Source organism: Candidatus Latescibacterota bacterium, assembly GCA_020633725.1.
In the GTDB taxonomy this organism is placed as follows: domain Bacteria; phylum Krumholzibacteriota; class Krumholzibacteriia; order JACNKJ01; family JACNKJ01; genus VGXI01.
The window spans coordinates 228,839-280,191 of sequence record JACKDC010000006.1 but is presented as its reverse complement, the minus strand read 5'-3'; the positions used below and the strand labels follow the sequence as shown (position 1 = coordinate 280,191).

The 51,353-nt window shown below is 71.9% G+C and carries 35 protein-coding genes (1 of these 35 cut by a window edge); 8 read left to right on the top strand and 27 right to left on the bottom strand.

Features of this window, described 5'->3' with window-relative positions:
* Nucleotides 1-884: hypothetical protein (locus tag H6693_13565; GenBank protein MCB9517213.1), on the top strand; the 884-nt coding region annotated here is incomplete at its 5' end.
* A 6-nt stretch (nt 885-890) separates the two neighbouring features.
* On the opposite strand, the gene H6693_13560 is transcribed toward H6693_13565, so the two are convergent.
* The 6 genes from H6693_13560 to H6693_13535 form a co-directional block, all read right to left on the bottom strand.
* Nucleotides 891-2,456: a protein kinase gene (locus tag H6693_13560; GenBank protein ID MCB9517212.1), complete on the bottom strand. Its 1,566-nt coding sequence runs from the start codon at nt 2,454-2,456 to the stop codon at nt 891-893.
* Nucleotides 2,457-2,598: 142 nt separating this feature from the next.
* Nucleotides 2,599-3,597 (bottom strand): outer membrane beta-barrel protein, encoded by a 999-nt coding sequence (locus H6693_13555; GenBank protein MCB9517211.1) that lies wholly within the window; start codon nt 3,595-3,597, stop codon nt 2,599-2,601.
* Between the two features lie 11 nt (nt 3,598-3,608).
* The gene (locus tag H6693_13550) at nt 3,609-4,811 is read right to left on the bottom strand and encodes an ammonium transporter (protein MCB9517210.1); all 1,203 of its coding nucleotides are present in this window, start codon (nt 4,809-4,811) and stop codon (nt 3,609-3,611) included.
* A 122-nt stretch (nt 4,812-4,933) separates the two neighbouring features.
* Nucleotides 4,934-5,584, bottom strand: a complete 651-nt coding sequence (locus tag H6693_13545) for a response regulator transcription factor (protein ID MCB9517209.1) — start codon at nt 5,582-5,584, stop codon at nt 4,934-4,936.
* Nucleotides 5,581-6,690: a hypothetical protein gene (locus H6693_13540; protein MCB9517208.1), complete on the bottom strand. Its 1,110-nt coding sequence runs from the start codon at nt 6,688-6,690 to the stop codon at nt 5,581-5,583. The genes H6693_13545 and H6693_13540 overlap by 4 nt, the downstream gene beginning before the upstream one ends.
* A gap of 66 nt (nt 6,691-6,756) precedes the next feature.
* Nucleotides 6,757-8,943 (bottom strand): T9SS type A sorting domain-containing protein, encoded by a 2,187-nt coding sequence (locus tag H6693_13535; protein ID MCB9517207.1) that lies wholly within the window; start codon nt 8,941-8,943, stop codon nt 6,757-6,759.
* Between the two features lie 440 nt (nt 8,944-9,383).
* On the opposite strand from H6693_13535, the gene H6693_13530 reads away from it, so the two are divergent.
* Nucleotides 9,384-9,950, top strand: a complete 567-nt coding sequence (locus H6693_13530; GenBank protein ID MCB9517206.1) for a hypothetical protein — start codon at nt 9,384-9,386, stop codon at nt 9,948-9,950.
* A 17-nt stretch (nt 9,951-9,967) separates the two neighbouring features.
* Here the strand turns inward: H6693_13530 and H6693_13525 are convergent, their stop codons facing one another.
* From H6693_13525 to H6693_13505, 5 genes are all read right to left on the bottom strand, one after another.
* Complete coding sequence (locus H6693_13525) at nt 9,968-10,417, bottom strand: biopolymer transporter ExbD (protein MCB9517205.1); 450 nt, start codon at nt 10,415-10,417, stop codon at nt 9,968-9,970.
* Nucleotides 10,414-11,028, bottom strand: a complete 615-nt coding sequence (locus H6693_13520) for a MotA/TolQ/ExbB proton channel family protein (GenBank protein ID MCB9517204.1) — start codon at nt 11,026-11,028, stop codon at nt 10,414-10,416. Before H6693_13520 ends, H6693_13525 begins: the two co-directional genes overlap by 4 nt.
* Before the next feature lie 21 nt (nt 11,029-11,049).
* Entirely contained in the window at nt 11,050-11,976 is a 927-nt protein-coding gene (locus H6693_13515) for a hypothetical protein (GenBank protein MCB9517203.1), read from the bottom strand.
* 121 nt (nt 11,977-12,097) lie between these two features.
* A complete protein-coding gene (locus H6693_13510) occupies nt 12,098-13,717 on the bottom strand; it encodes a hypothetical protein (GenBank protein ID MCB9517202.1) in 1,620 nt (539 codons plus the stop codon).
* Between the two features lie 22 nt (nt 13,718-13,739).
* Nucleotides 13,740-16,292: a hypothetical protein gene (locus H6693_13505; GenBank protein ID MCB9517201.1), complete on the bottom strand. Its 2,553-nt coding sequence runs from the start codon at nt 16,290-16,292 to the stop codon at nt 13,740-13,742.
* 229 nt (nt 16,293-16,521) lie between these two features.
* On the opposite strand from H6693_13505, the gene H6693_13500 reads away from it, so the two are divergent.
* A complete protein-coding gene (locus H6693_13500) occupies nt 16,522-18,657 on the top strand; it encodes a hypothetical protein (GenBank protein ID MCB9517200.1) in 2,136 nt (711 codons plus the stop codon).
* 211 nt (nt 18,658-18,868) lie between these two features.
* Here the strand turns inward: H6693_13500 and H6693_13495 are convergent, their stop codons facing one another.
* A complete protein-coding gene (locus H6693_13495; GenBank protein ID MCB9517199.1) occupies nt 18,869-21,226 on the bottom strand; it encodes a T9SS type A sorting domain-containing protein in 2,358 nt (785 codons plus the stop codon).
* Nucleotides 21,227-21,375: 149 nt separating this feature from the next.
* Between H6693_13495 and H6693_13490 the strand changes: the two genes are divergently transcribed.
* The 5 genes from H6693_13490 to H6693_13470 are packed head-to-tail and all read left to right on the top strand — an operon-like array spanning nt 21,376 to nt 26,686.
* Nucleotides 21,376-22,350, top strand: a complete 975-nt coding sequence (locus tag H6693_13490; protein MCB9517198.1) for an ornithine carbamoyltransferase — start codon at nt 21,376-21,378, stop codon at nt 22,348-22,350.
* A complete protein-coding gene (locus H6693_13485; protein ID MCB9517197.1) occupies nt 22,347-23,561 on the top strand; it encodes a threonine synthase in 1,215 nt (404 codons plus the stop codon). The genes H6693_13490 and H6693_13485 overlap by 4 nt, the downstream gene beginning before the upstream one ends.
* Entirely contained in the window at nt 23,558-24,058 is a 501-nt protein-coding gene (locus H6693_13480; protein ID MCB9517196.1) for a (2Fe-2S)-binding protein, read from the top strand. Before H6693_13485 ends, H6693_13480 begins: the two co-directional genes overlap by 4 nt.
* Entirely contained in the window at nt 24,055-25,845 is a 1,791-nt protein-coding gene (locus H6693_13475) for an Ig-like domain-containing protein (protein MCB9517195.1), read from the top strand. The genes H6693_13480 and H6693_13475 overlap by 4 nt, the downstream gene beginning before the upstream one ends.
* 1 nt (nt 25,846) lies before the next feature.
* Complete coding sequence (locus H6693_13470) at nt 25,847-26,686, top strand: FAD binding domain-containing protein (protein MCB9517194.1); 840 nt, start codon at nt 25,847-25,849, stop codon at nt 26,684-26,686.
* Here H6693_13470 and H6693_13465 read toward each other — a convergent pair.
* The 15 genes from H6693_13465 to H6693_13395 all read right to left on the bottom strand — a co-directional run.
* A complete protein-coding gene (locus tag H6693_13465) occupies nt 26,641-27,432 on the bottom strand; it encodes a GNAT family N-acetyltransferase (protein MCB9517193.1) in 792 nt (263 codons plus the stop codon). The two genes, H6693_13470 and H6693_13465, sit on opposite strands and share 46 nt — an antisense overlap.
* 30 nt (nt 27,433-27,462) lie before the next feature.
* Complete coding sequence (locus H6693_13460) at nt 27,463-30,024, bottom strand: response regulator (protein MCB9517192.1); 2,562 nt, start codon at nt 30,022-30,024, stop codon at nt 27,463-27,465.
* An 8-nt stretch (nt 30,025-30,032) separates the two neighbouring features.
* On the bottom strand, nt 30,033-32,228 hold the full coding sequence (locus H6693_13455) for a response regulator (GenBank protein ID MCB9517191.1): 2,196 nt from the start codon (nt 32,226-32,228) through the stop codon (nt 30,033-30,035).
* A 30-nt stretch (nt 32,229-32,258) separates the two neighbouring features.
* Nucleotides 32,259-35,849 carry a response regulator gene (locus H6693_13450; GenBank protein MCB9517190.1) on the bottom strand — a complete coding sequence of 1,197 codons (3,591 nt, stop codon included), beginning with the start codon at nt 35,847-35,849 and terminating at the stop codon, nt 32,259-32,261.
* Between the two features lie 291 nt (nt 35,850-36,140).
* Nucleotides 36,141-38,891: a molybdopterin-dependent oxidoreductase gene (locus H6693_13445; GenBank protein ID MCB9517189.1), complete on the bottom strand. Its 2,751-nt coding sequence runs from the start codon at nt 38,889-38,891 to the stop codon at nt 36,141-36,143.
* 104 nt (nt 38,892-38,995) lie between these two features.
* Nucleotides 38,996-39,817 (bottom strand): FAD binding domain-containing protein, encoded by an 822-nt coding sequence (locus H6693_13440; protein ID MCB9517188.1) that lies wholly within the window; start codon nt 39,815-39,817, stop codon nt 38,996-38,998.
* Between the two features lie 55 nt (nt 39,818-39,872).
* Nucleotides 39,873-40,259: a TIGR03987 family protein gene (locus H6693_13435; GenBank protein ID MCB9517187.1), complete on the bottom strand. Its 387-nt coding sequence runs from the start codon at nt 40,257-40,259 to the stop codon at nt 39,873-39,875.
* A 7-nt stretch (nt 40,260-40,266) separates the two neighbouring features.
* Complete coding sequence (locus tag H6693_13430; GenBank protein ID MCB9517186.1) at nt 40,267-40,971, bottom strand: hypothetical protein; 705 nt, start codon at nt 40,969-40,971, stop codon at nt 40,267-40,269.
* A complete protein-coding gene (locus H6693_13425) occupies nt 40,968-41,501 on the bottom strand; it encodes a hypothetical protein (protein MCB9517185.1) in 534 nt (177 codons plus the stop codon). Before H6693_13425 ends, H6693_13430 begins: the two co-directional genes overlap by 4 nt.
* Nucleotides 41,498-42,892, bottom strand: coding sequence for an 8-oxoguanine deaminase (locus H6693_13420; GenBank protein ID MCB9517184.1), 1,395 nt, complete (start codon nt 42,890-42,892; stop codon nt 41,498-41,500). The genes H6693_13425 and H6693_13420 overlap by 4 nt, the downstream gene beginning before the upstream one ends.
* Nucleotides 42,889-44,094, bottom strand: a complete 1,206-nt coding sequence (locus H6693_13415) for a 4Fe-4S dicluster domain-containing protein (GenBank protein MCB9517183.1) — start codon at nt 44,092-44,094, stop codon at nt 42,889-42,891. Before H6693_13415 ends, H6693_13420 begins: the two co-directional genes overlap by 4 nt.
* Before the next feature lie 83 nt (nt 44,095-44,177).
* Complete coding sequence (locus H6693_13410) at nt 44,178-47,303, bottom strand: PAS domain S-box protein (protein MCB9517182.1); 3,126 nt, start codon at nt 47,301-47,303, stop codon at nt 44,178-44,180.
* Nucleotides 47,304-47,360: 57 nt separating this feature from the next.
* Nucleotides 47,361-48,803 (bottom strand): hypothetical protein, encoded by a 1,443-nt coding sequence (locus H6693_13405; GenBank protein MCB9517181.1) that lies wholly within the window; start codon nt 48,801-48,803, stop codon nt 47,361-47,363.
* Between the two features lie 129 nt (nt 48,804-48,932).
* On the bottom strand, nt 48,933-50,231 hold the full coding sequence (locus tag H6693_13400) for a hypothetical protein (protein ID MCB9517180.1): 1,299 nt from the start codon (nt 50,229-50,231) through the stop codon (nt 48,933-48,935).
* Nucleotides 50,228-51,353 carry the 3' portion of a hypothetical protein gene (locus H6693_13395; protein ID MCB9517179.1) on the bottom strand. It continues 236 nt past the right edge of the window, so the window shows 1,126 of its 1,362 coding nt (coding positions 237-1,362); the start codon falls outside the window, past its right edge; it ends in the stop codon at nt 50,228-50,230. The genes H6693_13400 and H6693_13395 overlap by 4 nt, the downstream gene beginning before the upstream one ends.

Here is a 51,353-nt window from a genome sequence, read left to right as displayed (position 1 = left end):
CCTTCCACGACGACCTGCTGGAGGTCGCCGTCGACAACCGAGGACTGCAGGTATTCTCCATCGCGGACGACCCCACCACGCCGGTGAGCCGCGGCCACATCAACTTCGATCAGGCGTCCTACGCGATCGCCACGATGGACTCCCTCGCGCTCGTCCTGGTGGCGGGCGGCACCCTGAAGGTGGCAGACGTCTCGGATCCCGTGCACCCCGTCGAGATCGGACAGATCGGCGGGCTCCTCTTCGCCAGCAACATCGCCGTGAGGGGATCCATCGCCTTCGTGGACGGCGACGCCGCGATCCATGTGATCGACCTCAGCGACCCCACCGCTCCGGTGGAGCTCTCGCAGGTCAGCATCCCGGGCGGCGCCGAAGCGCTGGTGGCCTGGGAAAACTCGCTCTACGTGGCCACCTATACCTGGGGGATGCGGGTGCTCGACATCGAAGATCCCAGCCAGCCGTTCTATCTGGGCGAGGTCGTCACCGGAAGTTCGTGCGAGGGGGTGGCCGTCTACGATGACGTCGTGCTACTGGGCACGCGCGCTCGACTCGACGTGGCGCCGCTCGACTGCGGCCTGATCACCGCCGCGCCGGCGGGCGCGCCGCCCGCGCCGCTGCGCCTCGCCGCGCAGCCCAATCCCTTCAACCCGTCCACGCGCATCCACTTCTCGCTCGACGCCCCCGCGCCCGTGACCCTCAGCGTTCACGACCCCGCGGGCCGGCGCCTGCGCACCCTGCTCGCCGCCGCGCCCCGCGCGGCCGGTCCGCAGGCCCTCGACTGGGACGGCCGCGACGACGCCGGCCACCCCCTCGCCAGCGGCGTCTACCTGCTGCGTCTCGAGGCGGGGGAGGCGCGCGCCGCGGGGAAGGTCACGCTGCTGCGCTGAGGCCGGCTAGACGGGGTGGTGAGTGTCCCACCAGCGGCGGGCCTGCGCCGGCGTCCAGCGCTCTTCGCGCTCGCAGTCGGCGAGGGCGGCGTCCACCGCCCCCGCGGTCTGGGGACGCGCGGCGGGATCCTTCTCCAGGCAGGCCATCACCAGCGCTTCCAGCGCCGGCGGAATCGGCAGCTCCGTGCGCGTCGACGGCGCCGCCGGCGCGCTGCGCGCGTGCTGCACCAGCAGCTCCATGGCCGTCTCACCCGTGAAGACGGTCTGTCCCGTCAGCATCCAGTAGGCGAGACAGCCCACCGCGTAGAGGTCGGCGCGCGCGTCGTCGCCCTTGCCGAGCGCCTGCTCGGGCGCCATGAAGGCCGGCGTCCCCTGCACGCCGCCCTGCACGGTGAGGGGGTCGGTGTCGTCGAGAGGCGTCGCGGCCTGCTTGACCAGGCCGAAGTCCAGCACCTTGACGAAGTCGAGATCGAGCCCGTAGCGGCAGACGAAGACGTTCGCCGGCTTGATGTCCCGGTGCACGAGCCCCCCCTCGTGGGCTTCCGCCAGCGAGTGACAGACCTGCCGCAGCAGGAACACCGCGCGCGGCCAGGGCAGCGGGCCGTCGCCGGCCACGAGAGCCTGCGCGTCGACGCCCTCGAGCAGCTCCATGACGTAGTAGAACGTGCCGTCGCCGCTCACGCCGTAGTCGAAGAGCTCCACCGAGTGCGGCGAGCGCAGGGCGGCCGTGGCCTTGGCCTCGCGCTCGAAGCGCTGGCGCATCACCTGGCGCTCGCGCTCGCTCGCGCCGCCGAGGAACTCCGGCCGGATCAGCTTGATGGCCGCCGGCCGCGCCAGCAGGCGGTGCCGCGCCCGCCAGACCTCGCCCATGCCGCCGCGGCCGAGGAGCGTCTCCAGCTCGTAGCTGCCCATGCGGCGGGCGCGCGCCACGTCCATGCCCAGATCGTAGACGGCCCGCGCGCCGAAGGTGGCGAAGACCACGGCGATCATGGGGCTGAAGACGGCGGCGGCGTAGTCGTCGACCTTCACCGGCAGATGGCCCAGGGTCCCCAGCAGCCAGAGCCCCAGCGGCCGCGTGGCGGCGGCCAGGAGCGCGGTGACCAGCGTCCGGCGCGGCGGGCTCGGGGCGATGAGGGGAAAGAGGATGATGATGGGCGTCACCCAGGTCATGGTGGGCAGGCTGCCCACGGCCTCGTAGCGCGAGAGGGGATTGGTGACCGCGATGATGAGGCAGAGCAGCACTTCGAAACCCTGGCCGAGCGTCACCAGGCGTGGCGCGCCCACGCGCCGCGAACGCGTGAGCAGGATCACGCCCAGCGCGGCGAGGAAGCTGACCACGGTGCCGGTGAAGGGGATCGCGCTCGACGGCGGTTCGCCCACATCGTGACCGAGGAGCACCAGCGCGAAGGCCACGAACGTCTGCAGCAGGTCCGCCCCCGTGGCGACGAGGACGAGAATGCCGAGAATGCGCAGCCGTCGCCGCGACTTCTCGAGCAGCTCAACCGGCAGGCCGAGGCTGGAGCTCGCGCCGGAGGGCCGGGTGTCGGGCAGGAAGTAGCTGTGCGGGTCCAAGGGCCGCTCCAGATCGCGAGGGGGGACGATCACAGCCAAGTCCGGGCGGACGCCCGAACAGGCTAGCACGATTCCCCGACCCGTGGCCGCGAAAAACCGGCGGCGGGAGGCGCCCGCCGCCGGCCTCTGGAGTCCGGGCGCGTCAGAACCCGAAGGTCATCTCGAAGGCCACGGAGGTCGTCGATCCCTTGGCCTCGCCATCGGCGTTCGTGAACACGTCCTCGCTCGAACTGTCGACCCGCAGCTCCACCAGCGCGCCCATGCCCTCGCCGAGGGCGAAGGTGGGCGCCAGGGTGATCGCCTGCCGCGTCTCGCCGCCGGTCAGGCCGAAGACGGCGCCGTCCGGATCGTCGAACCAGTCGTAGCGGGCGGTGAGCCCGAGCCAGTCGTTCAGCGTGAGATGGGCCATGACGAGCAGGCCGTTCCAGTCCGCGGTGGCGCCGTCCATGTCCAGGTGGCCGTGGTTGAACTCGGCGCCGACGAGCAGCGTGGACGACGGCGTGAGCGTGAGGTCCACGTCCAGGACCTGGCGATCCGTGTTCACGCTGTCGGCCGTGACCCCCGCGATCCCGGAGACGCCCAGACCGCCGAGCTCGCCGAGGGCGATGCCCAGCCGCCCGCCCACGGTCTTGGGGCCGGGCGCGCCGAGGTCGTTGACGTCCCAGCCGTCCACCAGGTAGGCGCGCAGATCGGCGCGCTCGCCGAGGGCGGTGGCGACCATGGCGCCGGTCAGGTTGGACGGCAGGCCGTGGTCGAAGACCAGGGCGTGGCTGAACTGGTACATGTCCGGCGCGTCCAGCAGCTCGAAGCCGATGGGCGCGTTGAAGCGGCCCAGCGTGAAGCGCGTGTCCGTGCCCGCGGGCAGCAGCAGCTCGAGATAGCCCTGCTCCACCGCGACGGCCCAGTCGTCGCCGTCCTTGACCCACTCGAGGTCGGCGCGCAGGCCGCCCTTGCCCTCGAGGTCGCGGGTCAGGTCCAGCTCCACCTGGTCGAGGCCGAAGGCGTCGCTGTGCAGGTCCAGGTTGCCCGCGTAGCTCGCGTCGACGAAACCGCCGATCGCCACGGGCGCCTCGCCCGCGGCCGCCGTGCCCGCGCCCAGCAGCAGGGCGAGCGCCGCGGCGACGTTGCGCGTGATTCGCATGGTCGTCCTCCTCACTCGTAGGCCTGTTCGCCGTGCAGGGATTCGTCCAGCGTGCCCTCTTCCGTCTGGGTGGTCTTGACCGGCGTGACCTTGTCGATGATGAAGAGCATCACCCAGGTGAAGACGAAGGCGTAGATCGACGAGCCCACCACCGCCAGCACCTGGCCGACGAAGAAGCGCCCGCCGCCGTTGACGAGACCGTCCGCCCCGGCGGCGTTCACCGCCGTGGAGCCCAGCACGCCGAGCAGGATGATGCCCAGCGCGCCGCCCACGCCGTGGACGCCCCAGACGTCCAGCGCGTCGTCCCAGCGCAGCTTGTTCTTGAGCTCGACGGCGAGGTAGCAGACCACGCCCGCCGCGACGCCGATCAGCGCCGCCGAGGCCGTGGACACGTAGGCCGCCGCCGGGGTGATGGTGGCCAGGCCGGCCACGGCGCCCGTCAACAGGCCCACGAAGTGCGGCTTGCGCGAGCGCGACCACTCGATGATGAGCCAGACGATCGCGGCGAAGGACGCGGCGACGTCCGTGTTGAGGAAGGCGAGGGCGGTGATGCCGTCCACCTGCAGCTGGCTGCCGGCGTTGAAGCCGTACCAGCCGAACCAGAGCAGGCCCGTGCCCAGCGCCACCAGCGGAATGCTGTGGGGCTTGCTGTCCTCCACGCGACGCTTGCCGACGAAGAGCACCGACGCCAGCGCCGCCATGCCCGCGATGTTGTGCACCACGATGCCGCCGGCGAAGTCGAGGATCCCCCACTTGGCCAGCAGCCCGCCGCCCCAGACCATGTGGACGAAGGGGAAGTAGACGAGCAGCAGCCACAGCACCAGGAAGATCAGGTAGGCCGAGAAGCGCACGCGGTTGGAGAACGCGCCCGTGATCAGCGCCGGGGTGATGATCGCGAACATCATCTGATAGGCGATGAACACGTAGAGCGGGATCTGCCCCGCGCCGAAGGGCGTCATCGGATCGACGCCCCGCAGGAAAGCCATGTCCAGATTGCCGATGACCCCACCCTCGCCCCCGCTGAAGCAGAGGGAGTAGCCCACGGCGAACCAGAGGATCGTGGTGATGCCCATGGAGACGAAGCTCTGGATCATGATGGACAGCACGTTGCGCCGTCCCACCAGGCCGCCGTAGAAGAAGGCGAGGCCGGGCGTCATGAGCATGACCAGGCTGGTCGCCACGAGCATGAAACCGGTGTTGCCGGTGTCGAACATCTCGCGCCTCCTGGAAGAGTTGGCCCGCGCGGGATGCCGCGGGGCTTTGCCCCAGGATAGGCCGTGGATGCGATGGTCCGGAATCAGGGAAACCCGGAGGGGGCGCTTCGAAATCCCTGGTGTCAGTCCAGTGAGGTCAGCCCCTCGCGGATGGCGTACTTCGTCAGTTCGGCGACGCTGTGCAGGTCCAGCTTGTCCATGATCTGCTTGCGCTGGCTCTCGACCGTCTTGACGCTCACGCCGTGCGCCCCCGCGATCTCCTTGGTGCTGCGCCCCTCGGCGATGAGCTGCAGCACCTCGCGCTCCCGCGGGCTGAGCAGGCCGAAGGCCGAACCCTGCTCGCGCTGGGCCAGCGCGACGTACTCCTGCACCACCTGCTCGCCGATGCGCTCGGCCAGCACCACCTGCCCGGCCATGATGCGCGGGATCGCCCGGACCAGCGCCTCGAAGGGGTCGTCCTTGAGCAGGTAGGCGTTGGCGCCGGCCTTGAGCGCCTCGAGCACGAAGCGTCGATCGGCGTGCATCGACAGCATGGCGATGCGCACGTCGGGCTGCTGCTGACGGATCCGCCGCGCCGCCTCGATGCCGTTGAGGCCGGGCATGCTGACGTCCAGCACCACCAGATCGGGCCGCTGGGCCTCCACCAGGGCGAGGAGCTCGAGGCCGTCGGCGGTCTCGCCCACCACGCGGAGCTCCGGCTGCCGCTCGATGAGCGGGCGTAGGCCGTCACGGAACATCTTGTGGTCGTCGGCGAGGACGAGTCGAAGGCTCACGGTCCGACCTCCGCCAGTGGCGCGCGCAGCGTGATGCGACAGCCCTGGCCCGCCGCGGCGTCGATCGTCACCGCGCCGCCCAGGGTGCGGAAGCGCTCGCGGATGGAGAAGAGGCCGAAGGCGTCGCCGCGGGGATCGGCGGCGCGCGCGGGATCGAAGCCCCGGCCGCGGTCGGTCACGGTCACGGCCACCTCGCCCCGCGCCCAGGCCAGCTCGAGCGCCGCGCCCGGCGCACCGGAGTGCTTGAGGCTGTTGAGCAGCAGCTCGCGCGCCGAGGTGAAGAGCATCACCGCCAGGTCCTCGGCGAGCGGCTGCGCGCGGCCCGTGTGCGAGAACCGCACGGGAAAGCGACGCTTGTCGCCGAAGTGCTCGGCCAGCCAGTCCAGCGCGGGGGCCAGACCCAGCTCGTAGAGCACCGGCGGGCTGATCTCGGCGGTGAGGTCGCGCGTGTAGCGGATGGTCTGGTCCAGCAGGCGAAGCGTTTCGCCCAGGCTGTCCTCGAAGCCGCCGAAGATCGCGTTGCCCTGGAACTCGCGGATGCGCAGCTTGATGAAGGCCAGCGCCTGCCCCACGTGATCGTGCAGGTCCGCGGCGATGGCGCGCCGCTCGCGCTCCTCGGCCAGGGTGAGCCGCGAGGCCAGACGGCGCAGGTCCGCCGTGCGGGCGGCGACCTCCGCTTCCAGGACGTCGCGGGCGTCGCGCAGCGCGCGATCGGACTCCCGGTGCTCGAGGTGGGCGCGGAGCATCTCGGCCAGCGACCCGATCAGCTCGCGCTCCTCGGCGAGGAAAGGCCCCTCGGCGGCGGCGGGCCGCTCCTCGAGATAGGCCACCTCGATGCTCCCCGCCTCGCCACCCCGCGTGACGAACTCCGCCCGCTGCACCCATGGCGTTTCGCGCCAGCCCGGCGTCACATGCTCGGCCTCGCCGACCCGGATGCGCGCGACGCCGATCGCAGGGTACTGCCAGGCGCCGGGCAGCAGGGCGACGACCTCGGCCAGCACGTCGGCCACCGGCCGGTCGTGGGCCTGAAGCAGGCGCGCCGCGCGGTGGAGCGCGGTCAGCTCCTTCACGCGCTCTTGCAGCTTGTGCAGGATGGCGTCGGACACGAAAACCCCCCGACCCGCTGGGCCGGGGGGATCATACTCCAGGCGTGGCACGGGGGCCAGCGCGCCTCAGCGCAGCAGCACCAGCTTCCAGTTCGCCCGCGCGTCGCCCGCCGCGAGCCGCGCGAAGTAGACGCCCGAGGGCAGCGCCTGGCCCGACTCATCCCGACCCTCCCAGACCGCCCGGTTCTCGCCGGCCGCGAAGCTGCCCGCGGCGACCGTGGCGAGCCGGCGCCCGGCGACGTCGTAGATCTCCAGCGTACCGTGCGCGGGCGTCGCCAGGCTGAACTCCAGCGTGACCTGCGGATTGAAGGGGTTGGGCCAGGCCCTGAGCGCCACCGGCGCGGGGGCGGGATCGGGCGCGGCGGTCGGCGTGCAGGCCAGCGGGAAGATCTGGAGGCCCGCCGGCGCGGCGCCGGCGGCGAAGATCGCCTCGGCGCCCTGCGCCACCGTGTAGACGACGTACCCGCTCGCGCTGCCCAGCAGCTTGAGATCCAGGGGATCCGTCCGATCGAGGAACAGTAGCTCTCTGCCCCCGCGGAGCGTCATGCGATCCCCGGCGATGTCCAGGACACCCGACGCGCCGAAGTCCTGCACCGCGACCTGCACGGGAGCGAGCGGACTGCTGATGTCATAGATGAGCAGGCCCGAGTCCTGTGCGCTCACGTAGAGAACTTCGTCCGCGATGGCCAGTTCCGTCTGCTCGCCGACGACCTGGGTGAGCTGGGTCACCATGACAGGATTCAGCGGGTTGGAGTTGTCGACGACGATGATCCCGTTGATGAAATCGCCGAGGTAGACGGCATCCCCCGACACCGCCATGTTCACGTTGAGCACACCGAAGGTCGCGGTGTGCAGCAGGGACGGCGCGGAGGGGTTCGAGATGTCGATGGTATGGAAGCCCGACGGCTGGCGCGACGCGTACGCCCGATCGCCCTGGATGACCAGATCGGTCGGCAGATCGCTCAAGGGGAGAACGCCCAGCACCTGGGGCAGGTCGGGGTTCGAGACATCGATGATGCGCAGCTGCTGCCAGTCGAGCACGTAGGCGAGATCGCCCCGCACGACCAGGGTCGGATTGTCGCCGGGGATGTAGAGGGTGCCGCGGGGCAGGGGCTGCGTGAGATCGCTGACGTCGAGAACGCGGAAGTAGTCGTCCGTGCCGACGGCGTAGGCGAACGCTCCCTGGGAGGCCACTTCGAGGGTGGTCGTGGTCAGGGGCGTCGACAGCGGGCTCGCCGGCATTCCGTCGCCCACGTCCACCGTCAACAGGCCGTGGGTGCCGAGCGCGCTGCAGAGCAGATCGCCGCTCGTCGCGAGGCTCCGCCCGGCCCCGCCCTCGACGAACAGCAGCTGCGGGGACGTGGGGTCGGCGATGTCGAACACGCGCAGCCACGTGTCCGCGAGGTAGGCGCGATCGCCCGCGAAGGCCATCGCCTGCGGCTGTCCGGAGGCGATCGATCCCACGACCGCAGGAGCCGACGGATCGGCGAAGTCGATCACGGCGACGCCCGCGTCGCTCTCGACGAAGGCGTGGTGTCCCGTCGTCCAGAGCCCGCTGTAGAAGCCGATGCCGTCGCCGGGAATCGACCCCAGAGAGACGGGATTCGCGAAGTCCGAGATGTCCTGGATCCAGTAGCTGGTCTCGCCGAAGAGGTTGTGCGTCCCGTGGACGAGGTTCCCGGTCACCGCGCGAGCGCCGTAGTAGGCGCCGAAGGAGATTCGCCCCAGGAGCGCGGGATTCGCCGGATCGCTCAGATCGATGCCGACGAGTCCGTTGTCTCCCTCGGGCGGGGCGGGCAGACGATTCTCGAAGTAGGCCGTCTGCCCTGCGAGATCCACGAAGTCTCCGGTCCCGTCGAAGACCACGCCGCCGAGCTGAACCGGCGCGTGGGGATCGCTGAAGTCCACGGTCCAGAGGGCGCTCTGGTCGTAGGGCTCCGCGTTGACGAGGATCCCCAGTACGGCGTAGTCGTCGGTGATCTCGATGTCCACGATGACGCCGGGCGTCGGCAGCGTGCCCAGGAGCTGCGGGAGGGACGGGTGGGCCAGGTCCAGGATCCGCAGCTCCGGCCCCGTCCCGCCGACGAGGCAGAGGTTGCCCTGGAGAGCGACCGTCTCGGCGCCCTCGCCCGAGGGCGCGACGCTCGCCCAGTGGAAGCCCTGATCGTAGTCGTAACACTCCGCGCGCGCGATGCCCGCGGCCGCGCCGGCCATAAGAAGAAGCGCGGCGCCGATCCGTAGCGAACGCAGCATCTCAAGCCCCCCTTTTCGACCGCCCGACCAGGCTGGTTCGAGGGCCAGGTCGACCCTCACCTTCAATTATAGCACCTGAGCTGCCGCGACCCAAGCGCGCGGCTCGGGCGGAGCGGGGGCGCATCTTGCCAAGCCATACCCACTCCCGTATCCTTCGCCGCGAAGCGCTGACATGCGGCCGTTGCCTCTGGCGACACGGCTGGCCTTGCGCAGAGTGCCGAGCCTCGGAAGCGCGGACCCATGAAACACACATCGATGGCAATCGAGCTGCAGAGGGCAATCCAGGCCTCGTTGTCGGGGCCGGAGCGGCTGACGATTGCGCTCGAGATGAGCGAAGCGGCACGGGAACTCGCGCTGTGTCGGCTCAGGGAGATCCATCCCGGGTCCCCAGATGCGGAGTTGCTCTTCCTTCTGGCTCACTCGTCCGGACGATCGGCAAAATGAGCACGGCGGATGTCTTTCGGCGAATCGCAGATGCTCTGGAACGCGTCGGGATTCCCTACATGCTCACTGGCTCCTTCGCCAGTTCCTACCACGGCGCACCCCGGGCGACCCAGGACATCGACCTCGTCATCGCCCCGACGCGCGAACAGCTCGTCGAGCTCGTCGGGCTGCTCCCGCCCTCGGAGTACTACGTGGATCTGGGCGACGCCCAAGCAGCTCTCGCGCACGGCACGGCTTTCAGTGTCATTGATCGAGGGACGGGCTGGAAGATCGATCTGATCATCCGGAAGCTGCGGGCCTTCAGCCAGGAGGAGTTCGCTCGAAGGACGGCCGTCGAGGTCTTTGGCACCTGTTTGTACGTGGCAACCGCGGAGGATGTGGTGCTCGCCAAGCTGGAGTGGGCCAAGCTCAGGCAGTCCGAGCGTCAGATCCAGGACGTTGCCGAACTACTCGGCCTGCGTTGGGATTCGCTCGATCACGAGTACCTCTCGAAGTGGATCGATGCCCTGGGGATCAGGGATGAATGGGTCCGAGCCAGGCGCCGCGCGGGCTTCCCGGACTAGCATCATCCGCGCCTGCGCTAGCGCGCCACCTTCCCTTCCAGCTCACTCCGCCGCTGCGTGCCGATCCCCACGCCGGCGTAGCCCGCTTCGCGGACGATGTCCAGCAGGCGCACCACGTCGCCATGGGGCACGGCCGCCTCGGCCTTGATCAGCACGCGGCCTTCGGGGTTGTCAGCCCGCCGCGCCTCGAGCGCGCCCTTCAGCGCCGCCAGCTCCACCGGCGCGCCATCCAGGAGCAGGCGTCCGTCCTCGGTGGCCACCAGCTCGAGCTGACGCTTCTGTGCCTCGGCGCTCTCCGGCGCCGCCGTGCTGGAATCCGGCAGGCGCAGCTCCAGCTCGCCCACGCGCTTGAACGTGCTCGTCAACGTGAAGAAGATGATGAAGAGAAAGAGCACGTCGATGAGCGGCGTCAGGTTGAGCGTCACCGGGGGGCGCTTGCCCGCGGGCCGGAACTGCATGCCGCTCACGCCGCCTCCCGCTCGCCGCGCAGGCGCGTGAGCAGCTGCGTGGCCTGCGCCTCGATCTCGGCCACCAGGGCCTCGGAGCGCGCGGCGATCAGGTTGTAGGCCACCAGCGTGGGGATGCCGATCACCAGCCCGATGGCCGTGGTGAACATCGCCTCGCTGATGCCCTCGGACAGCGCGCCCGGATCGCCGAGGCCAGACACCGAGATCGACGCGAACATCCGGATCATGCCCAGCACCGTCCCCAGCAGACCCAGCAGCGGCGCGGCCTGCGCGATGGTCGAGAGCCAGACCAGGTGCCGCTCGAGCACGGGCGTGCGCTGGCGGCCCGCGTCGAGCAGCGCGTCGCGCATCTGCTCCCAGGGGCGGTCGGCCTGTTCGAGGCCGGCGCGCATCACGTCGGCGAAGACGCCCGGGTTCTTGCGACAGACCTCGATCGCCATGCTGAGATCGCGGCCCGGCCGCGCCGCCCCCACCACCTCGAGGATCTCCCGCGGCAGCACGCGGCCCCGCCGCAGCGCCCACACGCGCTCCAGGGTGAGGGTCAGCGCCAGCAGCGAGCAGAGCGCCAGCGGGTAGATGAGGATGCCGGTCTTGTCCAGGATCTCGATCATCGCGTCGTCCCCGGTGATGGCCTAGTGGCCGTAGTCGGTGTAGATCATGCGGATCTGCAGGCGGAGCGTCTGCTCCGGCGCGTCGGGGGGCAGGGGTTCAAAGGGCGCCGCCGCCTGGATGGCGGCCACGCTCGCGTCGCGCAGGGTATAGTGCCCCTCTTCGTCCAGCACTTCCACCTTCAGCAGCTCGCCGGTGCGCGCAACCTCGAGGCCGACGAGCGTCCAGCCCTTGATCATGCCGATCTTGAAGGCGTAGGGCGCGTTCCAGTGGGACTCCACCGCGCGGCGGAAACGCTGCATCCAGTAGCCGTAGACCCAGGCGCTGGTGCTCAGGCTGACGTCGCCGAGCAGTTTGACGTTCCCGTCGGGACTCGCCATCGCCTCCTGGTGGACGTCCGACGCGCCCGCGCGCGGACTGGGCGGCTGCTGCTCGCGCGCGGTCGACGGGTCGAGGCGGCGGTAGGCGTCCAGCGGGTTTTCGGTGGCCGGCGTGCCGCGGCGGGGCAGGGCGCCGCGCGGGCTCTCCTCGCTGGGTTCGGCCGGCATGGGCTGTCCGGCCGGCGCGGGCGCGGACGGGGCGCCGGTGTCCATGGCCACCTGGGGGAAGTCGGCGCGGCCGTCGCTGCGCGGGCGGGCGGCGTCCTCCCCGCCCGGCGTGAGGTCGCGCGCGCGGCTCGCCACGTTGCTCAGCAGGTCGGCGCGCTCGGGGGGCGTGTCGGCGCGGTCCTCGGGAAGTTCGGTGAACTGGCGGGGCGTGTCTGCGGGCTCGGGGGCGAAGACGAACTCCAGCGGCGGCGGCTCCTCCTCCGGCAGCGGGCGCGCCGAGGCCAGGTGCAGGCGCTTCACCCCGACGATGGCCCCGGCGTGCAGCAGCAACGCCAGCGCCAGCGCCAGCGTCCACACGCCGGGCCGCGTGCGGTAGGCGTCCCTGGCCAGGATGGGAGTCACGGCACCTGCTTTCCTAGGGCGGGGGAATCCCGACGGATACGGACGGGACGCGCGGTCGGTTCCGGCGGGGGCGTCGCCGGGGCGTCCCCTTGGACACCCCGGCCCCGCCCGACGCGGCAGCTCAGCGGATCAGGACCAGCCGGCGCAGCGCGCTGCCCTCGGCAGACTCGAGCCGGGCCAGGTAGACGCCGCTGGCCAGGCGGCGGCCGGCGTCGTCGCGGCCGTCCCAGTCCACCGCGTGCTCGCCGGCGGCCGCGCGCGTGTCCACGAGGGTGCGCAGCCGCGCGCCGCGCAGATCGTAGACGTCCAGGCGCACCTGGCCCGGCCCGGCGAGCGCATAGCGGAGGCGCGTGCTGGGGTTGAAGGGGTTGGGGTGGTTGTCGAGGCGCGGAGCGGCCGCGGCCGTCTCCGGCACGGCGGTGGTGGCGGCCGGAAGCGCGGCGAGGAAGCTGTTCACGGTGATCCCGCCGAAGTCCAGGTCGCCGAACTGCGCGTTCTGGCCGACGGTCCCCGCCAGGTAGGCCGTCCCGTCAGGTCCGAAGACGACGGCGTGCCCCGCATCCACCCAGTCGCTGCCCGCGGTGGTGGCGTCCAGCACCGTGCCGTCCGCGGCGTAGTCGAGCAGGAGGACGTCCTCGTTGCCATAGGCGGTCGGCGGCATGGCGTTGCCCAGCCAGTCGACCGTGCCGCGCGAGAAGCCGGCGAAGGTCACCGCGTCGGGCCGCGCGCAGAGCACCAGCCCGACCCCGGGGCCGGCGTCGCCGAAGTAGGCGTCGGGATAGCTTTCCCTCAGCCAGAGGAAGTCGCCCTGCCCGTTCACCTTGCACAGGAAGAAGTCGTAGACCCAGTCCGGCCCTTCGGCCTGGATCCCGCCGAAGTCGAAGGCGTCGAAGAGCAGCCCGGCGACGTACACGTTCCCCACGCCGTCCGAGGCCAGCCGCGGCTGCTGGAAGGTGACGTCCTCCACGAAGCGTACCCACTGGCCCACGCCGTCGGCGCCGTACTTCGCCAGGTAGACGTTGTAGGTGAAGCCGGTGCTGGCCTGCAGCCCGCCGAAGCTGTGGTTGCCGCTGCTGCAGGCGCCCGTGGCCCAGAGGGTGCCGTCGGCGTCGAAGGCCAGGCCGCTGAGCGCGCGCACGTTGCCCTGCGCGATCGTCTGCACGAAGTTCCCCGCCGCGTCCAGGCGCCGGATGCTGGTGTCGAGCAGCACGTCGACGCCCACCCACACGCGATCCTGGGCGTCCACGGCCATGGCCGTGATGCCGGAGAGGTTGGCGACGTCGTCGCCGGGGTCGCGCAGCCAGCTCACGTTGCGCGCGGCGTCGAACTTGAGGAGAAAGGCGCGCAGCAAGGTGCCATTGCCGGGCAGCGAGTGCGTCGCGTCCACCTGCAGCGGACCGCGATAGGCGCCGTAGAGCAGCAGCGCGCCCTGGCTGTCGACGGCCATGCCGTCCACGCTCGCCTCGCCCGTGAGGGTGGCGCTCCAGAGCAGCGCGCCGGTCGCGTCGAATTCCTCCAGCTCGACGGTGCCCAGGTAGTGAAGCGAGATGATGCCCGTGGCGTCCAGCAGCCGCGCGCTGATCGGATGCCCGCCGGGTCCGAGGGTCACGCAGCTCGCGGCCAGCGAGGGATTGCCCGCGCCGACCACGGGCTCCACGTGCACCCAGTCGAAGTCGCGCGCGGCGGCGGGGCCGGCGAGCGCCAGCCCCAGCAGCAGGATCGGAACGAGACGAGGGCGCATGGGACGCCTCCTTGTGTGGGGTCTAGAGCTCGCTCAGCACCTTCCGCTGTCGCGCGAGACGCTGCTCGCGCTCGTCGGCGAAGCGCTTGATGCCGGCGAAGATCGTCTCCTCGTCCAGGCCCGCTTCGGCGATGACGTCCGGCTCGGTCCCACCGCTGAGCCAGTGGTCCTGCCGGTCGGAGTTCAGGGAGTACTCGTCCGTGAGGGGCCCGAGATCCCGCACGGGCTGCATCCGGCGCGTGCCGGTGCTCACCACCATGGCGTCGTAGCGCGCCGCGGCCGGCAGCACCGACTCGCGATAGGCCGCGCCCTGCCGGTCGAAGAGCTCCTCGCTGATCACGGCGACGACCTTCACGTTCACCCCCGCCTGCTCCAGCCGCGGCAGCACCTTGAGCAGGTTGACCGTGGAGCTGGAGCCCTGGGTGAGCACGGTGCCGTGGCGCGGGCCGGGCGCGAAGTCGCGGATGACATAGAGGCCCTTGGCCGCCGCGCGGATGTCCGTGTCGGCGAAAGTGGCGCGGTCGGCCACCGGGAAGTCCGGGCGCGCCACCTCGAGGACGATCACGCCCACCTCCGGCTCGCGCGCCGCGATGGCCGCGGCGGCGAAGTAGCCCGGCGCAACGTCGTTGTAGTCCCAGAAGCTCAGCGTGATCGCCTGACCACGCGGGAAGAGCTTCCACACCTGCGGCGCGAAGATCCCGAAGTGCGTGCGCGCGTCGGCGGCGGTCTCCGGCCCCGAGTGCCCGGCGAGGATGTGCAGCACGCCCACGCGATAGGGACTGTCCTGGTTCTGCTGGCTCCAGACGCGCGCGGGCAGGTACATCAGCGGCGTGAACGCGCCGTAGGTGCCGCTGATGCCCCAGACGCCGTCGTGCGCCGCCGGGTCCAGCGACGCCGTCTGCCCGATCAGGCCGACGATCGTGCTCGCGTTGCCCGCCTCCTGGATGCCCGCCTTGAACACGGTGCCGGCGGGATTGTTCACCGGGTCATAGCGGCCGAAGAGGCCGGTCTTTTCCACGTTGATGGACCCGGCCAGGTCCGCCGCGATCGCGACGAAGCGGTTGTCCGTGACGACGTTCGCCCACTTGAAGATCTCCGAGATCGCGCGGCGCGTGCCGGCCACCGCGCCCGGCTTCTCGAAGAGCTTCACGGAGACCTCGGTGGACGCGCCCGTCACCGAGTCGGTGGCGGTCACCTTCTGGGGTTCCAGCGGCAGGTTCTCCACCGCGAGGCGAGGGTCGGTGAAGGGATCGCGCGCGGCCTTGCGGCGCAGCTCGAGGTCGTCCTTCACGCCGTCGCCGAGGGCCACGAGGCGATTCGCCAGCCAGTCGCCCAGGCCGCCGTCGAGCACGCTCAGGGCAACGTCCACGTTGCGCTTGAACTGGATCAGGCGCTCGCGGTCGTCCTTCAGCGCGCCCGCCTCGAGCCCCTCGAACTTCACGCCGAAGCGCTTCTCGAAGGTGCCGGCCAGCGCGCGGAAGTAGTCGCCGTTCATGGGGAAGGCGTAGGGGTGCGACGCGTGGTCCACCACCGCCTTGCCGTAGCCGGGGATCTCGCCGTCCACGGCGCCCGGCCACCAGCCCTTGATGGTGCGGCCGATGAGGATCTGCGGGCGCCGGTCGGCGGGATCGGCGGCCTCCATGGCCGCGAGGCCCGCGGCGACCTGGTCGTAGTCGTTGCCGTCCTCGATGGAGAACACGTTCCAGCCGTAGGACGCCCACTGGTTCGGGATGTCGTAGCCGGTGAACTCGGGGCCCACCACGCTGCCCACGAGCTCGTCGTCGATGCCCGCGTTGTTGAAGGACAGCAGCACGCGCAGGCGCTTGCCGGTCTTGAGCGCCACCGCCTGGGTCTTGAACTCCTGCGAGTGGCCGCTGGTGAGCGCGAACTCGCCCTCGATGGCCATCACCTTGGGATTCGCCATCGGCGCGCCCATGAAGTCCCAGAAGGCCGCCTTGCCCGCGGCGCTGGCGATGCCCACGCCCGAGGGGCCGCCGTTGACGTCGTTGGTGAGGTCGCAGGTCTCGGAGTGGCCCGACAGCGAGCGGATGCCGCGCAGCTTGGCCTGCGCGAAGAGCGGGTCGTCGGCGAGGCCGCGGTCGACGAGGAGCGTCTTCAGCGCGCCGGCGCCGCGGCGGAAGCCGAGGGCGTCGATTGATAGCATGGAGGTCTTCGGGTCCGCCGCGAAGCGCGCCTCGCCCGTGCGCGCGTGGGCGCGGGCCAGCGCTTCGCCCATGATGATCCACATCGCGTAGGTCACGGGCGCGTTGTGCCCGCCGGCCAGCATGAACTTGTCGCAAAAGGGATGCTTGGGGCGGCGGTAGTCGTAGCGCAGACCGCCGTGGTCCGGGCCGAGCAGGTGGCTGGTCACGACGAAGGGCGTGTAGGCCAGCGGGCCGCCGAAGTGGCCCGTCTGCGCGTAGTTGCCCAGCAGGCTGAGGGTCATGGCCGTGAGCCAGCCGATGGACTCCACCTCGTCCCGATCGTAGTCGGGCACGGTGATGCTGCTCTTGCGCACGCGCTGCTCGGCGTCGATGCCGCTCACGGCGACGCTGCGGGTCTTTTCTTTCAGCAAGGATGGGCTCCTGCGCTCGTGGGTTCGGCACGGAGAACCGTGCGGCGACGTGATTTGACTCAATCATGCCAAAGCCGGCCCGGCGATGGAAGGGCCAGGGTCCCGTCAGCGTAAATGCGGATTAACGGGTACGAAAGGCGTGCTCCGCCGTGACGACGAATTCGTGAGCTCGCTCACGGCGCGTTTCCGTCGCCCGTGATAGAATTACGGGCTCACCCGGAGGTCTGCCATGCGGTACTGGATGGTCGTTGCGCTTGTGCTCGCCTGTTCGCCCGCACGCGGGCAGGCCCAGTGCGTGGACTATGCCGACCACGTCCACTGGGAATCCGAGCTGCTGATCTACGGCTATGCGAATGACCTCGAGGTGGCCGGCGACCTGCTCGCCGTGGCCGGCGGCATCGACGGCCTGCTGCTCTTCGACGTCACCGACCCCGCGCTCCCCGACACCCTCGGCGCTGCGGATCTCCCGGGCTCCGCGCGTGCACTGACGCTCGCGCCGGGCCGGGCCTATCTCACCGAGGACGGCGCCGGCCTCCGCGTGGTCGACATCACCGACCCCACCGCGCCGGTGATCCGCGGCAGCGCGGCCCTCGGCGACATCGGCCCCGGCCTCTGTGCCCGCGGCGATCGGGTCTACGTGGCCACGCGCAACGCCGGCCTCACGATCGTGGACGTGAGCGACCCCGACCTGCCGGCGGTCCTCGGCACGCTCAACACCGCCGGCCAGGCCCAGGCCGTGGCCCTCGACGCCACGGGCACGCTGGCCCTGGTGGCGGACGGCGCCACGGGCCTGCTGGTGGTCGACGTGAGCAATCCCGCCGCACCCACGGTCCTCGGCACCGCCAACACGCCGGGCAACGCGAACGGCGTCTGCGTCGACGGCAACATCGCCTACGTGGCCGACCTCCACGGCGGCCTGCAGGTGGTGAACTTCTCCGCCCCCGCGGCGCCGACGATCATCGGCTCGCTGGTGCTCGGCTACGCCACCGATCTCCGGAAGGACGGCAGCCTGCTCCACGTCAGCATCGAGAACGGCGGCCTGCGCATGGTGGACGTGAGCAATCCCGCCACGCCCGAGCTGCTGGGCAGCGTCTACACCGGCAGCGCCTACGGGGTGGATCGCGCGGGCGATCGCGTCTACCTGGCCGACGGCGACGTGCAGATCATCGACGTCACGGTGCCCGCCTCGCCCGCGCTCCTCGGCGCGCTCGATCCCGGCGGCTACGCCTACGACGCCACGGCCGCGGGCACGCTGGCCTTCGTGGCCGCGGGCCAGGGCGGGCTCCAGATCCTCGACATCGCCGACCCGGCCGCGCCGACGCTGCTCGGCACCTTGCCGACGGCCACCGCCGCCAAGGCCGTGCTGGTGGCGGGCGACACGGCCTACGTGGCCGTCGCCGCGGCGGGCCTGCTGATCGCGGACGTCAGCAACCCCGCGACCCCGGTCACCCTCGGCACGCTCGACACCCCCGGCGACGCGCGCGACCTCGCCCTCGGCGAGAACGGCACGCTCTACGTGGCCGACACTTCGGCGGGCGTGCAGATCGTCGACGTCAGCAATCCCGCGAACCCGCAGCTGCTCGGCACGGCCGCGGTGGACAACACGGCCGAGTCGCTCGCCTACGCCGACTCGCTGCTCTACGTGGCCGGCGGCACGGTGACGATCATCGACCCCACGAACCCGGCCGCGCCGGCGATCCTGTCGACCTACAACCCCAGCGGCTACGCGCGCGGCATCGACGCGGCCGGCGGGTTCATCTACCTCGCCGACAACAACCTCGAGATCATCAACGCGGTCAATCCGCTCGCGCCCCACCTGTACTCGCTCGTCGTCACGCAGGGCGTGAGCTACGGCGCCACGCTGGCCGAGCACTACGTCTACCTGGCCCAGGGCCAGGCGGGCCTGGCGGTGGTGGACGTGTCGAACCTCTCGACGCCGTTCCTCGTGGGCACCGTGGACGGCGACAACCAGGTCGGCGCCCTGGGCCTCGCGCTCAACGACGAGGTCGTGCTCATGCCCGACGGCAACGCCGGCCTCAAGCTCGCCCCCGCGCACTGCGACCTGCTCGTGGGCGCGAGCGATCCGCCGTGGCGGCCGCGACCCCTGACCGTGCTACCGAACCCCAGCCACGGCGACGCGACCCTCGCCTTCACGCTGGCCCGCGCGGGCCGGGTGAGCGCGCGCATCGTCGACGTGACCGGCCGCCACGTCCGCACGCTCACCGCGACCGCAGAGCCCGGCCCCGCGGCCCTGCTCTGGGACGGCCGCGACACGGCGGGCCGACCCGCGCCGGCAGGCGTTTACTTCGTGCGGGCGGACACGCCGGACGGCCCGCGCAGCGGGCGCATCGTGCGGCTGCGCTAGGCGGACCGGGCACCCGCCCCCGGGGGCGGGATTCAAGACTTCATGGTCAGGGTCAAGCTCGCCCCCGGGGGCGAGTGGGGGCTTCTTCGCATGGCCCCTTGACGCCACGAGCATTATACTATACATTAGTGGCGATCGCAAGGGGCAAGCGCGCATTTTCATGGAACTTGCGCCGCGGGACGATCTGGCCGAACCCGCCCCCGGGGGCGGGCTAGCGCGCCAGCACCAGCTTGCTGCTCTCGACCCGACCCTCGGCCTCGAGACGCGAGAAGTAGACCCCCGACGGCAGGGCCCGGCCGGCGTCGTCGCGACCATCCCAGGTCAGGACCTGCTCGCCGGCGGCGAACACGCCCTCCGCCAGCACGCGCACCCGGCGTCCCTGCGCGTCGTGAAGACTCAGCCGCGCGGGACCCGCGGCGCCCAGATCAAAGCGCAGCGTCGTGCTCGGGTTGAAGGGATTCGGGTGGGCGAGGCGCAGCGCCAGTGCGCCCCCACCGCTGGACTCCACGGCCGTAAGATCCGCCTCGAACACGGCCACACCATACGAGGGGATGTAGGCGGCCCCGTCCCGGATCTCCTGGAACAGGCCGGCGATCCACAACTCGTCGCCGCGAGGGAGCAGGGACATCGCCCCACCGATGGGCATGTCAACGATCCCGTGCCAGGCGCCGGCGTCCCAGTAGACGAGGTCCCCGGCGCTGGGATCGTCGCTGAGGAGGAACGAGCCCCCGGCTACCAGGTGGCCGGCGAACGACGCAAGCGCGTAGACGTGACCCTGGATCGTGTCGCCGATCGGAGTCCAGGTGGCGCCGTCCCAGCGCGCGACGCCCGCGGCAGGCAGGCCGCCGGCGTGAGTGAAGTCGCCGCCCACGTAGAGCAGGCCGCTGTCGACCAGCAGCGCGTGCACGGCGCCATCGACGCCCTCACCGAGGGGATGCCAGTCGGCGCCGTCCCAGCGCGCGACGTTCGCGGCCGGCTGACCGCCCGCGAGCGTGAATTCGCCGGCGGCGTAGAGGTCGCCGCCGAAGTCGGCCAGGGCTCTCACGACGGGGAAGTCGTTGCTGCCAGCGATCCCGGCGCCCAGCGGAACCCAGAGCGAGTCCACCCGCATCGCCACGCGCGCGCAGGGCTGGGCGTCGATGCTGGTGAACGCGCCGCCCACGACCAGATGCCCGTCGTGGTCCCCCAACGCGTAGCCACCGTTGCCGAGGTCGCCGTCGAGGCTGGTCCAGTCGGCACCGTCCCAGCGACGAACACCGTGGGTGTGGTAGTCGATGGAGTAGAGGACACCGTCGAAGTCGTGAAGCGCGGGGACGGTCCAGTCACAGGGCTCGTCGGGCGCGTCCAGCGCGTTCCACGCGCCGCCGTCCCAGCGGGCGATGCCGTTGACAACGACCTCGCCCGCCTGTGCGAAGTAGCCACCGACGAAGACCTGCCCGTCGTGAGCTTCCAGGCACAGGGCGTCGCTGCTCAGGCCCTTCCCCGTGCTTCCATAGCGGTCGAGGTGGCCATTGATGAAGCTCTTGTGGAAGGCTCTGCCCGTATCGACAGTGCCGTAGTGGCTGAAGTTGCCAACGGCGAGGAAGTTGGCCGCTTCCCCGTCGAGCGCGTAGACGGGCCCATCGGTCCCATCCAATCCGAAGTAGGACACGCCCCACGCTTGCCCGGTCCAGTAGGCGAGATTCGCTTCGTGACCGTAGGCGGCAGGGAAGTTTCCACCCACGAGCAGGGCGTCGACCTGCCACTCGGGCCCGCTCAGCAAGGTGTAGACGGGACCTGCTGGAGACTGCGCACCGTGCTCTTCCATCCCATGCCAGGCGCTGCCGTCCCAGTAGGCCAGGTTGTCCACCGCGGGTTCGCCCGCCGGCACGTCGCCATGCAGGTCCCCGCCCACGTAGAGCTTGTCCTGAAAGACGGTCATGGCGTAGATCACGTCATTGAAGTCGAAGTAGTAGTAGGGGTAGAGAAACTCCCAGTCGGAGCCGTTCCAGACGCAGATGTAGTCGGCGCCGATCCCCGCCGCGACGAGCTGTCCCTGGTAGATCGTCACGGCTGCCACGCTGCTCAGTGGGATCCATGGGTAGTCGCGCCATGTCGTCCCATTCCAGGAGCGCAGGCCAAAGTCACCGCCCACGTAGAGCACGCCGTCGTTGGCCCAGAGCTCCCAGACCGTGTCGGTGAAGTCTCCCAGTTGCGTCCAGGTGCTTCCGTCCCAGCGGAAGAGATGCCCGGGAAAGTCGCCGCCGGCGATGAGTTCTCCCTGGAAGGCCGCCAGCGATCGCACTGGGGTCAGAAACCCATCGCCGACGGGCGCGCAGGTGCTGCCGCAGGCGTCGTCATCGCCCAGTTCGCTCACCTGGAAGATGTTCCACACCGTCAGGTCACCCACGTGGTGGAAGGCGCCGCCGAAGAAGCGGCCAAGCCCCGGCACGTCGCAGGCGGCGTAGACGGGACCGTCCGTGCCCACGTAGGTGCGGTTGAACTCCGTCCACACCGTGCCCGACAGCTCGGCCTGTGCCGTCCCTGGCCCCAGCCACAACGCGAGCGCCAGCAGCGAAAACGTCCGCATCCTCCACCTCCGGCCCGGATCCGCATCAGATTATAGCAGCGCTCCCGGCCGCTGGCGAGCAAACCGCATGGGCCATTGCGCCGCGCCCGCCGCCCGCGCTACCCTGGGCCGTTCGCCCGGGCAGCCGCCCGCGCAACGTGGAGGGGATCATGGACTTGCGGGGACACGACTACATCGCCACCCAGGACTGGCGGCTCAGCGAGCTGCAGCACCTGATCGACCGCGCCGGCGAGCTCAAGCGGCAGTTCAAGGCCGGCGAGCCGCACCGTCTGCTGCCGGACAAGACCGTCTTCCTCTTCTTTCTCGACAAGTCCACCCGCACCCGCAACAGCTTCGAGGCCGGCGCCACGCAGCTCGGGGCGCACGCGCACTTCATCGACGCCTCCACCAGCCAGATGGCCCACGGCGAGAGCCCGAAGGACATGGGCATCATCTTGAGCAGCTACGGCCACGGCATCGCGATCCGTCACGACCTGGTGCCCGGCGAGGGGAACACGCTCATGCGCGCGGTGGCCGAGCACGCGAGCGTGCCGGTCATCAACATGCAGTGCGACGTGGACCACCCCTGTCAGACCCTCGCCGACCTCATGACCCTGCAGGAGCTGCGCGGCCGCGACCTGCGCGGCCTGCGCCTGGCCGTGAGCTGGGCCTACGCGCCGAGCTACGCCAAACCGGTGAGCGTGCCGCAGGGCCTGCTCACGCTGATGCCGCGCTTCGGGGTGGACGTCATCCTGGCTCACCCGCCCGGCTACGAGCTGATGCCCGAGCAGGTGGAGATCGCGGTGGCCAACGCCGCCGCGGCGGGCACGCGCCTCGAGTTCACCGACGACATGGACGCCGCCTTCGAGAACGCGGACGTCGTCTACCCCAAGAGCTGGGGCGCGCTGAACTACTTCGGCAATCCGCAGGAGGGCCTCGCGCTGGCCGCCGCGCACAAGGACTGGATCTGCGACGAGCGGCGCATGGCCATCGCCAACAAGGACGCCCTCTACATGCACTGCCTCCCGGCCGACCGCGGCAACGAAGTGACGGACGCGGTGATCGACGGCCCGCAGTCGGTGGTCTACCCCGAAGCGGAGAACCGGCTGCACACCTGCAAGGCGATCATGGCGGAGACGATGTGAGCATCGCGCCCCAGGGACCGGTCGAGGCCCGCTGCAGCGCCTGCGGGCGCGCGGCGGCCATCGCGCCCGACTTGTACACGTGTACACAGTGCGGCGGAACCCTGGACCTTCTTTACGACTACCCCGCGCTGGCCCGCCGCCTGGCCGCGGCGGGCGGCGAGGGCGTCAACCCGATGCTGCTGCTCTCGCCCGTGCGCCTCGCCGCCGATGACGCGCTCTTCTTCGAGCTGCTGGACTGGACGCGCGAGCAGCCGGCGACCCGTCTCGCTGACGCGCTCGGCGCACGCCACCTCACCCTGCTCGACGAGACCCGCCTCCCCTCGGGCAGCCTCAAGGATCGCGCCACGCTCGCGGTGCTTCTCCGCGCCCGCGAGATGGGCGCGCGCACGGTGGCCTGCGCGTCCACGGGCAACGCGGGCGCGTCGCTGGCCTGTCTCGCCGCGCGGCTGGGCATGGAGGCCGTTGTCTTTGCGCCGAAGCGCGCCCCCGCGGGCAAGCTGCGCCAGGTGCAGGCCCACGGCGCGCGGCTCATCCTCGTGGACGGCAACTACGACCTCGCCTACGAGCTCTGCCTCGAGGCCACGCGCCGCTTCGGCTGGGTGTCACGCAACACCGCGCACAATCCCTGGTGCGCCGAGGGCAAGAAGAGCGCGGCGCTGGCGCTCGCGCGGCCCGGCGTGCGCAAGATCGCCGACGCGATCCTCGTCCCCGCGGGCGACGGCTGCATCCTCGCCGGGGTGCACAAGGGCCTCGTGGACCTGCAGCGCGTGGGCTGGATCGACGACTTGCCCCGCCTGATCGCGGTGCAGCCCGAGGGCTCGGCGGCCATCGCCGACGCCTGGCGCGCGGGACGCGGCATCGAAGCCGTGCACGCGCAGTCGGTGGCCGACTCGCTGGTGGTCGACCGCCCCCGCGACGGCGAGAAGGCCCTCCGCGCGCTGCGCGAGACGGACGGCTTCGCGGTGACCGTGAGCGATCAGGAGATCTTGGCCGCGTCCTACGAGCTCGCGCGGCTCGAGGGCATCTTCGCCGAGCCGGCGGGCGCGGCGTCCATCGCCGGCCTTCGCCGCGCGCTGGCCGACGGCCTGCTGGAACCGGACGCGCGGGTCGTCGCGCTCGTCACCGGCCACGGCCTCAAGGACGCCGACGCCCTCGCGCCGCTCTTCACGCCGGCGCCGGTGATCACGGCGCTGGAGGAGGTGGCGCCATGAGCTGGGACCTGCCGCCGGAGCGCCGCGAGACCGTCACCCTGCGCTGCACGGTGAACGGGCGCGCAGTGGAACGCGAGGTCGAGACCACGCGGCGGCTGCTGCACTTCCTGCGCGAGGACCTCGGGCTCACGGGCGCCAAGGAGGTCTGCGCCGAGGGCGAGTGCGGCGCCTGCAACGTCATCATGGACGGGCGGCTGGTGAACAGCTGTCTCGTGCTCGCGGCCGAAGCCCAGGATGCCACGATCACGACAGTCGAAGGCCTCGCCGGCCACCCCGTGCAGACCGCGATGATGGACACGCACGCCGTGCAGTGCGGCTACTGCTTCCCGGGCCTGGTGCTGAGCGCGGCGGACCTGCTGGCCAAGACGCCGCATCCCGACCGCGCCGCGATCAAAGCCGCGCTGGCGGGGAACATCTGCCGCTGCACCGGCTATGCGAAGATCCTCGATGCCGTTGAGCTGGCGGCCCGGACCCTCGACCCGGGGCAGGACGCATGAGACCGCCCCACGCGCTCACCGCGCTCCTGCTCGTCGTGATGACCGGCGCCTGCGGCATCCCGCGGCCGGAGGATCCCGTCGAGCCGCCCGTCCTGCCCACGGTGACGGGCATGGTGCTCCACGGCGCGACCGGCGACCCGATCACGGTGACGGGCACCGCGGTGGAGGGCGAGATCGTCACCTACGCCGGCGGAGAGACCGAGCAGTTCACCGCGCGCTTCTTCGACGACACGGCCACGGAGTTCACGCCCGCGAGCGGCTTCGGCATGAGCTTGCGCGTGGACGACACCGCCATTGCCGCCACGGCCGGCCAGAGCGGCTGGACCTACCGCGTGCGCGGCGTCGCGGAGGGCGCCACCACGATGACGGTGAGCGTGCACTACGAAGGAGTGGCCGAGTACACGTCGCCGGCGCTGCCGATTCGCGTGGACCGTCTACTGGAGACCCTGCACTGGCTCTCGCCCGACACGCTGAACACCATCGTGACCGCGGGGCCCGTGGCCATCGAGGTCGCGCCGCTGGCCGGCAGCGACGTCACCCGCGTCAGCTTCCGCGTCAACGGCGTGCACCTGGTCACCGACACGAGCCCGCCCTTCACGGCCAGCTGGGATCCCACGCGCTTCGCCGCGCCCGGCCTCTACGAGCTGTCGGCGCTGGGCATGGACAGCGGCGGCGTGCCGCTCGCCGCCGACACGCTGCTGCTCATGGTGCCGCAGCTCACGGGGACCGTCACCGGCCGCTACGGCGGCGTGGGCGACGATCGCGTCTACGCCATGCTGGACGACGACGGCGCCACCGTGCTCGCCGGCGAGCTGAGCGTGCCGAGCGGGGGCATCGACGCGTGCGTGCTCTCGATCACGCCCGGCGGCAATCGCTGGGTCAGGGCCTACGGCGGCAGCGGGAGCGACCACCTGCGCTGCCTCGCGGTGTTGCCGGCGGGCGGTTACGTCGTCGGCGGGTGGACGACCTCGCTCCCGGACAGCCGCGGCCCGAACGCCTGGGTCATGCGCCTGAACGAGGGCGGCGCGGTGGTGTGGAGCCGCATCCTCGGCGCGGTGGACGACACGCAGTACGTCCACGCGCTCGCGCTCGGCGCCGACGGCAGCGCGATCGTGGCCGGCGAGCGGCAGGCGGCGGGCGAGTCGCGGCTGGTGCTGGTGAAGCTGAACGCGGCGGGCGACGTCCTGTGGAGTCAGGAACACGGCGGGCCGGGCCGCAGCATCGGCTACGCCGTGGCGATCGACGGCGACGGCTTCATGGTCACCGGCCTCCGCGAGCTGGCCGGGCAAGAACGCCTGTGGATGCTCCGCGCGAACGCCGACGGCAGCGAGGACTGGAGCCTCGACTACGCGCTGGGCGGTCCCTTCAACGCGGGGCGCGCGCTGCTCCCGCGCGCGGGCGGCTGGGCCGTGCTCGGCGGCGGCGACAAGGACCTCTGGCTGCTCGGCCTCGATCCGACCGGCGACCAGGACTGGAGCCAGCGCTACGGCGACGGCGGCTGGGACCAGGGCTTCTGCCTCACCGCCATGCCCGCCGGCGGCTACCTGCTGGGCGGCGTGCTGGAGACAGGCGCGCTGGGACGTCAGCTCGTGCTCGTGCGCACGGACGGCGCGGGCAACCAGAGCTGGCTCGCCAGCTTCGGCGACACCGGCGCCGACGAAGCGCGCGCCCTCTTCCCCCACGGCGCGGGCGCGCTGGTGGCCGGCGTCACCGACGCGGACAGCGCCGGCGGCGCGGACATCTGGCTGATGGGCGTCGACGCCACCGGCAACGCGATGAGCTACTAGCATGCACTACGACCGACCGCAGACGATCGCCGACGCCGCGGCCGCCCTGGCCGCGGGCGACGCGCGCGCGCTGGCCGGCGGCACCGATCTGCTGGTGCGCCTCGGCCGCGAGCAGGGCTGGCCCGCGGGGCTGGTGGACCTGAAGTCGCTGCCCGAGCTGCAGGGCATCGAAGTGCGCAAGGACGTGCTGCGCGTCGGCGCGGCGGCGCCGCTCGCCGACCTTCACGCCCATCCCGCCCTGGCCGCCTGGCCCGCCCTCGCCGAGTCACTGCGCGTCTTCGCCGCGCGGGCCATCCGCGAGCGCGCGACGCTCGGCGGCAACCTGGCGAACGCATCGCCCGCCGCCGACACCGTGCCGCCGCTCATCGTCTACGGCGCGCGGGCGGTGACCACGCGGCGGGAGTTGCCGGTGGAGGAAGTGGCCACCGGGCCGGGGCGCACCCAGCTCGAGGCCGGCGAGATCATCACCGCGGTGGAGATTCCGCGGCCGCCGGTGGGCGCGGTGAGCGTCTTCCACAAGCTCGCTTTCCGCGACGCCATGGCGATCGCCGTGGTGAACGTGGCCGCGCAGCTCGTGCTGGAGGGACGCGTGGTGCGCGAGGCGCGCATCGCCCTGGGCGCCGTGGCCCCGACGGTGATCCGCGCGCGCGAGGCCGAGGCGGCGTTGATCGGAAAGCCGCTCGATGCCGCGCGCATCGCCGCCTGCGCGGCCGCCGCGGCGGCGGATTGCGCGCCCATCGACGACCTGCGCGGCACGGCGGCCTACCGCCGCACAATGGTGGAGCGGATTCTCGTCTACCGGCTGGGGAGATTCGCCTCCGCGAACCCCGCTTCCTCGTAGACGAACTCCTCCACGAAGCCCAGGCGCTTGTAGAGCCGTTCCGCGGCGCGGTTGCCCGCGTGGACGTTCAGCCCGATCCAGCGCACGCGCGGACCCAGCGCGGCCAGCAGGGCGGCGGTGGCCGCGCGGGCGTGACCCTCCCCGCGGCGCTCGGTGCGCGTGGCGATGTTCCCGAGCATCGCGACGCCTTCGGCCTCGGAATACACGTGCAGCCCCGCCACGCTGAGCAGCACGCCCTTCTCCTCGACGCCGTAGAACATCCCCTTGCCCAGCTGCACGGGCTCGAAGTGCGCCTCGGGATAGCTGTCGGCGTAGAGCGCGCTGAGCTGCTCCAGGTCCGCGGGGCCGAGCGCGCGGGCGCGCCGCGCCTCGCCCACCGAGCCGGGGAAGCCCTTCCAGAGCATGCGGCGGAAGCGTCCGCGGCGGTTCACGGTGCGGGCGCTCGCCAGCGTGAGCAGGTCGGCGTCGAAGCCGTGGACGAAACCCGCCGGCGGCAGGAGCGGCAGCGCCGCGGCGAAGGGCGCGCCGATCGCGCCCGCGCCGCCGAAGGCGATGAGCGCCGGCACGCTGAGTCCGCGATAGAGGAGGAGCAGGGCCTCGGGCTTCGCCGGCGCGCCCCAGGCGAAGTAGTCGGCCTGCGGCCATTCCGCGGGATCGAGATCGCCCAGGTGGAACAGATAGCGCCCGGGATCGCGCGCGCAGAAGGCGCGGATGACGGCGGTGTCGTCCAGACGCTGCCAGCTCACGGCCAGACCTCGGGCGTTGAGCCCGGGCGCCTACACCATGTCCGACGGCACCGGGCTCGGCTCCCGCTCGTTGTCGGGCACGGGCGGCGCGCCGTCAAGCGCGGAGTCCACCAGACGGCGCAGCACGCTGTCGATCTCTGCGAGCAGCGTCTCCTGGCGCACGGGTTTGGAGACGTAGCCGTCCAGCCCCGCCGCGAGGCAGCGCTCGCGCGCGCCCTGCATGGCGTGGGCCGTCATGGCGATGATCGGCAGGTGGCCGCCGCCGGCGCGCTCCTCCTCGCGGATGATGCGGGTGGTGGCGAAGCCGTCGAGCACGGGCATCTGCAGGTCCATGAGCACCAGGTCGTAGGGCCGGTCGGCGCGCCGCAGCAGGGACAGCGCCTCCTCGCCGTTCCAGGCCTCCGTGGCGGAGAAGCCGGCCTTCTCCAGCAGGCGCATGGCCAGTCGCTGGTTGACGGCGTTGTCCTCCACCAGCAGCACGTGCAGCCCGCGGCTGCCCGTGGCCGCGGGCGCGGCGGCCTCCTCGGGCGTCTTCTCGGGCAGCGGCGCCACCTGCTCGCCGCGGAAGCGCAGCGGCAGCTCCAGGCTGAAGCGGCTGCCGCGGCCGGGCTGGCTCGTCACCTCGATCTGTCCGCCCAGGCGGACGGCGAGGTCGCGGCTCATGCAGAGGCCGAGGCCGGAGCCCTCTTCATCCTTGGCGCAGCTGCCGTGGGCGTAGGGCGAGAAGATGCGCTCCAGCTCCTCGGACGGAATGCCCACGCCGCTGTCGGCCACGTCGAAGCGGAGGCGGATCCACTCCTCGTCGCGCGCGAGCTCGCTGACGCGCAGCGTCACGCCGCCTTCGCGGGTGAACTTGATCGCGTTGCCCATCAGGTTGCCGAGGATCTGGCGCAGGCGCAGGACGTCCCCGTGCAGCTGGTGCGGCAGGCCGTCCTCGGCGGTCACCGCGAAGACGAGCCCGCGCCCCTCGGCCTGCGGGCGGAAGGTCTTCTCGAGGCCCTGCAGCAGGTCGGCGAAGCGGAAGTCCACGGGCGTCAGGTCCACGCGGCCCGACTCCTGGCGCGAGAAGCCGAGGATCTCGTTGATCACGGCGAGCAGGTGCTCCGACGAGAGCTGCACCGACTCCAGGTACTCGCGCTGCTCGCGGTCGAGCTTGGTCTGCAGGGCGAGTTCCGTCATGCCCAGGATGCCGTTCATGGGCGTGCGGATCTCGTGGCTCAGGTTCGACAGGGCCTCGGCGCGCTTGCGGTTGACGTCCTCGGCCGCCTCGCGCGCCGTGCGCTCCTCGCGCACGCGCTCCATCACGTCGTCGGCGTCCATGAGCACGCCGATCATGCCGCGGCCGTCGCCCACGGGGGCGCGGCTCGACAGCAGCTGGCGCTCGCTGCCGTCGGCGAGCTGCAGGCGCTCCAGCGACCCGAGCTCCGCCTTGCCGTGGTCCATCACCTGGCGGTTGCGCGCCTCGAACTCGCCGGCGCTCTCGAGGCTCAGCTCGCTGTCGCGGACGTGGCGGCCCGCCACGGTCTCGGTGTCGCCCAGGCCCACGGTGCGCGTGAAGGCGACGTTGGCCTGGCGCAGCACGCCCGCGGCGTCGGTGCGGAAGAAGGCGGCGGGCAGCGCGGCGAGCAGGGACTCGTCGCGACGGTGGGCCACCAGGAGGCGGCGGTGCGCGCGCCCGAGTCGAAGATGGCGATCCTGCTGCAGCTCCGCGGCGCCGAAGCCGAGGATCACCAGCAGGCCAAGGCCGAAGAGCGCGAACTGCAGGGCGTTGGCGCCGGGCGCGCGCGCCATGAGGATGGGACCCTGCACGTCCGCCGGCAGCGGGCTCGACTGCGCCGACGGCACGGTGGGCACGATCAGCGCGTCCGCGGCGAGCACGAGCGCCAGCGCGGCGACGGTCCAGCCCAGGTTGCGCAGCGTGTGGCGACGTCGCTCCCGGTTCGGCGGCGACGCCACGAAGCCGGACAGGTGCAGGCCCAGCGCCAGCGGGATGATCCCCAGCGCCGCCGCCAGGCGCAGTGCCGGCAGGCCGAAGGGAAGGCGTCCCGCCATGGGATCCGGCAGCAGCCCGAAGAGCGGGAACTCCATCACCAGCAGGCCCAGGGGCATGGCGAGGCCGAGGATCAGCAGCCAGGGCAGGCGCGAGACGCGCTCGCTCTTCACCGCGCTGAGGAAGGCGGCCGCGCAGCCCAGGGCCGCGATGCTCTTGGCCAGCCACAGGCCGCCCAGGAGGATGCGGGGTTCGAGCGCCGCACCGAGCAGCAACGCCGCCGGCAGCAGCAGGTGGATGTGATAGGGCAGCTGCCGCAGGCGCCGCACCGGCAGCGCCCGGCGCGCGAACTCCATGGACAGCGCGTAGCCGCCCAGGAGCAGCAGGTCGCGCGCGAAGAGCGCGGGGCGGGCGGCGTGGGGAATGGCGTCCAGGGAGCGCAGCAGCTCCACCGCGCCGAAGCCCACGAGCGCCAGCGCAAAGGCGCCCCAGGGCAGGGACGACTCCCGTCGCCGTCGCGCGAGCTCAGCCACCAGGGCCAGCAGCAGGAAGCCGAAGCCCAGGGCCAGGCTCGTATCGAGGGACCAGTCCGCGTGCTGCATCGTGTACCTCAACCTCGCCGACTCTCGCCGCCCACGTTCAGGAGCAGCGCGTTCTCATCCGCGATCCCTTCCGCGGCCGCCACGGCGGTGGTGGCGGCAAAGCTCTCGATCCGCGCGAGCAGTTCGTGGGCCTTGAAGGGCTTGATCAAGTAGCTGTCCATGCCGGCGTCGAGGCAGCGGGCCTCGTCGCCGCTCATGGCGTGGGCCGTGAGGGCGATCACCGGCACGTGGCGGCCGCTGGCCTGCTCGCGGCGCCGGAGCTCGCGCGTGGCGCTGAAGCCGTCGAGCTCGGGCATCTGGACGTCCATGAGCACCACGTCCACGATCTCGCGGTCGAGCAGCTCGAGCGCGATGCGCCCGTTGCTCGCCACCACCACATGGTGTCCGGCCTTCTCCAGGATGCGGGACGTCAGGCGCTGGTTGACCGCGTTGTCCTCGGCCAGCAGCACCCGCTGCGGCCGATAGCGCCCCGGCTCGACCGCGCTCCGGCGCGCGCCGGGATCGGCCTCGCCCGTGCTCGCCGCGCGCGGCTCGCCCTGCAGCAGCTGTTCCAGCTGACGGGGATTCACCGGCTTGGCCAGACAGCCGCCAAGGCCGAGGTCGCGCACGAGCTGCCGTGCCCGCGACAGTTCGTTGACGCCGGCGAGGAGCAGCACGTGCTGCGGCGCCAGCGTGGAGAGCTCCAGCAGGCTGCGCAGTGGCGCGCCGCTGCCCACGAGGCCGTGGTCCACGAGCAGCAGCGCGTCCGCGGCGCCGTCCATCTGCTCCACCACGCGATCCAGCGCGTCGAGGGTTCTCACGTCCGCGCCCGCGGCGCCGAGGCTGCGCCCCAGCAGCGAGGCGCGCATGTGCGACGCCGTGGCCACGACCACCCGACGCCCCGCCAGGGCGAGCGGCCCGCCGACCTCGGCGCCTTCCGCCACGCGCAGATCCAGCCGCAGGGTGAAGGTGCTGCCCTCGCCCTCGCGGCTGTCCACCCACAGACGCCCCCCCATCATCTGGGTCAGCGCCTGCGAGATGCTGAGCCCCAGCCCCGTGCCGCCGTAGCGCTTGGTGACGCTCCCGTCGGCCTGCTCGAAGGCCTTGAACACCACGGCCAGCTTCTCGTCCGAGATGCCGATGCCCGTGTCGCTGACGCTGATCTCCACGGCCGCGCGGTCGTCCTCCAGCTCGGCGAGCTCCGCCTTGAGCACCACCTCGCCCTGGCCCGTGAACTTCACGGCGTTGCCGACCAGGTTGATGAGGATCTGCCCCAGCCGCACCGGATCCCCCACGAGCGCGGAGGGCAGCGCCGGATCGACGAAGGCGATCACGTCGAGGCCCTTGCGCTGGGCCTGCATCACCAGGCCGCGGAGGCTGTCGTGCACGAGATCGCGCAGGGAGAACTCGGACAGGTCGAGCTCGAGCTTGCCGGCTTCGATCTTGGAGAAGTCGAGGATGTCGTTGATGACCGTGAGCAGGTTGGCCGACGAGGCCTGGATGGCGTCGAGGTACTCGCGCTGCTCGCCGTCCAGCGGCGTGTCGCCCAGCAGCGAGCTCATGCCCACGATGCCGTTCATGGGCGTGCGGATCTCGTGGCTCATGTTGGCCAGGAACTCGCTCTTGGCGCGGCTGGCCAGCTCGGCGGACAGCGCGTTGCGCCGCGCCGAGTCGACGGCGGTGCTGAGCCGCTGATTCGCCTCGGCCAGGGTCTCGTTCACGGCCTCCACCTCGGCCCGCGCGCGCCGCGCGAGCTGCGTCGCGTGCCGTTCGCCAGCCAGGGTTCGCCGCAGCAGGGCGAGGCCCACCAGCCAGGTCAGTCCCATCACCACGAGCAGCATGAGGAAGTGACGCTTCAGGTTCAGCTCGGCGTGCTGCAGGTCCGCGCCGTCCCGCACCATGTGCGTGGTCTGCTCGCGCACGTAGGAGGCGAGCAGCGCCGGATCGACGGTGTAGCCCCGCTCCTTGAGCGTGTCGAGCTGAAGCACGATGTGGCTCTGGAAGTTTCTGTCGTCCTCCAGATGGTCTGTCCAGGAGCGTTCGAGCCGCCAGAAGAACATGGCCAGCGTGACCAGGAGCGTGAGGCTGAGCAGCGCGCTGATGGTGAAGATCCCCCCCGGCGACGAATGCTGCCGCCTGCGCGGACTCAGCGCAAAGCCGGACGAGGACAGGCCGGTGGCCAGCACGTCCTCGCGCGCGAACTGGCCCGTGTCGAGGCCGGTCATGCTATGCCCTTCGCGCTCCACGCGATCCGCCTAGAGCGAGCTCAGCAGGGGCTGAAGACGCTCGATCTCCTGCCGGAGCAGGTTGTAGGCGCCGACGGCCTCGCTCAGATCGCCGCTGCGGCCGATCTGCTCGAGCGCCCAGGCGGCGTCCTGCGCGTTCTGCGCGCTGAAGTTGCTCACGGCGCCCTTGAGCGTGTGCGCGCTCTTGCGCAGCCCGTCGCTGTCGCCGTTGCGCACGGCCGACTCGATCTCGGCCAGCATGTTCGGCACGTCCTCCATGAACATGCCGGCGAGCTCGATGAGCAGCTCGATGTCCCCCGCCACCCGGTCCAGGGCGGCGGCGCGGTCGAAGACGCTGAGATCCATGTCCACGTTCACGTTGATGTCCTTTCCGTCATCGTGTGGGGCTTCGACGCCAGGCGCCGCCGGGCCGAGGGACGTGCCCTGCGCCACGGCGGCGAGTGTCGCCAGGAGCTGTTGCTCGTCGATGGGCTTGGCCAGGTAGTGGTCCATGCCCGCCGCCTCGCAGCGGGCGCGGTCGCCTTCCATGGCCTGCGCGCTGAGGGCGATCACCGGCAGGTGCGCGCCGCCGGACTTCTCGTAGTCGCGGATGGCCCGCGTGGCCGTGAGGCCGTCCATGTCGCGCATCTGGACGCCCATCAGCACGGCGTCGAAGTCGTCGAGCGCGATGGACTCGATGGCCTGGATCGCCGAGTCCACCACCGTCGCCCGGTGGCCGTGCTGCTGCAGCAGGGTGCGCAGCTTCTCGCGGCTGGACTCGCTCTCGTCCGCGACCAGCAGGTGCAGGGAGCGCAGCGGCGGCGCTGGCGACGGCGGCGCGGCCGCCACGGGCGCGGCGGGGGCGGGCGCCGGCGTCGGCTGGCCGGGAGCCGCGGGGGTCTCCTTGGCGCCAAAGTCGGGCTTCTGCTGGCCCACGAGCAGGCTGAACGGGCAGGTGAAGTGGAAGTTGCTCCCCTGGGACGGGACGCTCTGCATCCACATGGTCCCATCCATGGCCTTCACCAGCCGCGACGCCAGGCTGAGCCCCATGCCGCCGTTGCGATGCCGCCGCGACGCCGCCTGCCCCTCGTCGCCGAAGGCCGAGAACAGGCTGTTCTGCTGCTCGTCGGGAATGCCGCAGCCGGTGTCGTGGACGGTGAAGTGCAGCGACACGCCGCCGGCCGTCTCCCGCGCGAGCTGCACCTTGAGGACGACCTCGCCCTCCTCGGTGTAGCGCACGGCGTTGCCGAGCAGCTGGTCCAGCACCTGCCGCAGCAGATGCGCGTCGCCGACGAGCCGCGGCGGAATCTGCTTCTCGATCTCGGCGCGCAGCGTGAGCCCACGGCGCGCGGAGGCCTCGGCCATGGCGCCGAGCGCGTCGCGCAGGACCTCGCGCCAGTCGAACTCCTCCGCCTTCACGGTGAGGCGGCCCGCCTCCAGCTCGGCGTAGGTGAGGATCTCCTCGATGCTGCGCAGCACGCCGCGCGCGCCGCGCTCGAGCGTGGCCAGCCCTGCGGCCGGATCCTGCCCCGAGGCGATGGCCTGCCCGGCCTCCGTCACCAGGCGGCGGGCCGGCAGGCGCAGGCGGTCGCCCACGCGAATGAGGAAGCTGGGCAGCGTGTCCTCGGCCTTGGCCGTCTCGGAGCGCGCGGAGTCCAGGGCCGCCCGTCCGGCCGCGAGGCCGGCGCTCAGGCGGCGAAGGCTGAGCCGCTGTCCGCAGGCGCGCGCCAGGTTCGCGAAGACCTCCTGGCGTGGCGCGGCCCAGTCGCCCTCGTCGGCGCTGAAGAGCAGCAGCGCGCCGGCGCCCTGACCCACGGGGAAGAACCAGCAGACGCGATGCGCCTTGGGCAGCGCCTTGCCGAAGGGCGGGTCGCCGTCGGCGTGCAGATCGAGGCGGAAGGGATGCTCCGCGGCCAGCGTGGGCCGCAGGCTGTCGGGCAGCCGCTCGGGCAGGTAGTCCACGAGGACGCCCGCGTCCTTGCTCTCCACGGCGCGATAGTGCGCGCGCTCCACGGGCGACTGCGCGTCGACGGCGGCGTAGAGCGCCACCCAGCCGGAGAGCCGCAGCTCGGGATGCGCCAGCAGCGTGCCGAGCGCGCCGTCGAGGTCGTCGTGATCGAGCAGGGTGAGCACGGTGGTCTGCAGCGTCATCAGCTGCTCCATCGAGTCGAGCGCGGTCTCGGCGCGCTTGCGGTCGCCCACGTCGTGGCCGCTGCCGCGGAGCACGCTGCTCTCGCCGTCCTCGGAGACCACGCGCTTGAAGATCAGCTCGAGGCTGTGAACCTGGCCTCCGCGCGTGATCACCTCGAGCTCGACGGCCTTGGCGCGCCCCATGCGCGCGGTGGCGAGGTGACGCCGCAGGGCCTCGATGCTCGCGGGCGTCACCAGCTCGCTCAGGCTCATCTGCGCCACCTCGGCGGCGTCGAAGCCCAGCAGTTCGGTGGCGGCGCGGTTGAGGGAGAGCAGGCCGGCGGTGCCGGTGGCGTCCTCCTCGATGGTGGCGGTGATCACGAGCTCGCGGGCGTCGTCCATGAGCTTGGCGTAGCGCTCGCGGCTGGCGTCCGCGTCCTCGGCAGCCTGGCGCGAACGGACGCGCCCCACGGCCAGCAGCAGCGAACCCAGCGCCAGCAGCACGAGGACGGCCAGGTAGAAGCGCAGCAGCTGGCCCAGGTAGGGCTGCATCGCCGCGCTGAGTTCCGACGCGGGCAGGAACGCCACGAGCTTCCAGCCGCCCTGACCCTCGCTCTTGGCGTCCAGTTCCTCGAGCCAGCGGCCCGGCCGCAGGCTGCGATAGGTGACGAGACCGCTCGCCTCGCGCTGCTGGCCGTCGCCCGTGCTCAGGATGCGGTGCCAGAGCTCGGGATCGGCCGTGCTGGGATCGAAGGCCGCCGTGGCGGGACGTCCCGCCGCGGTGGCGAAGAGCGTGCGTCCACGGCGATCGAGGATGCGCAGATCCGTCGCCGCGTTCTGCGCCTGCTCGCCCATCTCGCCCAGCAGGTGCGCCGTGCGATAGGAGAGCACCAGGCAGCCCTGGCTGCGCCCCGCCTCGCGCACCGCGGTGGCGACGCTCAGGCGCGCCGACTGGTCCTCGGGCATCCAGTAGCGGACCTCGCCGGCCGGCAGGCTGCCCAGATCCACGGGCGCGCGCTTGCGGCGACTCTCGGCGGAGTCGGGGAAGACGGCGACCGGCTCGCTGTCGGCGTTCTCCAGCCGCAGCAGCTGATGGCCGGCGCGGTCGTAGAGCGTGAGCGCGTCGTAGACGCCCTTCACCTGCGCGAAGTTCTCCAGGTCGCGCGCGAGGGCGAGGGCGTCGTCGCGGTCCAGCTGCCCCGGCGCCTCGCCCACGCCGACGAGCATCGCGCGTCCGACGCTGGCGTTCTTCGCGAGGGTCAGCAGGTCGGCGGAGATCTGCCGCAGCTCGCGCTCGGCCACGTCGCCCTGGAGTCGCAGCCGCGACTGCTCCTGGTCCGCCAGGAACTCGGTGCGACTGGCCCGTTCCGCCACGAAGAGCAGCACGCCGATGGCCAGCACCATCAGCGCCGAACCCAGGAAGTAGGCCAGGAAACGGGGCAGGGCCCGCTTCATGGCGCCGTCTTGCGAGTGCCTGCGCTTGCCCATCATCGTTCGGGCTCCTTCATGGCTCGAGCCGCGATTGCTCGCGGCAAGGTCTGAAATGCCGGCGCCTGCGGCGGGTTTGCCGCCGACTCGTGCGCAGGTGCTGAAAGAGTTGCCACCTGCGGCCACGGGGCGTGCGGCGAGCGGGGCCTCCCGTGGGGCCCTGCCGCCGCGCCTGGCGCGCATTTCGCTGCCGTCAAATCAGTTAAGGCTGAGCGTCCGCCCCGGCGAACGGAGCGGCTGTCGCGCGAAAGGGGAGAGAAGCAGAGGGCGGGCCAGTTTGGTCGAGGGCTCCCGCTATAATCGGAGACCGGCTGCGCGCAGGGCGGCGCGCACCCGGTCTGGCGTCAGGGGAGTCTCCCGCAGGCGGACGCCGGTGGCGTCGGCGAGGGCGTTGGCCACGGCGGGGGCCGGGCCGTTGATGCAGATCTCGGCCACGGCCTTGGCCCCGAAAGGCCCCGTGGGTTCGTGGTCCTCCACGAAGATCACCTGCTGCTCGGGCAGGTCGTCAGGCACCAGGTAGCCGTGCTCGCGGAAGCTGGCGGCCTGGGGACGTCCCGCCGCGTCGAAGGCCATCCGCTCCACCAGCGCCATGCCCAGTCCCTGGGCCACCGCGCCCTCCACCTGCCCCTCGGCCATGGCGGGGTTGAGGACGCGGCCCGCGTCCACAGCCGTGACGAAGCGCAGCACGCGGATCGCGCCGGTGGCCAGGTTCACCTCGATCTCGGCGAACTGCGCCGCGAAGGGCGGCGGCGAGTCCGGCGACACGTGGCTGGCCGAGGCCATGAGCTGCCGCTGATGGTCCGTGTAGAGGCTCCGCGTGCCGATCTCGGTGAAGGGCAGGCGGCGGCCGTCCGGGGCCAGGACGGCGGGGCCGTCCAGCCGCAGGCCGGCGGCATCGGCGTCGAGCAGCAACGCGGCGTAGTCGAGGATGCGCGCGCGCAGCGTCTCGGCCGCCTTCTTGACCGCGCCGCCGCTGATGTAGGTGGTGCTCGAGGCGTAGGCGCCCGGGTCGAAAGGCGTGTGGTCCGTGTCGCCGCTGGTCACCACGATCATCGCCGGCGTCACGCCCAGCACCTCGGCGGCGATCTGCGCCAGCACGGTATCCGAGCCGGTGCCGATGTCCGCGGCTCCCACCATGAGGTTGAAGCCGCCGTCCTCGTTCATCTTGAGGAAGGCGCCGGCCATGTCGATGCCGGGGATGCCCGAGCCCTGCATCACCAGCGCGAAGCCCAGCCCCCGCCGCAGCGGCGAACAGGGCGGCGCATTCGGCGGCGGACAGCCCCGCGGGGCCGTGTCCCAGCCGATGGCCTCGCGCCCCGCACGCAGGCAGCCCTCGATGGCGCCGCTCGTCAACGTGGACAGCACGCCCTCGCGGCCCTCGCCCAGCTTCGCGGCCACCTCCATGGCGTCGCCCACGCGCAGCGCGTTGTCCAGGCGCAGGCGGAAGGGATCGGCGCCGAGTTCGCGCGCGGCCTCGTCCATGAAGGACTCCAGCGCGAAGAAGGCCTGGGGCGAACCGTAGCCGCGAAAGGCCCCCGCCGGCGGCCGGTTGCTGTAGACGGCCACGCCCCGGTGCCGCACCGCCGGCGCCGGGTAGAGGCTGAGGCCCTTGTTGGCCGACACGGACATCACCGTGAGCGCGTGCGCGCCGTTGGCGCCGGTGTTCTCGAGGATGTCCATCTGCATGGCGGTCAGGCGTCGCGCGGCGTCGAAGCCCGCGCGGTAGCGCACGCGGGCCGGGTGACGGCTGCGCGCGAAGCGCAGTTCCTCGGCGCGGCTCAGGACGAGGCGCACGGGACGGCCGGTGCGCAGCGTCATCAGCGCCACCAGCTCCTCGCCGAGGATCTCCTGCTTGCCGCCGAAGCCGCCGCCCACGCGCGCCTTGATCACGCGCACGCGGCTCGTGGGCAGGTCGAGCAGGCGCGCGACCACGCGCCGGACGTGAAAGGGCACCTGCGTGCTGCTGCGGATCACGAGGCGGCCGTCGGCGTCGAGCCAGCTGCTGCACACGTGGGGTTCCAGCGAGCACTGCTGCACCTGGTGCGTGCGGTACTCGCGCTCGATCACGGCGCTCGCCGCCGCGAAGCCGGCGTCCACGTCGCCCAGGTCGAGCGAGGTGCGCGCGGCGACGTTCCGCGCGGGGTCCTCCGGCCAGAAGAGCAGGTCGGTCTGGGGGTCGTCGGGGCGGGGCTCGTCGTGGACGATGGGCGCGCCCTCGGCCTGGGCCTCGCGCTCGTCGAGGAAGTGGGGCAGCAGCTCGTAGTCCACCGCGATGGCCGCGCAGGCCGCCGCGGCGGCGGCGGGCGTTTCGGCGGCCACGAGCGCCACCTTGTCGCCCACGTGGCGGACCTTGTCATCCAGCAGATAGCAGTCGTAGGGGCTGGGCTCGGGGAAGCCCTGGCCCGCGCTGGTGTAGGCGCGGCGGGGGACGTCGCGCCAGGTGAGCACCGCCGCCACGCCGGGCAGCCGCAGCGCGGCGGTCGTGTCGATGGCGCGGATGCGCGCGTGCGCGTGAGGGCTCGGCAGGATCGCGAGCATGAGCGCGCCGGCAGGCTCCAGGTCGCCGGCGAAGACGGGCTCGCCGCGCACCAACGCGCGGCCGTCCACGCGCCGCGCATCGTGACCGACGACGCGCAGCGGCGCGCCGCCCTCCCGCGCGGCCCGCGCCCCCGACTCGCGCGGCGCCGCCAGGCCGAAGGCCACGCGGGCGGCCCGCAGCGGCTTGACCATGCCGGTGCAGCGACAGAACACGGCCCCCAGCGCGGCGCGCAGGGCGGTCTCGTCGGGCGCGGGATCGCGGCGGCGCAGGGCCTCCAGCTGCAGCAGAAGGGCCGGCGTGCAGTAGCCGCACTGCACGGCGCCCTCGTCGAGGAAGCGTTCGGCCAGCGCGGCGAGCCAGGGCGTGTCGCGCAGGCCTTCGAGCGTCTCCACGCGACGCCCCTCCACCTGCAGCGCGAGGTGGGTGGCCGCGCTGACGGGCCGGTCGTCGACGAGCACCGTGTCGGCGCCGCCCTCGCCGTGTTCGTCGGAGAACTTGACCGACATGCAGCCCAGCTCGCGCAGCAGGGTCAGCAGGTCCAGCGCCGGCGGGACGGCCAGCTCCAGCGCGCGGCCGTTCAGGGTGAAGCGCAGGCTGCGGTCCGCCGGGTTCACGGCCCGGACGCTCCGCGACAGGTGGCCAGGAACTCGTCCACCAGCGCCGCGGCGCCGTCCCACTTGCTTGCCGCGTCGACGCCGGGGTCGTCGAAGGGCGCGAGCCCGTCGCGCAGGTCGCCCTCCAGCGTGCCGAGTCCAAGCGGCGCCGGCGCCTCGCCCACGAGCCGCCGCTCCAGTCCCAGCGCGCGCTGCGGCCGCTCGCCGAAGCGTCCGTAGACGAGACGCGCCGCCTTGATCCGGCCATCCACCAGCTCCACGCCCGCGGCGAGCACCAGCTGCGGCCGCGCGGCGCTCGCGGCGCGCAGCGCGTGGAAGCCGAAGCGCCAGCCGCGCGCGGCCGGCAGCTCCAGCGCCGTGATGATCCCCGCGCGCGGCGACTCGGCCAGGTAGTCGGCGACGCCCGCGGGCGCGAGGGCGTGGCGATGCACGCGGGCGTCCAGGGCCACGAGCGCCGTCTGCAGCTCGCTCAGCACGATGGGCCAGGCGGTCTCGCCGGCCAGCGTCATCTGGTTGCGCAGGTTCACCGAGTGGGCGAGGGAGAGGGACGCCGCGCGCAGGAGGCCGTCGCGGTCCTTGCGGTCGGCCAGGGTCTGCAGGCGCACGCGGGCGCCGAGGCGGAGGGCGCCGTCGTCGCCGTCTTCGATGCGGTCGAGGCCGAGGGGCAGCAGGTCGACCAGCCGCTCCACCTCGGGCGGCTTGCGCGCCACGAGGCGGCTGCCGCCGCCGAAGACGGCCCAGCGCTCGTCGGGGCGCGCCAGGAGTTCGGCGGCCTCGTCCAGGTCGGCGGTGAGGCGATAGTCCTTGATCCAGCTCATGCGCAGCCCTCCCTCCGCGGCCATCGCGTCATTACAGCGCCGGACCGCGCCGGCGTCAAGGACGGCCGCGCATCCCCACGATCATCCCCCCGATGTAGGGCACCAGCCAGATCAGCCAGACCAGCACGCTGTAGCGATGAAAGCGCGACCTCGCCTCGGGGCTGCCCCGCCGAGCCACCCGCGTCGCCCAGGCGGCGTGGATCAGCATCAGCCACAGCGCGATCTGTCCCGTGAGCGTGTGGCTGTCGCGCAGGGAGAAGGGACCTTTCGCGAGACGGTGCATGGCCAGCGTGCCGGCGACGTCGAAGCCGAGGCCGGTCCAGAACACCGCCACGTGCCAGGGCTTGAGCAGCCGCGCGATGCGCTCGGCCCAGACCCCGAGCGTGTAGAAGACCAGCGCCAGGGTGATGAGGACCGCGGACACGGCGACGGCGGTGGACATGGCGCCCCTACCCGCGCCCCGCGGCCGCGGCCTCGACCAGCGCCAGCACCGGCGGCGGCGTCTCCCCCGTGAGCGCGCGTCGCTCGGGCTGGAAGAGCGTGCCGACGAAGAAGGGATGGCCGTCCAGCTCCACCGCGCGCGGATCGCCGGCCTCGTCGGTGGCCGTGACGCGCAGGGGACCGACCGCCAGCGCCGCGGCGAAGGCCGCGCTCGGCCCGTAGCTGCAGTGGTAGCCCTCCTGGATCGTGAGCATGCCGTAGCTGCGGGCAAGGCGCGAACCCTCCACCAGCCGCAGCGCGCCGCGCGTCTCCACCAGGGCGCAGAGCAGCGGGACGATCACGGCGTTCGTCGCGTTCGCATCCAGCTCCGCGTGTCCGGCGTCGCCCCAGCCGAGGACGTTCCGGGCGTACTCCAGCACGGCGTACTGAAAGCCGCCGCAGGTGCCCAGGAAGGGCAGGCCGCCGACGCGCGCATGCCGGATCGCGCGCAGCGCGCCGGCCTCGCTCACATAGGGCGAGGCGGGCACGCACCAGAAGGCGTCGTAGCCGTCGAGATCCGCCTGGCTGACGATCCGGTCGGTGGCCAGCCACTCGCCCTGGACTTCCAGCGCCAGGGCCGCGCCGGCGAGCGCGAGGGCCTCGGGGATGGCGCGGTGCGCCGTCACCGCGGGGTCGCGTTCGCCGATCAGGGCGATGCGGAGGGGCGGGATCATCGCGGCGCGCCGAAGCAGTCGGGACAGACGGTCTCGTCGAGACGCGGCGGCCGCTCCTGCGAGAAGAGACGGCGGCGCACCACGGCCTCGGCGGCGTCCACCCACTCGCCGCCCAGGTCCACGCGCAGGCAGACGGAGCAGATCGGCAGGCCCTCGGGCGCGCGCGGCGCCTTGCGATCGAAGAGCAGGACCGGCGCGCGCTCCTCGCTGTGGAAGAGCTGCGTCTCCATGGCAATCCCGCCGCCCCGCTCGGAGCGCAGGGTCATCAGCATCTGGCGGATCCGCGTGGGCGAGTCGCAGCGGAAGGGAAGCTTGACCTCCGACGGCTTCGCGCGCAGCGAGGCGAAGATCATCCCGTAGAGCTTGCAGATGGCGTCGCCGTCCACGAAGTCCCAGAGCGACCGGCCGAGCACGGCCTCCGCGGTGAGTTCGGGCGCGTCGTTCTCGATCGCGAAGTCGAGCCAGGCCGCGTCGACCTCGCGGATGCGATCGTCCGCGTCGACGCGATAGGAGTAGTACGCTCCGATCATGCACCTCCCTCCGCCAGTGCGCGCTCGAGCAGTGTCGCCGCCGCCGCGTTGTGCCGCCCGGCGTGGGCGCGCTCGTCGAGGCCGGGGATGCGGCCGTCGTCCACCACCACGCGCCCGTTGACGATCACGAAGCGGGGCCGCGGCGCGGCGGCCGCTCCGGCGAGCAGCAGCCCGCCCAGGGGATCCGCCTGCGCGCCGGCCATCTCCAGGCCGCCGAGGTCCCAGAGCGCGAGGTCGGCCCACTGCCCGGGCGCGATGCTGCCCAGCTCCGCGCGGCCGAGCACCGCCGCGCCGCCGCGCGTGGCGACGCGCCAGACCTCGTCCACCGTGAGCCAGTGCGCGGGCTTGCGCAGGCGGCTGAGAAGAAGCATCTGGCGGGCCTCGGGGAGAAGGCGGGAGCCGTCGTTGGAGGCGGAGCCGTCCACGGCCAGACCCACGGGCGCGCCCGCGGCCAGCAGTTCCTTGATCCGCGCGACGCCGCTGCCCAGGCGCATGTTGCTGCTGGGACAGTGCGCGACGCCGGTGCCGGTCTCGCCGAGCAGGGCGATCTCGCTGTCGTCCAGGTGGACCGCGTGGGCGTACCAGACGTCCGGGCCCGTCCAGCCCAGCGCGTGCATGTGGGCCACCGGACGGCGGCCGAACTGCTCGAGGCAGTAGCGCTCCTCGTCCAGCGTCTCGGCCACGTGGGTGTGCAGGCGCAGCCCCGCCTCCCGGGCCAGGGCCGCCGTGGCGCGCAGCGTGTCCGCGGTGACAGAGAACGGCGAACACGGCGCCAGGTCGATGCGCAGCATGGCGCCCGGCGCGGGATCGCTGCTCGCGGCCAGGCGACGGCAGTCGGCGAGGATCGTCGCCTCGCTCTGGCAGACGGCGTCCGGCGGCAGCCCGCCCGCGCTCTCGCCGAGGCTCATGGAGCCGCGCGTGGGCTGGAAGCGGATCCCGAGCGCGCGGGCCTCCTCGATCTGCACGTCTACTAGATGGCCGTGGGTTCCAGCCGGGTAGAGATAGTGGTGGTCGCTGGTCAGCGTGCAGCCCGAGAGCAGCAGCTCGGCCAGGCCCGTGCGCGTGGCGATGGCGAGCATGTCGGCGTCCAGATGCCGCCAGATCGGGTAGTGGTGCAGCAGCCAGTCGAAGAGCGGCGCGTCCTGCGCGCCGGGCAGCGCGCGGGTGAGCGTCTGGTAGAGGTGGTGATGCGTGTTGACGAGACCCGGCGTCACCAGGAGATCCGCGCCGTCTATGACCCGCTGCGCCGGCGCGAAGCGCCCGACGAGCGACGCGTCCGGACCCAGGGCCGCGATGCGCCCACCCTCGATCAGCACGCTGGCGGCCTCGAGGCGGCGGTCCGCGTCGTCCATGGTGGCCACGAGCCGCGCGTTGCGGATGAGCAGGCTCATGTGCGCTTCCCCGCGCGCGGCTCCGGCTGGATGGGCCCGGCCGGGCCGAGGGTCGCGTCGAGGTCGAGGGTGAGCGCGGCCGTGGGGCAGACGGTGACGCAGAGCCCGCAGACGAAGCAGCGCTCGTCCTCGATGATGACCGCCTCGGGGTCCTCGGCCTTGTCGATGCGCAGGGCGTCGTACTCGCAGCTCACGACGCAGAGGTTGCAGAGCGTGCAGGCGTCGGGCGTCACCATGGGCGGCGGTCCCTCCAGGTGCACGCGGCCGGTGGTGCCGAGGCCGTCGAAGGTGCGGCCCGCCTCGGCGTCGAGCTTGCGCGGGTAGAGGCCCACGATCTCGCGCGCGCTGGCGTAGCCGTGCTCGTCGAGCCAGGCCTCCAGCTCGCGGTTGATGCGCGCGAAGACCTGCGGCCCCTCGTAGATGTTCGCCGTGCAGACCTGCACCGCGCTCGCGCCGGCCATGAGGAACTCCACCACGTCCACGCCCGTGCGGATGCCGCCGACGCCGATCACCGGCACCTTCACCGAGCGCGCGATGTCGAAGACGATCCGCAGCGCCACCGGCTTGATCGGCGGCCCGCTCAGCCAGCCGTAGCCGTACTCGGTGCCCATGATGCGCTGGCAGCGCTCCACGTCGATGCGCAGCGCCGGCCCCAGGCTGTTGACGGCCGCGATGGCGTCCACGTAGGGCTCGAGCTTCACGGCGGCGTCGATTACAGTCACAGGGTCATGTGGACTGAGCTTCGCGATGATGGGAATGTCCACGGCCTCGCGCAGCGCCTTCATCACCTGCCAGGGCTCTTCCTGCGCGTAGTGCACCGTGACCTCGAGCGCGTGCACCCCCGCGGCCTCGGCGCGCTTGCCGAGGCGGGCCACCTCCTCGGCGGTGTAGCCGAGGCTCGCGATGATGGGGACCGGCGCCGTGAGCGCGATGCCGTACTCGCGGTCGAACCACTGCTCGGCCGGCAGCTCGCTCCAGAGCTCGGCGTTGAGCATGCCGCCCCGTCGATTCTTGGCCAGGTTCATCATGTGGTACTTGGGCACGGGCGCGGGCACGCTGCTGATGGTCTTGCAGACCACACCGCCGGCGCCGCCGGCCACCTGGCGCAGGATCAGCTCGCCGTCGCGGACGGTGGGCCCGGCCGCCGGCCACACGGGGTTGGGAAAGTGGAGACCGAAGAGGTCCACCGCGAGGTCAGCCATGGGGCTCCTTTCGCCGCCCGAGCATAGCGGCGGCGGCGGGCGGCGTCGAGGACCATTGCGTACCGCATCGGCGGCACGCGGCCCTAGGGCTCGGCGGAGTTCGCGCCCTGGGCGCTGAGCCAGACGGCGAGGATGCGAAAGAGTTCGTTGCGGTCGATGGGCTTGGGACAGTAGTCGTCGCAGCCGGCGGCGAGGCACTTCTCCCGGTGTTCTTCGAGCGCGTGCGCCGTGAGGGCGATGATCGGCAGGGTGTAGCCGCCCTCGCGGAGGGCGCGCGTGGCGGCGTAGCCGTCGAGACCCGGCATCTGGATGTCCATCAGCACGGCGTCGTGTAGCGCCCCCGCGTCGCGCGCGGCCTTCGCCAGGCGCAGGGCCGCGTGGCCGTCCTCGGCCTCCTCCACCGTGACGCCCATGTCCTCCAGGAGCAGACGCGCCAGCGTGCGATTCGTGGCGTTGTCCTCCACGAGCAGCACGTGGCCGCGCAGGCGTCCCCCGTTGGCCAGCGGGGAACCAGGCACGACCGTGGCGCCGGCCGGAACCTGCGTGATGGCCGGCAGGGTCACCACGAAGCGGCTGCCGCCCTGCGGCCGCCGGAGGGCGCCGATGTCTCCGCCCATCAGCCGCGCGAGACTGCGGCTGATGGCCAGTCCGAGGCCCGTGCCGGCGTAGGCGCGCGCGTCGGAGGCGTCGCCCTGCTCGAAGGCGTCAAAGAGGCGCTCCAGGTCGCCGGGGGGCAGGCCGATGCCGGTGTCGTCCACGAAGACCTGGAGCTTCTGGTTCGCCACCTGCGCGCGGACGCAGACGCAGCCCTCGTGCGTGAACTTCACCGCGTTGCCGATGAGGTTGAGCAGGATCTGCCGCAGCCGCGTGGAATCGCCCTGGAGCGAGGCGGGGAGGCCGGCGTCGAGGTCGAGCTTCAGCTCGAGGCCCTTGGCCTCGGCGCGGACGCGCATCAGCGCGCGCAGCTCCTCCAGCAGCTCGGCCGGCGAGTAGGCCTGCGCCTCCAGCGCGAGCTTGCCCGCCTCGATGCGCGAGTAGTCCAGCACCTCGTTGAGGATCTTGAGCAGGTACTGCCCGTTGTCGGAGATCAGCTCGAGGCTTTCGCGCATGCGCGCCGGATCCGGTTCGGGCGACTCGAGCAGCAGCTCCGCGAAGCCGAGGATCGCCGTGAGCGGCGTGCGGATCTCGTGGCTCATGGTGGCCAGGAAGCGGGCGCGCGCGGCCATGCCGCTCTCCGCGCGCAGCATGGCCTCGTCCAGCTCGCGATTCGCGCGCTCGAGGGTGTCGGAGTGCAGGCGCAGCTCCTCCTCGGCGCGCTTGCGTCGCGTGATGTCGATCATGAGGCCGTGCCAGAGCACCGTGCCGTCGACTTCGGGGAAGCCCGTGGCGCGCGAGTCCACCCAGCGGTAGTCGCCGTCGTCGTGGCGCAGGCGGTACTCGCGGTGGAAGAGCAGCGGCGCGCCGTCGGGACCGGGGCGCATGGGCGCGAGCGTGTAGGGGTCCTCGGGGTGCAGGAGCGTGTCGTGGAAGTCGAGGTTGCGCTGCATGGCCGCCGCGTGCCTTGGGCCGACGATGGCCTCCAGGCCGCCCGGGCTGATGAAGATGCTCTCGCGGTGTCCGTCCACGTGGCGCCGATAGGAGTAGATCAGGCCGGGCAGGTTGTCGGCGAGCGACTGCAGGCGGCGATGGGCGTCGCCCAGGGCTTCCTCCATGCGCTTGCGTTCGTCGATGTCCACGATGAACCCGTGCCAGAGCACCGAGCCGTCGTGCTGGGGCAGACCGGTGGCGCGGCTGTACATCCAGCGGTAGGTCCCCGCGTCGGTGAGCGTGCGGTACTCCACGTCGCTGCGCAGGACGCCGTCCGGCAGGCGGGTGTCGCCATCGGTCACCGCCGGGCGATCGTCGGGGTGCATCAGGTCCAGCAGCAGGTCCACGTCGCCCTGCGCGCGGCTGGCCAGCTCGGGACCCAGCTGGGCCTCCAGGCCCGGACTCAGGTAGACGGACTCGCGCCGCCCGTCCGGCGAGCGGGAGTAGGAGAACACGACGCCGGGCATGTGCTCCGTGAGCGCCTGCAGCTGGCGGGTCACCGTGCGCAGGCGCGCGTCCATCCGCTTGCGCTCGTCCACGTCCAGCACGACGCCGTACCACAGCACCCGGCCGCCGGAGATCGGCAGGCCCGTGCTCTGGACGTGCACCCAGCGATGGTCGCCGTCGTCGGTGAGGACGCGGTACTCGGCCTCGAAGCGGAGACGGTCGCTGTCGGCCATGGGTCGCGCCGGCGGCATGCTGTTCCAGTCGTCGGGATGCACCAGCGCGCGGTACTCGATCTCGTCCGCGTTCAGCTTGCGCGCGTTCTCGGCGCCGAGGATGCGGGCGAGCCCCGCGCTGCGGTAGGCGTCGACCTGACGGCCGTCCACGTCGCGGATGTAGGAGAACACCGCGCCCGGCAGGTTCTCGGTGAGGATGCGCAGGCGCTCTTCGCTGTCGCGCAGCGCCTGCTCGAGCCGCCGCGCGGAGGTGACATTGCGGGAGATGGCGCAGACGCCGACGATCCGGCCGCTCGCGTCGCGCACCGGCGACCGCACGATCTGCACCGTGTGCAGCTGGCCGTGGATCGGCAGCTCGTCGACGGACTCCACCTGCTCGCCGTTCAGAACGCGGCGATCGATGTCCTCGAGCGTTGTCGCCACGTCGGGGGGAAAGAGATCCCCCGCGCGACGGCCCAGCAGATCGGCCTCGGGGCGGCCCAGGATGGCGCAGAGGCTGGGATTCACCGCGACGTAGCGCAGGCCGCGATCCTTGATGAAGATGCCGTCCTCGGCGTTGTCGAAGACTGCACGGAAGTGCTCGGTCTCGCCCGGCGGCTCGCTCACGAGGCGGAGCTGCAGGAGCCAGGCGCCCGCGTCGAGGGCCGTGGCGTGCGCGCAGGCGTGACGCGTGCGGCCGTCGGCGGTGCGGATGGCGCAGACGCCCAGCCGCATCCGTCCGGCGGCGGCGTCGAGATGCGGGCGGGCGCCGGCGAGGAGATCGGCGAGCAGGCCGCCGGTCGCCAGGGACGTCGGCGTGGCGCGGAGCGCGTCCTCGGTCCAGCCGAGCAGTTCGGTGGCGGCCCGGTTGATGAACAAGGGCGCGCCGGCGGAGTCCCAGACGATCACCGGGTCCGCGATGGCGTCGAAGAGATCAAGGGATGGACGTTCCGAAACGCTCATGGCCTGGGCCCCCCGCCCCCGCCAGCATAGCAGAGCCCGGGGCGCCCCGTCAGCGGCTCAATCGCCCCAGGCCCGCGCCACGCGCTCCGGGTCGGCCGGCCGGCCGAGCAGGGTGCCCAGCACGATCACGACCAGCGCGACCCCTGTGCCCACAATGAACCCGTGCACCCCCTTCCACGGCGCGGGCAAGCCGCCCCGCAGCCACTGCCAGAGCAGCGCGGACGCGGCGCCGGCCACCATGCTGACGAGCGTGGCGCGCGGGCTCGTCCGCTTCCAGGTGATGCCGAAGAGCAGCGGCCACAGGTTCGTGGACGCGATCACCGCCCAGGCGAAGGCCGTGAGCACGAGCACCAGGGCCGGCGGTCGCAGCGCCACCAGCAGGCTCACGACGCCCACGCCCAGGCTGGTGAGGCGGCTCGCGCGCAGCTCGGCGGCGGGCGCGAGCGGGCGGCCGAGGCCCTCGATCCAGACGTCGCGCACCAGACTGCTGGCGATGATGATGAGCACCCCCGCGAAGGTGCTCATGCCCGCCGCCACCACGCCGGCGAGGAAGAGCGCGCCGCCCCAGTCGCCCAGCACGAGGTCGGTGAGCGCGGGGATGGCCTGGTCGGGGCTGGCGATGTCCGGCACCAGCACCCGCGCCACGGCGCCGCACAGATACGGCAGCAGCGCGATCGAGGCGCCCAGGGTGACGATCACCGTGCCCAGCCGGAGCATCCGCGCGTTCTTGATGCTGTAGAAGCGAACGAGCAGCTGCGGCATGCCCCAGGTGCCGAGGCTGACGATCAGGGCGAAGCTCACCAGACCCGCCCAGCCCCACTCGCCCGGCGTGTGGACGTAGCCGGGGCCGATGGCGTTCAGCCGGTCCACCAGCGCCGCCATGCCGCCCACCCGCTGCAGCGCGGCGAAGGCAAGCAGCAGCAGGGCGGCGATCATGACGATGCCCTGCACGAAGCTCGTCCACACCACGGCCAGGTAGCCGCCCACGGCCGTGTAGAAGAGGATCACGACGCCGCTCACCAGCACGCCGCCCACGTAGGGCATGTGCATCAGCACCTCGAAGGTGTTGGCCATGCCCTTGAGCACGCTGACGTTGTAGATGATGAGGAAGAGCCCCGTCACCGTGGCGCTGAAGATGCGCGCGGCCGGCGAGCCGTAGCGCGCGGCGAAGAGGCCGGGCAGGGTCATGGCGTCGAGGTTCTCGGTGACCTTGCGCACGCGCCGGCCGAGCACGATCCACGCCAGCGTGGTGCCGACGAGCACGTTGGCCGCGCCCACCCAGAGCGTCGAGAGGCCGAAGCGCCAGCCGAAGGCGCCGCCGCCGATGATCACCACGCTCGAGTAGTAGGCCGCCACGAAGGACAGCGCCGTCACCCAGGGGCCCACGCTGCGCCCGCCGATGGCGAAGTCCGCCGCGCTCTTGCTGCGCCCCCGCAGCGCGAGGCCGATGGCCGCGAGCAGGGCGAGGTAGACCACGAGGACGAGGATGTAGACGGTCACCGCCCACCTCCCCTGCGTTCGCGCGACAGGTCGGCGAGCGCCCAGACGAGGGCCAGGAGCACGGCGGCCGCCAGGGTCAGCAGCGCGCCAAAGGTGGACCAGGGCAGGTGGAAGGGGGGCATGGAGGCCTCAGTTGACGTTGAGGTAGAGCTCCCAGCGGAAGAACTGCTGGAAGCGCTCGTCGGGGTAGAACGCGCGGTCCGGGGCGAGGCACTCCCAGAGCAGGCTCTGGGTCAGCCTGTGACGCGGCGGGCCGAGACGGGATCGGCCAAGGGGCGTACTGAAGCTCCACCGCGCGCGGAAGAGCGTGCCGCGGGGGCGCCAGGAAGTCTGCGGCGCGAAGAGCCGCCGCGCGTCCAGCGAGATCTTGATGCGCTCCGTCGGCCAGAGCCCCGCGCTCAGTCCAGGTCCGGCGATGTTCGCCCAGGCGGCGTAGCCGTCTTCCGCGACCAGCCCGTTGGCCAGCAGTTCGCTCCACGTGAACCCGCGTGCGGAGTACTGCCCGCGCCCCCAGGGCGTGCGATACGCCCGCAAGTGCTCGCCGTCGCCGGAGTAGAAGAGCCAGTCCGCGTTGAGCCACCAGTACGGGAACATCGAGCGCGATGGCGCCCTGGCCGTCAGGTTCCGCAAGGGCGAGTGGTCCGCGATCTGGACACTCGTCCAGTTCGCGAGGGCCCAGCCGCTTGGTCCTTCGTCTCTCGCCTGATACTGGACGGCGATCTCGCCCCAAATGGGCAACCTCCCGCGCCTTGCCCCGAGGGTCCAGCTCTGCACGCCGGACATTTGGTGATCGGGATCGTGCTCGTCCTTGTAGATGGCTGCAAGGTGGTGTCGCCTGACCGCGAGGCCGATCTCCCGGGCGGGGGCGAGGGGGCGGTGCTCGTCGCCGGCGATCACCAGCGGATCGCGCTTGGGGTTGACGATGGCCGCGAACTCCGTCCGCCGATACATCGCGCTGAGCGCGTTGAAGTAGGTGCTGCGGTCGCCGTCGAGGGGCGTACCGTCGCCCATCAGGAGGCTGTTGGACCAGTAGTCGAAGCGCTGGCGGCCCAGGGTCAATCCGAAGTTCCTGGAGACGGCCCACTGCCAGAGGAGCTGGTCGACGTAGAGTTCGCCGAGGTCCAGCTTCGCCTCGGGCGTGATGGACCTCCGGAACTCGCTCGCAAGCCCCAGCTCGAAGTAGTGGTGCGGCGCCGGGGAGTAGTAGGCGCCGAAGCGAGTCCGCATGCGCAGCCCGTCGCGATCCCGTTCGATGGGATCCGTGTAGTACACACCGCGCAACGCGTCCTGCCGCAGTTGCAGGCTCACCGGATACCCCGACCTCCCCATCTGGGTCATGAGAATCGCCCGCGCCGGCGACACGGACCCCCACAGCGCAATGGCGCCGGCGGCGACGAGCACGATGCGCAGCGCGGTTCGCATGCTCACGGCAGCGCGTAGGTGAGTTGCCAGCGGAGGAAGCTGCCGTTCCCGGGCTCGATGGGCCGCGACGGGACATCCCCATACGGTGCCTGGTAGTCGACGTTGCTGTACCCGACGGTCAGCGGCGTCTCCAGGCGCAGCTGCGTCGCGATGCCCGCGAAGAGCGGGAACTCGACGCGCGCCATCAGCAGCACGTCGCGAAGGCCGGAGTCGGGCGCGAGACCCGTGAGGGCCTGCAGCGTGAGTCCCAGCAGCTTGCCATCGCGGCTGTGCTGGACGTCAACCCAGGCACCGGCCATGTTCGCCCAGAGGCCCACTCCGCCCTCGCCGATCAGCGAGTACAGCTCCAGCTCGCCCCACTTGGGCCAGCGTCCCCAGGGCGTGCGGAAGGGCAGGACGTCTCCGTCCCGTCCGGAGTAGCAGAGGATGCCCAGCTCCAGGCGCTGATCGCGCGCCAGCGGTCGGCGCAGCCTGACCTGCGTGGCCCAGGCAAGACCGCTGGCGTCGGCGCCGTCGCCGCTCCAATCCTGGTACTGCAGGGCAAGCTCGCCCATCAGGTTCACCGCGCCGCGCGTCCGCTCGCCGCGATAGCCCAGCGTCCAGGCGTCGAGCGCCGGGCGCGAGTGATCGGGGTCGCGTTCGCGCTTCCAGATCAGGGCGAGCTGCTGGTTCGCCCAGGGACTGCTGCGAAAGGCGACGGCGGTTTCGTCGGCGTCGGTGAGGCGGCGCTTCACGTCGTCGTTCCAGAGCACCAGGTCGTCGTAGGCGGGGTTGTAGGCCACGAAGAGTTCGACGAGGCCGGGCGTGGGGCCTTCGTCGTCGATCATGAAGCGCAGCGCGTTCATGTAAGACGAGCGGCTGCCGTCGAGCGGGGTGCCGTCCATGACCAGGAAGCCGTCGTTCCAGCGGATGTCCTGCCGTCCCAGCGTGATCGCGATCCCGGGCCAGGCGCGGTAGCGGTAGAGCAGCTGGTCGACGATGATCTCGTCGTAGTTCAGCTCGGTGTCCGGCGTGGTGATCTTGCGGAACTCGCTGCAGAGTCGACCCTGGACCTCGTGCGCGTTCCCCCAGCCGTAGCGCAGGCCGGCGCGGCTGCGCACCCGGAGCCACCGGCGGTCGGGCTGCGTG

Excerpts from the sequence above, each read along its gene's own strand:
- H6693_13555 (MCB9517211.1), bottom strand. The coding sequence starts at position 3,597 with ATGCGAATCACGCGCAACGTCGCCGCGGCGCTCGCCCTGCTGCTGGGC.
- H6693_13550 (MCB9517210.1), bottom strand. The coding sequence starts at position 4,811 with ATGTTCGACACCGGCAACACCGGTTTCATGCTCGTGGCGACCAGCCTG.
- H6693_13535 (MCB9517207.1), bottom strand. The coding sequence starts at position 8,943 with ATGCTGCGTTCGCTACGGATCGGCGCCGCGCTTCTTCTTATGGCCGGC.
- H6693_13530 (MCB9517206.1), top strand. The coding sequence starts at position 9,384 with ATGAGCACGGCGGATGTCTTTCGGCGAATCGCAGATGCTCTGGAACGC.
- H6693_13520 (MCB9517204.1), bottom strand. The coding sequence starts at position 11,028 with ATGATCGAGATCCTGGACAAGACCGGCATCCTCATCTACCCGCTGGCG.
- H6693_13510 (MCB9517202.1), bottom strand. The coding sequence starts at position 13,717 with ATGCGCCCTCGTCTCGTTCCGATCCTGCTGCTGGGGCTGGCGCTCGCC.
- H6693_13500 (MCB9517200.1), top strand. The coding sequence starts at position 16,522 with ATGCGGTACTGGATGGTCGTTGCGCTTGTGCTCGCCTGTTCGCCCGCA.
- H6693_13495 (MCB9517199.1), bottom strand. The coding sequence starts at position 21,226 with ATGCGGACGTTTTCGCTGCTGGCGCTCGCGTTGTGGCTGGGGCCAGGG.
- H6693_13490 (MCB9517198.1), top strand. The coding sequence starts at position 21,376 with ATGGACTTGCGGGGACACGACTACATCGCCACCCAGGACTGGCGGCTC.
- H6693_13480 (MCB9517196.1), top strand. The coding sequence starts at position 23,558 with ATGAGCTGGGACCTGCCGCCGGAGCGCCGCGAGACCGTCACCCTGCGC.
- H6693_13475 (MCB9517195.1), top strand. The coding sequence starts at position 24,055 with ATGAGACCGCCCCACGCGCTCACCGCGCTCCTGCTCGTCGTGATGACC.
- H6693_13470 (MCB9517194.1), top strand. The coding sequence starts at position 25,847 with ATGCACTACGACCGACCGCAGACGATCGCCGACGCCGCGGCCGCCCTG.
- H6693_13460 (MCB9517192.1), bottom strand. The coding sequence starts at position 30,024 with ATGCAGCACGCGGACTGGTCCCTCGATACGAGCCTGGCCCTGGGCTTC.
- H6693_13455 (MCB9517191.1), bottom strand. The coding sequence starts at position 32,228 with ATGACCGGCCTCGACACGGGCCAGTTCGCGCGCGAGGACGTGCTGGCC.
- H6693_13450 (MCB9517190.1), bottom strand. The coding sequence starts at position 35,849 with ATGATGGGCAAGCGCAGGCACTCGCAAGACGGCGCCATGAAGCGGGCC.
- H6693_13445 (MCB9517189.1), bottom strand. The coding sequence starts at position 38,891 with ATGTCGGTCAAGTTCTCCGACGAACACGGCGAGGGCGGCGCCGACACG.
- H6693_13440 (MCB9517188.1), bottom strand. The coding sequence starts at position 39,817 with ATGAGCTGGATCAAGGACTATCGCCTCACCGCCGACCTGGACGAGGCC.
- H6693_13435 (MCB9517187.1), bottom strand. The coding sequence starts at position 40,259 with ATGTCCACCGCCGTCGCCGTGTCCGCGGTCCTCATCACCCTGGCGCTG.
- H6693_13430 (MCB9517186.1), bottom strand. The coding sequence starts at position 40,971 with ATGATCCCGCCCCTCCGCATCGCCCTGATCGGCGAACGCGACCCCGCG.
- H6693_13425 (MCB9517185.1), bottom strand. The coding sequence starts at position 41,501 with ATGATCGGAGCGTACTACTCCTATCGCGTCGACGCGGACGATCGCATC.
- H6693_13420 (MCB9517184.1), bottom strand. The coding sequence starts at position 42,892 with ATGAGCCTGCTCATCCGCAACGCGCGGCTCGTGGCCACCATGGACGAC.
- H6693_13415 (MCB9517183.1), bottom strand. The coding sequence starts at position 44,094 with ATGGCTGACCTCGCGGTGGACCTCTTCGGTCTCCACTTTCCCAACCCC.
- H6693_13410 (MCB9517182.1), bottom strand. The coding sequence starts at position 47,303 with ATGAGCGTTTCGGAACGTCCATCCCTTGATCTCTTCGACGCCATCGCG.